Below are 54,511 nucleotides of genomic sequence, written 5' to 3'. Positions count from 1 at the left end.
GGCGCGGGTGCTCGCACAGACATTGGCCAGGGTATGGCTGCCCACCGAATCGATGGCGGCGGCCCAGCGTTCCTTCGCCAGCGGCTTGCCCGGTTGCGACAGGGTCTGGCGATCGATGATCTCGGCGGCGCCCAGCCGTTGCAGATAATCATGCTCGCAGGTGCGCCCGGTCGAGGCCACCACCCGATAACCGAGCCGGGCCAGCAGCGCCACGGCAAAGCTGCCGACACCACCGTTGGCGCCGGTCACCAGCACTTCGCCCTGGTCCGGCGTCAGGCCATTGCGCTCCAGCGCCAGGATACTGAGCATCGCGGTGTAGCCGGCGGTGCCGACGGCCATGCTCTGCGCCGGGGTAAAACCCCTGGGCAGCGGGATCAGCCAGTCGCCGCTGAGCCGGGCCTTCTGCGCCAGGCCGCCCCAATGCCCTTCGCCGACACCCCAGCCATTGAGCAGCACCCAGTCGCCGGCCTGATAGTCGGCATGACTGCTGTGCTCCACCGTCCCCACCAGGTCGATGCCCGGCACCATGGGGAAACTGCGCACCACCGGGCTGGCCCCGGTGATCGCCAACCCGTCCTTGAAGTTCAGGGTGCTGTAGGCCACCCGCACCGTCACATCGCCTGGCGGCAATTGTGTTTCGTCGAGAGAGGCCAGATTGGCCCGGTAACCGCTTTCGTCCTTTTCGATCAGGATGCCGCTGAACATGCTCACCTCCAATTTAGACCGATCGTCTAGAAATAGTCCTGAAAAAACTACCGCGCCAGGCTGCCCATGAACCCCTGCATGAAGGTCTCCAGCGGAGCCTCGCTTCCCACCAGCCGGGCCCGCAGTACCGCGCCTTCCCAGCCGATCCAGAAGAAACTCGCCAGGGCCGGACAATCGGCGGTCACCGCCAGCTCACCGGCCTGTTGCGCCGCCTGCAGGCAAACGCTCAGGCGCTGCTCCCAACTGCGCAGCACCGCCTCCAAATGCTCACGGTAGCTGTCCGGCAATTGGGTCACTTCCTGGCCCAGGTTGCCCACCAGGCAGCCGCGGCGAAAAGCGTGTCGGGCCATGCCGGCCTTGGCCTCATCGACGAAACCGCGCAGACGCTGCAAGGGCGACAGCGATTCGTCCAAAAACCAGCGGTCGAGCTTGCGCGCGAAGTAGCCGGCGTAATTGGCCAGCACCGCCTGGCCAAACGCTTCCTTGCTGTGGAAGTAGTGATAGAACGAGCCCTTGGGCACCCCGACCCGCTTGAGCACGACATCGATACCGGTGCTCATGAAGCCTTGTTCGGTGAGGATTTCCGTGCCACAGCGCACCAGCAGCTCGCGGGTCTGCTGGTGTTCCCGAGGCACCTTCGGCGGGCGGCCGGGCTTGCGTGGCACAACGTTGCGGGTCGTCATGGGAACAATATAGACCGATCGTCTCAAAAATGCATCCGACCCGGGTCGTGATATCGGCTCGATCGACCAGGCCGAGGCTTTCGCAACGCTACCGAGCCTGCTCAGGCGCAGAAGTCACTGGCCTGGCCGATGGCATTCCTGATACAAACCTGTGCTGTTCCCGTCGCCATTCCCTTATCTGCCCGGAGAGAAGTCGTCATGAGCAACTGGCCCGACACCCGTCTGCTTGAGCTGTTCGGCATCCAGCAACCGATCATCCAGGGCCCCCTGGCGGGGGTGACCACGCTGGCGATGCTGGTGGGGGTCGCCAGGGCCGGCGGCCTGGCCTCCCTGCCCGCCGCCATGCTGACCGCCGAACAGATCCGCCAGCACACCGAGGCGTTTCGCCGCGCGGTCCAGGCTCCCCTGAACATCAACTTCTTCTGCCACCCGATGCCCACCCCGGACCCGGAGCGGGAAAAGCGCTGGAAGGAACGCCTGGCGCCCTACTACCGCGAGCAGGGCCTGGACTTCAACGCCCCCACACCGGTGTCCAGCCGTGCGCCCTTCGACGAAGGCAGTTGCCAACTGGTGGAAGAACTGCGTCCGGAGATCGTCAGCTTCCACTTCGGCCTGCCGCCCCAGCCCATGCTCGACCGGGTCAAGGCCACCGGCGCGACCCTCGTCGGCTGCGCCACCACCGTGGATGAAGCCCTCTGGCTGCAGGAACGCGGCTGCCACGCGATCATCGCCATGGGGGTCGAGGCCGGCGGCCATCGCGGCATTTTCCTGAGCAACGACCTCAACACCCAGGTCGGCACCATGGCCCTGGTTCCGCAGATTGTCGACGCGGTGAAGGTCCCGGTGATCGCCGCCGGCGGCATCGGTGATGCACGGGGCATCGCGGCGGCCTTCATGCTCGGCGCGAGCGCGGCGCAGTTGGGCACCAGCTACCTGTTCACCCCGGAGGCGAAGGTCTCGGCGTCTCACCACCAGGCGCTGCGCACCGCCAAGGAAAGCGAGACGGCCCTGACCAACCTGTTCACCGGCCGCCCGGCGCGCGGGATCATGAACCGGGTCATGCGCGAACTGGGACCGATCAGCGACATGGCGCCGGCGTTCCCGCTGGCCGGCGGCGCGCTCATGCCCCTGCGGGCCAAGGCCGAGGCGGACTTCAGCAACCTGTGGTCGGGCCAGGCCCTGCGGCTGGGGGTGCAATTGCCTGCCGAGGAACTGACCCGGCAACTGGCGCAGCAGGCACTGGCCAGGTTGCAGGGCCGCTGATCGTGGGGGGATGGCCCACTCGCCATGGCCATGAAATCGCTATATATTTCCCTATATAGCGTTTCATCCCAGCCGGCGCCGCACACGTCCTATAACAAGCGACGCCCGTCCCACCCCTTGAACGGAGCCGCTTCATGATCACTCGTGCCTCACGCCTTGCCCCGACCTGCCTCGCCGCCCTGCTCGGCGTGTTCGCCTTCGCCCCGGTCCAGGCCGCCGAAGTCCAGGTGGCCGTCGCCGCCAACTTCACCGCGCCGATCCAGGCGATCGCCAGCGACTTCGAGAAAGACACCGGGCACAAGCTGATCGCCGCCTACGGCGCCACTGGCCAGTTCTATACCCAGATCAAGAACGGCGCGCCATTCGAAGTGTTCCTCGCCGCCGACGACACCACCCCGGCCAAACTGGAGAAGGAAGGCGACATCGTGGCCGGCTCGCGCTTCACCTACGCCGTCGGCACCCTGGCCCTGTGGTCGGCCAAGGACGGTTACGTCGATGCCAAAGGCCAGGTGCTCAAGGACAATCACTACCAGCACCTGTCCATCGCCGACCCGAAGGCCGCCCCCTACGGCCTGGCCGCCACCCAGGTCCTGGCCAAGCTGGGCCTGACCGACAAGGTCAAGGACAAGCTGGTCACCGGCCAGAACATCACCCAGGCCTACCAGTTCGTGTCCACCGGCAACGCCGAGCTGGGCTTCGTCGCCCTGTCGCAGGTCTACAAGGACGGCAAGCTCACCAGCGGTTCGGCGTGGATCGTCCCGGCCGACCTGCATGAAGCGATCAGGCAGGACGCGGTGATCCTCAACAAGGGCAAGGACAATGCCGCCGCCAAGGCGCTGGTGGAATACCTGAAGGGCCCGAAAGCCGCGGCCATCATCCACGCCTATGGCTACGCCCTGTAAATGCCGCTCGACAGTACCGACTTCGCCGCGATCTGGCTGACGCTGAAACTGGCGTCGCTGACCACGGTGATCCTGTTGCTGGTCGGCACCCCCATCGCCCTGTGGCTGTCGCGCACCCGATCCTGGCTGCGCGGGCCGATCGGCGCGGTGGTGGCCCTGCCGCTGGTGCTGCCGCCGACGGTAATCGGCTTCTACCTGCTGCTGGCCTTCGGCCCTCACGGTTTCATCGGGCATTTCACCCAGGCCATCGGCCTGGGCACCCTGACCTTCAGCTTCACCGGCCTGGTCATCGGTTCGGTGATATACTCGATGCCGTTCGTGGTCCAGCCGCTGCAAAACGCCTTCAGCGCCATTGGCACCCGCCCGCTGGAAGTGGCCGCGACCCTGCGCGCCAACCCCTGGGACACCTTCTTCAGCGTGATCCTGCCGCTGGCGCGTCCCGGTTTCATCACCGCCGCGATTCTCGGCTTCGCCCACACCGTCGGCGAGTTCGGCGTGGTGCTGATGATCGGCGGCAATATCCCGGACCGGACCCGCGTGGTTTCGGTCCAGATCTACGACCACGTCGAGGCCATGGAATACCTCCAGGCCCACTGGCTGGCCGGCGCCATGCTGGTGTTCTCCTTCCTTGTCCTGCTGGCGCTGTACTCGAGCAGAAAAACCAGGATGGGCTGGAGCTGAGCCATGACCGCCTCGATACAGACCCGCCTGAAACTGCACTACCCGGGCTTCGCCCTGGATCTGGACCTGCGCCTGCCCGGCCGCGGTGTGACCGCGCTGTTCGGCCCCTCGGGTTCGGGCAAGACCACCTGCCTGCGCTGCCTCGCCGGCCTGGAAAAAGCCCCGCAGGCCTTCATCCAGGTCAACGACGAAATCTGGCAGGACAGCGACCGCCAACGCTTCGTGCCCCCGCACAAGCGCGCCCTGGGTTACGTGTTCCAGGAAGCCAGCCTGTTCCCGCACCTCTCGGTGCGGGCGAACCTGGAGTTCGGCCTGCGCCGCATTCCCCGGGCCCAGCGGCGGGTGGACATGAGCCAGGCCTGTGAGCTGCTGGGCATCAGCCACCTGCTGGAGCGTCACCCGCAACACCTCTCCGGCGGCGAACGCCAGCGTGTCGGCATCGCCCGGGCGCTGCTCACCAGCCCTCGCCTGCTGCTGATGGACGAACCCCTCGCCGCGCTCGACAGCCAGCGCAAGAACGAGATCCTGCCGTACCTGGAACGCCTGCATGACGAGCTGGATATTCCGCTGCTCTACGTCAGCCATTCCCAGGACGAGGTCGCCCGCCTGGCCGATCACATCGTCCTGTTTTCCGCCGGCAAGGCGCTGGCCAGCGGGCCGATCGGCACCACCCTGGCGCGGCTCGACCTGCCCCTGGCCCTGGGCGACGACGCCGGCGTGGTGATCGCCGGCCAGGTCAGCGCCTACGACCCGCACTATCAGCTCGTGACCCTGCAACTGCCCGGCAGCCCATCGAACATCCGCGTGGCGCACACCCCGCAGGCCATCGGCAGGCAATTGCGCTGCAAGGTCCAGGCGCGCGACGTCAGCCTCAGCCTGCAGGTGGAAGAACACAGCAGCATTCTCAACCGCCTGCCGGTCACCGTCACCGGCGAAACCGCCGCGGACAACCAGGCCCATGTGCTGGTGCGGCTGGATGCCGACGGCACCCCGCTGCTGGCGCGGATCACCCGCTACTCGCGCGACCAGTTGCAACTGCGGACCGGCCAGCGGCTCTGGGCACAGATCAAGGCGGTGGCGGTACTGGCCTGATAAAAGGCACCTCCGGGCACGGCCGCGGTCAATCGGTCATACCGTCTGATTCTCCTTCAAGGACGCCGCCATGCCCGATGCTTCAGCCCCCGCCGAGCTGTCACCCGACCTGCATTACGTCGACGACACCCAGCCAGGTATCCGCCGCAGGAAATGGCGCAAGCGGTTCGCCTATTTCAATGCCGAGGGCGAGCGCATTCGCGACCCGCAGGAGATCCGCCGCCTCGACGCCCTCGCCGTACCCCCGGCCTACACCGACGTGTGGATCTGCGCCGATCCGCAAGGCCACCTGCAAGCCACCGGGCGCGATGCCCGGGGCCGCAAGCAGTACCGCTATCACCCGCGTTGGCGGGAGATCCGCGATCAGGACAAGTACGCCCGGCTGCTGGCCTTCGGCAAGGCGCTGCCCAAGTTGCGGCAACAGTTGCAAACGATCCTGGCGAAACCGGGGTTCAACCGCGACAAGGTCATGGCCACGGTGATCAGCCTGCTCGACACCACCCTGATCCGCATCGGCAACAGCCGCTACGCCCGGGAGAATCGCTCCTACGGCCTGACCACCCTGCGCAACCGGCATGTCGCGATCAACGGCAGCGCCATCGTCTTCCAGTTCCGTGGCAAGAGCGGCGTCGAGCACCGGGTCACGGTCAGGGACCGGCGCCTGGCCACGGTACTCAAGCGCTGCCTGGAACTGCCCGGCCAGCACCTGTTCCAGTATCTGGACGAAAACGGCGAGCGGCATGTCGTCAGCTCCTCGGACGTCAACGCCTGCCTGCAGGAACTGACCGGTGCCGATTTCACCGCCAAGGACTTCCGCACCTGGGCCGGCAGCGCCATGGCCCTGACGGTGCTGCGTGAACTGCACTGGGAACCGGAGGCCGAGGCCAAACGGCAGATCGTCGAAACGGTCAAGAGCGTCGCCAGGCAGTTGGGCAATACCCCGGCCGTGTGCCGCAAGTGCTACATCCATCCCGGCGTCCTCGAGGCCTTCGTCCTCGGTGAGCTGGCCAGCTTGCCCAAGCCGAGGCTGCGCAAGGGCCTGCACCTGGAGGAAGTCGGCCTGGCGATGTTTCTGCAACGCCAGGCGTGACACAGCCCCCGTCGGTCAGTGCCGGGCCTTCCAGTCCCGCAGCCATTGCAGGCCGGCCGAGGTGTTGCCCCGTGGGCGATACTCGCAACCGATCCAGCCCTGGTAGCCCAACTGGTCGATCAGTTCGAACAGCCAGGGGTAGTTCACCTCGCCCAGGTCCGGCTCGTGGCGATCCGGTACTCCGGCGATCTGGATATGGCCGATATGGGCCAGGTCGCGGCGCAAGGTGGTGGCCAGGTCACCTTCGACGATCTGGCAGTGGTAGCAGTCGAACTGCACCTGCAGGTTGGCTGCGCCGACCGCCTCGCGAATGGCATGGGCCTGGTCCTGGCGGTTGAGGAAAAAGCCGGGCATGTCCCGTGGGTTGATCGGCTCCAGCAGCACCGTCACTCCGACCTTGGCGGCCGCCGAAGTGGCATGGGCGAGGTTTTCCAGGTAGGTCGCCTGATGGCGTTCGCGGCTGGCATCGGCGGGCAACAGGCCGGCCATCACATGGATATGCCGGTTGCCCAGTACGCTGGCGTACTCCAGGGCCCTGGCAAAACCGTCGCGGAACGCCTGCTCACGGCCGGGCAAGGAAACGATACCGCGCTCTCCCGCCGCCCAGTCGCCCGGCGGTGCATTGAACAGCACCTGGTGAAGGCCATGGTCGTCCAGGCGTTGTTTCAGTTCCTGCACGGGATAGTCGTAGGGAAACAGGTATTCCACCGCCTCGAAACCATCGGCGGCGGCGGCCTGGAAACGATCCAGGAAGTCGTGTTCCGGGTAGAGCATGCTCAGGTTGGCAGCAAAACGGGGCATGGGAATTCTCGGTGTCCGTGGCGAAAGGCGTAGCAATACACAAGGTTGGCGGATCGGGCAATGACACATGATGGCCGCGAACGGCCAAACCCGCCCGGCCCGTTCCGGTTTTACCGCAGCGCAGGGCCTCCCACCCTGCCACCCTAGGCCTTCGAGATCACCACGGAGCGCCACTCCCATGACCCAACAGCATACGGTCGAGGTGCTGCTGCGCCCGGCCGTGGAGTTGTACACCGTCGCCGTCTGCGCCGGCTGCATCGGGCTGTGCCTGTTCGCGCCCTGGGTACTTGGCCTGACACCGCTGTTCGGTGCACTGACGGCACTGGGTTATCTGCTGCTGGGCTGGATACGTTTGCGCCAGGCACTGATGGTACTGCGCTTTCGCCGCAATATCCGGCGCCTGCCGCGCTATGTCATTACCAGCCAGCGCATCCCGGTCAGTCACCAGCGGCTGTTCGTCGGTGCGGGTTTCAAATGGGAGCAACGGCATACCCAGCGCCTGATGCAGACCTACCGCCCGGAATTCCGTCGCTATGTCGAACCTTCGCCGCTGTTCCTGCAGGCCCGCCGACTGGAACGACGCCTGGAACAGGCGCGTTTGCCCCTGAGCCTGCTGCCTCGCCTCACCGCCTGGGACAGTCCGTTGAACCCGGTACGGCCGCTGCCACCGGTAGGCGGCTCGCCCCGCCTGCATGGCGTGGAGCCCGATGAAGTCGAGGTGTCACTGCCCCTCGGCGAACGCGTCGGCCACAGCCTGGTGCTGGGCACCACCCGGGTCGGCAAGACCCGCCTGGCCGAGCTGTTCATCACCCAGGACATTCGCCGGGTCAAACGCATCGAGGGGCGCACGGAATTCGAACCGGTGATCGTCTTCGACCCCAAGGGCGATGCAGACCTGCTCAAACGCATGTACGTGGAAGCGCGCCGCGCCGGACGCGACAAGGAGTTCCATGTGTTCCACCTCGGCTGGCCGGATATTTCAGCCCGCTACAATGCCGTCGGCCGCTTCGACCGGATATCCGAGGTGGCCAGCCGGATCTCCGGGCAACTGTCCGGCGAAGGCAGCAGCGCCGCGTTCCGCGAGTTCGCCTGGCGCTTCGTCAATATCATCGCCCGGGCCCTGGTGGAGCTGGGCAGCCGCCCGGACTACCTGAAGATCCAGCAGCACGTGATCAATATCGATGCCTTGTTCATCGACTACAGCCACCACTACTTCGCCCGTCATGACCCGGATGCCTGGGAGTTGATCGCCGGCCTCGAAGGCAAGCTCAACGAAAAGACCACCCCGCACAACATGCGCGGCCGCCAGCCACGGGTCACGGCCATCGACCAGTACCTGTCGCGCACCCGGGTCGCCGACCCGGTGATGGACGGCCTGCGCTCCGCCGTACGCTACGACAAGACCTACTTCGACAAGATCGTCGCCTCGCTGCTGCCGCTGCTGGAAAAACTCACCACCGGACGCATGGCCGAACTGATCTCGCCGGACTACGGCGCCCTCGACGATCCGCGGCCGATCTTCGACTGGATGCAGGTGATCCGCAAGCGCGCAGTGGTGTATGTCGGGCTCGATGCGCTGTCCGACCCGGAGGTCGCCGCGGCGGTGGGCAACTCGATGTTCGCCGACCTGGTCTCGGTGGCCGGGCATATCTACAAGTTCGGCGTCGACGACGGCCTGCCCCACGCCGACCGCGAACAGAAGATCCCGATCAACCTGCACGCCGACGAATTCAACGAACTGATGGGCGAGGAGTTCATCCCGATGATCAACAAGGGCGGCGGCGCCGGCATCCAGGTCACCGCCTACACCCAGACCCTCAGCGACATCGAGGCCCGGCTCGGCAACCGTGCCAAGGCCGGCCAGGTGGTCGGCAACTTCAACAATCTGTTCATGCTGCGGGTACGCGAGACCGCCACGGCGGAACTGCTGACCCGACAATTGCCCAAGGTCGATGTGTACTCGACCACCCTGGTCAGCGGTGCCACCGACAGCTCGGATGCGTCGGGCAGCACCGACTTCACCAGCAACACCCAGGACCGGGTCAGTTCGACCTGCGTGCCGCTGATCGAGCCGGCCCACGTCGTCAGCCTGCCCAAGGGCCAGGCCTTCGCCCTGATCGAGGGCGCCAACCTGTGGAAGGTTCGCATGCCCCTGCCCGCCCCCGATCCGGACGAGAGCATGCCCAGGGACCTGCAGGCCCTGGCCGCCCACATGCGCAGGCGCTACGCCGACGGCGGTGGCGAATGGTGGAGCGCCTCGACGGCGCCCGGCTCGTCCTGAGCGATGTCGCAGAGTGCGCGACGTACAGCCTGCGAATACCCCTGCGACAGCAGTTGATCCAACCCTGTCAGGCATCGCTCAGCAGGCTGGCCTTTTCCGGCTGCCCATGCTGGCGGGCCGTCACCAACCCGATAAAGGAAATCGCCAACGCCAGGACGATGGTCGAGGTCACTTCCGTGCGGTGCTCGGGCGTTGCCATCATTACCCCCAGTGCCGCGCAGATGAAGGCGATCACCAGGTAGGTCAGCCACGGGAACAGCCACATGTGAAAGGCCAGCTCGATGTTCTGCCGCTGCAGGCGCCGACGCATGCGCAACTGCGAGATCGCGATCACCAGGTACACCAGCAGCGCGATTGCACCGGAACTGGCCAGCAGGAAATCGAACAGGCCAGCCGGGGCGAAGTAGCTGAACAGGGTCACGCCGGCACCGAGCACACTGCTGGCGATCACCGCCGCACGCGGCACACCGGCCGACGAGGTTCGCTTGAGTGGCCGGGGCGCATCACCGCGCTTGCCCAGCGAGAACAGCATGCGCGAGGCGATATAGATCGACGAGTTCATGCAACTGGCCACGGCGATCAGCACCACCGCATCCACCATGAACTTGGCGTGGGGAATGTTCATCAGTTCCAGTGCCCGCTGGTAGGAGCCCACCGTCGTCAGTTGCGGATCGTTCCAGGGCACCACGGAGATGACCACGAAGATCGACAGCAGGTAGAACACGCCGATCCGCCAGATCACCGAACGGGTCGCCTTGGCGATGTTGCGCGACGGATCGTTGGATTCGGCTGCGGCGATGGTCACCGCCTCGGTACCGATGAAACTGAACATGATGGTGATGAATGCACCGACCACCGCCGACAGGCCATTGGGCGCAAAACCACCGTGCTCGGCCATGAGCCGGCTCAGGCCGCTGGCCTCGCGCTCGGGAACCCAGCCCATCAGCACGGCGAAACCGACGCCGATGAAACCGATGATCGCCACGACCTTGGCCATGGCGAACCAGAATTCGAACTCGCCGTACTTGGACACGCTGAACAGGTTGGTCACCACCAGCAGCACGATCGACAGCAGGGCGAACAGCCAGGCATCGATCCCCGGGAACCACTGGTTGAGCACATGTCCGGCGGCCAGGGCCTCGATCGGGATCACCAGCACCCAGAACCACCAGTAGAGCCAGCCGATGGTGAAGCCGGCCCAGCGGCCGATGGCCTGGTCGGCGTAGGTGGAGAAGGAACCGGTGTCGGGATTGGCGACGGCCATTTCGCCGAGCATGCGCATCACCAGCACCACCAGCAGCCCGGAAAACAGATAGGCCAACAGCACGGCGGGACCGGCCGCGGCAATGGCATGCCCCGAACCGACGAACAGGCCTGCACCGATGATCCCTGCGATAGACAGCATCGTGACATGGCGCGGCTTGAAGCCCTGCGCCAATTGGCCGTTGGAATCCTTGGGGTTCAGGCTATGCATTGTTTTTCTTCCCTAAAGCGTCGCAACGAGACGGCACGCCACTTTACGGACTTTGAGCGACAGGCAAATGTCCTGAGCACGTCGCTCATCGAACTGATTTCGACATGGAACGATCGTGCCTGGAGCCGGCGATCCGGCGTCCGGATTCATTCACGAACGGGGTCAGCGGAAACATCCCGAGCCATTGATTCGGCCGCCCGCCAGAGCCGGATCCTGTAGCCTCCAGAGGCTCTGGCAGCAGGAGCAGCAACAGCTGCAAAAGGTTCAGGCGTGGCTGATCGAGCAGGCCGTCAGACCGTTTCTCTCCAGATAACGCTGCTGGTCCTCTGCCGCCAGCTCGAACGTTCCCAGCGGCACGACGACCGTGGCGATGGCCCGGTTGAACCGCCTCGAAGCCTCGAGTTCCGCCCGTGCCAATTCGGCAATGGCCGCCTGCTGCGGCGAGTGGACAAAGATCGCCGAACGATATTTCACCCCGATATTATCGCCCTGACGGTCCCGCGACGTCGGGTCATGCAGCCCCCAGAACGCCTCGACCAGCGCCGGATAGTCGATGACGCCAGGATCGAAATCGACCTGAACCACCTCGATCAGCGGCTCGCTGCGACCCGCTTGCGCCGCGTAGCCGACCCGGCTGTCCACCACTCCGTGCAGCTCGCGCAAGGCCGCTTCGGCACCCCAGAAACAGCCCGCGCCGAAGGTGGCCTGTTGTAACCCGCTCATGAGCTCACCTCCCCTGCTTGCAGGTGCTCGTTCAATTGCCGGATGTGCTCCGGGCCGATACCGCAGCAGCCACCGACGATCAGCGCGCCTTCATCGACCCAGCGCTGCGCCCATTGCAGGTAGGCCGCCGGGCCCAGGTCGGCACGAATATCGAGCAGGGTGTCGTTGGCCTGGGCGTCTTCGCTGACCGGCGCAAACGCGTTGGCATAGACCCCCAGTTGCAGTTCGCCGGCCTGCGCCGCGAGTGCCTGTCGCGCGCTGATCAACGCCGGGCCCATGCTCTCGGGCTGGCTGCAGTTGAACAGCAGCGCACTGGCACCCAGTTCCAGCGCCACCTGCGCCGCCTGCTCGATGCTTTCGCCGGAGCGCAGGCGCGGTACATCGTCTGGCAAGGCGTCCACCAGGGTGAAAGACAGCCACAGCGGCTTGTCGTCACGGCCCAGCGCCTCGCGTACCGCCCGGGCCTCGGCCAGGGAACTCTGGGTTTCCGCCAGCCACAGGTCGACATGCGGGCCCAGGCCGGCAATCAGCTCACGGTGAATGGCCAGCGAACGCTGGTGGTCGAACAGATCCGGCCGATAGGAACCCAGCGCCGGGGGCAGCGAACCGGCCACCCGCACATCGGTCCCCTCGGCCGCCTCCCGCGCCAGTCGGCCGGACAGCGCCGCCAGCCCACGGCCATCGCTGGCGAAACGCGCCTCACCGATATGAAACGGCACCACCGCGTAGCTGTTGCTGGTGATCACCCGGGCACCGGCCTCGATAAAGGCGCGGTGTACCCGGGTCACATGCTCCGGGCCCTGCAACAGCGCCAGCGCCGACCACTCCGGCTGCCGGAACGGCGCTCCGATACGCTTGAGTTCGCGCCCCATGCCGCCGTCGAGCAGCGTCAATGCGCGCCGGCTCATTGCGCCGCCACCTTGTCGCCAGCAGCCTGCAGCCACTGGTTGACGGTCGCCGGGTTGGCCGCGACCCAGGCCTTGGCGGCCTTCTCGGCCGGTTGCTTTTCACGCTCGATCTTCAGGATCAGTTCGTTCAGCGAGGTCGGGTCGATGCTCACGTTCTCGAGGAACGCGGCGATACGCGGCGCGCGCTGGCGCAGGCTGGCGGATGCGAGAATGTGCACCTTGGCATCCGGATAGGCGCAGGTGATGCTGCTCTTGTTCAGCCAGTCGGTATCGACGGTCGGGCTGATGAACTTCCAGCAGCCGTCGGCCTTGTACAGCGGGTCGCCCTTCTTGTTGTCCTGGGCGTAGCCGTCGAACGGCGGCTCATCCAGGCGACGCAGGTCATAGGCGGAGAAGATCCAGTCCGGGGTGTAGGCATAAAACACCACGCCACGCCCGGCCTTGTAGGCGGCATCCAGGCGCGCGTAGGTGACCGCGGCCTCGGTGGAGACCGACTCGAAGTTCCTCGCGAAGCCGAAGTCCTTGGCCTTGATCTCGCCGATGTAGGTCGACTCCCAGCCGGCCGGCCCCACCAGCAGTTGCGCCTGGCCACCGCCGGGCGGCGCGAACAGCTGGGCCACCTCGGGTTTGCGCAGGTCATAGACCGACTTCACACCGTACTTGTCCTGGATGTAGCCGGGAATGTAGAAGCCCTGCACACCAAGGTAAGGCTGCTTGTTGGGGACCAGCGAACGGGTACCGCCGGTGACGTACCTGGCCCATGCCGCCGACTGGTTCGGCAGCCAGATGTCGGTGAGCACGTCGACCGAACCATCGCCCTTGGCCGCGGCGGCGAACAGCACCGGCACGTCACCGGCCAGATAGGAGACATCGCCGTCGAGCCGGGAACTGATAATGTCGCCGAGGATGTACTGGATGGCGACGGCGCCGGTCCAGTTCTGCTCGCCGATGACGATCTTGTCCTTGGCCAGTGCTGCCGTGGCCGGCAGCAAGGCCCCCAGCAGAGCGGCGCCGGCCAGGGCGCGGGAGAGGAACTTGGGCATGAACGGGGTTACTCCTGAATGAAACGATGACGTTTGCGAAGGGAAGCCTGGATGATCCGGTCCGGTACCAGGGCACAGAAAACGATAGCGATGCCGGCGAGAACGCCCTCACCGCCCTTGATGTTGCGCAGCGCGGTCATGACGTCGTAGCCCAGGCCACCCGCGCCGATCAGCGCTGCGACGACCACCATCGACAGGCTCATGACGATGGTCTGGTTGACGCCCAGCAGCAGCGAACCGGCCGCCAGGGGCAACTCGACCCGGGTCAGCGTCTGCCAGGGTGTCGCCCCATGGGCCACGGCTGCCTCCACCGCCGCCTTGGGCACCTCCTGGATGCCGAGAGCGGTGAGACGAATCATCGGTGCCAGGGCGAAGACCACCGTGGCGATGACCGCAGGCGTCTTGCCCACGGAAAAGAACGCCACCGCCGGAATCAGGTAGACGAAGGTCGGCAGGGTCTGCATGACGTCCAGCCATGGCGTGATCAGGCGCCGCGCCAGGGGCCGCTTGGCCAGCAGGATGCCGGTGGGAATGCCAATCAGCAGCGACAGCAGCACGGAGGCGCCAACCAGGGCGATGGTCGAGACGGTGTGTTCCCAGAAGCCGAACAGGCCGATATAGCCCAGAGCCAGGGCACAGGTCAGGGCCAGCGGCGCACCGGCGCTGCGCCAGGCCAGGTAGACCAGCGCCAGCGCAGGCACCGGCCAGGGGATCCAGCTCAATGCGCCTTCCACGCCCTCGATGACCGAGCGCACCGCGACAATCACCCCGACGAAGGCGCTTTCGAAGGTCAGTTGGGACCAGCCGATCAACCGGTCGATGCCACCCGCAATCGCCAGCATGCTGTCGCGGTCGGCCGGAAACTGCAGCCAGACACCGGCCGCGTCAGGGGTGAAGGCGCGCCACAGGGTCAGCACCTGGCTTGCCAGCAACAGGGCTGCGGGCAATGCCCAGGCGTGCGGCGCACGGCCCTGAGCGTGACGGCTCAACCCGGCACTGGCGGCGCGGTTGCCCAGCAGTACGGCCAGGGCAACGGCCACGCCCACGCTGGAACCGCTGCGCCAACTGCCGCCAAGCAATGCCAACGATGCCAGTTCGATCAGCAGTGCCAGCCAGAACAGCCCATTGCGTCCGACCGCGACCAACGCAGCCGGGCCCAGCAGCCAGGAAGTGAGGCCCGTCTTGCTCGATACGGTCTGCGTCACGTGCGCCGGTGCTGCGTCCTCTGGCGCGCCGGGCACCGCCAACGGCGCGGCAGCGCGCGGCCGCTCATCGAAGAAGTCCGCCACGCCGGCATCCGCCGGGTGTTCGAGCAGTTCCTGCGGCGTGCCGACCTGGATCAGCTCGCCAGCGCGCAACACGGCAATGCGATCGGCCAGGCGCAGGGCCTCGCCCGGGTCATGGGTGACCAGCAAGGTGGTGATGCCGCGCTCACGTACCAGTTGCAGGAAGCGCCCCTGGAGGTCGCGGCGGATGGTCGGGTCCAGGGCGCTGAACGGCTCATCCATCAGCAGGATGTCGGGCTCGGTCACCAACGCCCGCGCCAGTCCGACCCGTTGCTGCATACCGCCGGACAGCTCATGGGGAAAATGCTCGCCCCACTCCGCCAGCCCCACCGCCTGCAATTGTCGCTGTGCCGCAGCCAGCCGGGCGGCCTCCGGCTCGCCGCGCAGTTCGAGGGGCAGGGCCACGTTGTCACGCACGCTGCGATGGGGCAACAGGCCGAAATGCTGGAACACCATGCCGATGCGCTGCGAGCGCAACTCGCGCAGCGCCTGGGCCGACAGGCTGCCCAGGGCCGTGCCCTCGATCAGCACCTCGCCGCTGCTCGGTTCGATCAACCGGTTGACGTGGCGCAACAGTGTCGACTTGCCGCTGCCCGATGTACCCATCAGGCACAGCACTTCGCCGCGCCGTACCGCCAGGCTCACGTGCTCCACGGCATTGTTCGAGGTGTGCCGCCCATTGCCGGCATAGCACTTGGTCACGCCGCGGAACTCCAACGCGATATCGCAGGCCAAGGACGGCAGCGGGGAGAGGGTTGGCGCGTGGGAAGGCACCGGCACGGCGGCACTCTCCCGGCCCCTGGCAATCAGTTGGTATTCACTAGCGCTCACGTGTGCCCCTGGAATTCATGAACTTTCCAGGTGTACATGGCAGACTTCATGCCAACCATAAAATCATTGAAATACAATGACTTGCCAACATATCAGCGCAACGCGCCTGCTGCTAAACCAGCATCGCTGCCCACCAACTGTTGGCTGGCGAACAGCGTTTGCACTTCAGTCGGCGATCAGCGCTGCGGGTTCAGGGTGGCGTTGTCGATGACGAAACGGTACTTCACCTCGCCCTTGAGCATGCGCTCGTAGGCATCGTTGATCTCGTCGGCGCGGATCAGTTCGATGTCGGCGGTAATCCCGTGTTCGGCGCAGAAATCCAGCATTTCCTGGGTTTCGGGGATGCCGCCGATCATCGAGCCGGCAATGGTGCGACGCTTCATGATCATGTTGAACACGTTGGGCGACGGATGCGGCGAAGCCGGTGCGCCGACCAGCGACAGGGCACCGTCACGCTTGAGCAGGACCAGGAACGCATCGAGGTCGTGCGGGGCAGCCACCGTGTTGAGGATCAGGTCGAAGCTCTTGGCATGGGCGGCCATCTCGTGGGCATCACGCGACACCACCACTTCATCCGCGCCCAGCGCCTTGGCGGCCTCGCGCTTGGAGGCCGAGGTGGTGAAGGCCACCACGTGCGCGCCCATGGCGTGGGCCAGCTTGATACCCATGTGCCCCAGGCCACCGATACCGACCACACCGATCTTCTTGCCGGGCCCGGCATTCCAGTGCCGCAACGGCGAATAGGTGGTGATGCCGGCACACAGCAGCGGCGCAACAGCGGCCAACTGGTTTTCCGGGTGAGCGATGCGCAGGACATAACGTTCATGCACGACGATCTTTTCCGAGTAGCCACCCTGGGTCCAGCCCGGGGCATCGGGCGTCGGGAAGTTGTAGGTGCCGATCATCCCGTCGCAATAGTTCTCCAGGCCCTCGTCGCAGTCGGCGCAATGCCTGCAACTGTCGACGATGCAGCCGACCCCGACCAGGTCGCCGGCCTTGAAGCCGCTGACGTGGGCGCCGACCGCACTGACGCGACCGACGATTTCGTGGCCGGGTACGCAGGGATAACGGGTACCCTCCCACTCGGAACGCACCTGGTGCAGGTCGGAATGGCAGACGCCGCAGAAGGCGATGTCGATCTGGACATCGTGGGCACCGGGCGCACGACGGGTGATCTGCAGGGATTGGAGTGGTTTATCGCCCGCATGGGCACCATAGGCATGCACTTGCATCGGAATTTTCCTCTGGCCGTGAATCGAACGGGCGGTTGCACGCGGCAACGACCCGGCTACCCATATTCACAGGGAGGAGGCGGACCGCAGTAGCGCAATCCGGTCGTATTCTTGCCTGATCCTCTCGATAGCACAGGCAAGACCGGAGAGGACACTGGACTATCGGCCGATCGGCATGGGGCGCAGGTCCTGATCCGCCACAACGGGTCGAAAATCTTTTCCTGCCCGGGCAGGCCCGGCATGAACCGGGACGGCGCTGCTGCACAGGCAGCAGGCCAGCAGCAATCGATGCTTCCCCACCATCATCCGCCTCTCCCCGCCCATCCCTGCCGTTCCCACAGGCCACGTCCTGCAAGGGCTGCAGCCTTGCCCGGGGCGCTGGCACACATCCTGCTCACCCCCCCGGGACTGCCGGCCCGCCCGGTGCCCATGGAGCGACACGATGATGAGAACCGCTGACGCAGCACGCCTACTGATCCTGGCCGCCCTGTTCGGTGGCGCAGTGATCCTGGCTCCGGCACAGCCGCGCCAGGACGGCTTCGCCAATATCGCTCCAGGGCATGCCGCATGGGCCCCCAAGGACTACTGGCCGGGCCCCTGAGCCCTGCCGACGTCTTCATCCAACCAGGAAGCAATCCATGAAACTGCCGTTCAAGCTGGCCTGCGGTGCCGGCCTTCTCGCCCTGTCGCTGCAGACCCTGGCCGCCGTGCATGCGCCACGCCCGGATCCGCAACAGGGCGATGGCCGCGTGTCGCCCTTCTACACCTGGCAACAGGAGATTCCGGCCCAACCCGGCAAGCTGCTGCGCAGCGAGCCTCTGCCGGTACAACTGAGCCTGGCCGAGGCCGGCGCCCAGCAACGCATCCTCTACAGCTCCACCAACGGCATCGACGGCAAGACGCCGATCGTGGTGTCCGGCGCGCTGTTTTTGCCCAAGGGCAAGGCTCCCACCGGTGGCTGGCCGGTGGTGTCCTGGGGCCATGGCACGGTTGGCGTGGCGGATATCTGCGCGCCGTCCTGGGCCGGTCGTTCGATCCGTGACGTCAACTACCTCAACGCCTGGCTGCGCGAGGGTTATGCCGTGGTCGCCACCGACTACCAGGGCCTGGGCGTGCCCGGCGGGCATCCGCTGCTCAACAGCCGCGTGGCCGCCTACGGCATTCTCGATGCCGCACGTGCGGTGATCGCCGGCACACCGGGGCTGGCCAACAAGGTGCTGATCGTCGGCCAGTCGCAAGGCGGCGCCGGAGCCTATGCGGCGGCAGCCTATGCGCCGGACTACAGCCCGGCCCTGGGCGTCAAGGGCACGGTGGCCACCGGGGTGATCTACAAGATCACCGATAACAAAACCCGCCCACCGAAGGACCCGAACCAGGTCGATGAAACCCTCGCCTACGGCTTCTACACCCTGCTCGCGCAACAGCAGTACGACCCGAGCATCGATCCGCAGGACTATTTCACCCGCGAGGCCCTGCCGTTCGTGGAGCAGGCCCGCACCAGCTGCCTGGCTGCGCTGGAGGCAGACACCGTGTTCAGCGGTCGGACCCTCGCCAACACCCGCAAGCAACCCAGCGCCGAAGCCGCGGCAAAACTGCGGCCGTGGATCCAGGCGATCGACTTCCCGACGCTGAAGCTCAAGCAGCCGATCTTCATCGGTGCCGGCGAGACCGACCCGAGCACCACCGCGCAAAGCCAGAGCAGCCTGGCCCGCGACAGTTGCGCGGCGGGCAGCGTGGTCGAGGCCCATGTGTATGCCGGGCTGGAACACAGCGGCACGGTCAACGCCTCGCTGAAGGACTCGATTCCCTTCGCCCGCAAGGTGCTCGCCGGTGAACCGATCACGCCGGTCTGCAACCCGACTCCGCAGTAGCCACCGCTTGAGGCGGTACATGCCCGGGGATCAATTGGGGCACAATGGCCACTGATCCCCGGAGCAACGCCCAATGTCCCTACGCGAATTCCGCACCCTGGTCGCCATTGCCCAGTACGGCTCCTTCGCCCGTGCCGCCGAAGCCATCCACCTGACGCAATCGGCGGTCAGCCTGCACGTGAAGAGCCTCGAGGACACCTTCGGCGCGCCATTGTTCGACCGCACCCGGCGTATCCCGCTAATGACGCCGGCCGGTCACCTGGTGCTCGATCGGGCCCGGGAGATCCTGGCGATCCACGACAGCATCGCCGCCGACCTCAGCGACGGTTCACAGCTGCGCGGCACCTTGCGCATCGGCGCGATCCACACAGCCCTGTCCGGCTTCCTGCCGGCCGCGCTGGCGGCACTGAGCGCCGAACATCCGCACCTGCGGGTGAACGTGGCGTCCGGCATGTCCGCTGAGCTGGCCATTCGCATCGACAACGGCGAACTGGATGCGGCCATCACCACCGAGCCGGTCAAGCCCTACCCCTTCGGGCTGGTCAGTACCCCGCTGTACCAGGAAGGGTTCTGGATCGTCGCCCCGGCCAACCTGCCCTGCCGCGATCCGCGCGGCTTGCTGCAGGACTACCCGTTCATCCGCTTCGACCGCCGGGCCTGGGCCGGCAGGACGATAGAGCGGGAACTGCGCAGGCTGCGCATACGGGTACAGACCAGCATGGAACTGGACAGCCAGGACGCCATCCTGCAGATGGTCGCCAGCGGTCTGGGTGTGTCGATCATCCCGCTGTCGCGGCAGAACCTGCCGGCATCGCGCAAGATGCTTTGCCTGCCCTTCGGCGAACCGCAGCAGATGCGCACGGTGGTTCTGCTCGAACGCGAGGATCGCCCGGCGGGACGCTCGGCCCAGGCCCTCGTGCAAGCGGTGCGCGCCCAGGCAGGGCACGCGACAACCCATGAGAAATTATCAAGCTAGCGGCAATTTTATATCGTTTTTTATTGTCGATCGTGAACGCTATCGTGGGGCGGTTCGTTGCCATCCGAGAGCGCCATGCCTGCTACCACCGATCAACCGACCCTCACCGCGGAGAAAACCCGACAGCGCCCTCATCCGGCACCGGGAGCCTGTCGATGAACGCCACTCTGATCCTGGCGCTGGTGCCCATCGCCTTGCTGATCGCCCTGGGAGCGTGGTTGCGACATGCCCGCTTTCTCGCCGAAGGCTTCTGGCCCCAGGCCGAACGCCTGGGCTACTACGTGCTGCTGCCGGCGCTGTTCTTCCACGGCCTGTCCAGCGCGCAATTGGGCGACATTCCGGTCAGGGAGATGATTCTCGCGCTGGTGCTGCCCACCCTGGCGGTAGCGGCCATTCTGGTACTGTTACGACGCAACCTGGCCGTCGACGACCCGGCCTTCACCTCGTTGTTCCAGGGTGGCGTGCGCTTCAACAACTACGTCGGAGTCTCCGCTGCCGCCGGGCTGTTCGGCAGCCACGGCATCGCCCTGGCCGCAGTCGCCAATGCAGCCATCGTGCCCACGGTGAACATCCTCTGCGTACTGGTCTTCGCCCGTTATGGGAGTGGTACGAGGCTCGGCCTGGCAGGCGTGGCCCGGCAGCTCGCGCTCAATCCACTGGTGGTGGCCTGTACCCTGGGCATCCTCATGCAGCTCACGGGTACCCGCTTGCCGGCCGGCCTCGAACCGACCCTGAAGGCGCTGGGCCAGGCCTCACTGCCCCTGGGCCTGCTCTGCGTGGGGGCCGCCCTGGACCTCGCCGCCTCACGCAGTTGGCTACGACCGGTGGGCGTTTCGTCAGTCGCCAAGTTCATCGCCATGCCCCTGACGACCCTGCTGATCTGCCACCTGCTGGGCCTGCGTGGCGAAGCCGCGATTGCCGCTATCCTGTTCCAGGCACTGCCCACTGCGTCGTCCTCGTACATCATGGCCCGCCAGTTGGGTGGCGATGCGCCGTTGATGGCCGGCATCATCGCCAGCCAGACCCTGCTCGCGGGCATCACCCTGCCGCTGGTGGTCATGGGCTGCACCCAGTGGTTGTAAGGGAGCCGGGGCTGACGCCAACCGGCCATCACGGGTATCGTGGCGCCTGACACCCGCCCCCGGATATCGCACTGATGGACACAGACACACCGCCCCCCGTCTCGGACTGGGTGGTACGCAACGCACAACCCGGACGAGTGGAACGGATCGAAGCCTGGTTCGGCGGCCACGGCTACGATCCGCACCGCCATGACACCTATTCCATCGGCCGCACGCTCGCCGGCGTGCAGAGCTTCCACTACAAGGGCTCGCTGCGCCATGGCATCCCCGGCAACACCCTCGTCCTGCACCCCGATGAGCTGCACGACGGCATGGCCGGTACCGAGGCCGGCTTTCGCTATCGCATGGCCTACGTCGACCCGGCGTTGATCCAGCAGGTGCTCGGCGGCGAGCCGCTGCCGTACATCGCCGGCGGGCTTTCCCAGGATCCGCGCCTGTATCACGCCAGCGAGGCGTTCGTGCAAGGCATGGATCATCCGCTCGATACCCTGGAGGAACAGGACGCCCTGTTCGACCTGGCCATGGCCCTGCGGGCGGTCGCCGGCAAGCCCCGTGGACGCAAGCGCCTGGACTACCCGGCGGCCGAACGGGCCAGGGAGTTCATCGTGGCGCACCTGAACCAGGAGATTACCCTGGAGATGCTCGAGCACGTCAGCGGCCGCGAGCGCTGGAGCCTGTCCCGGGATTTCCGGGTCCTGTATGGCACCAGCCCCTATCGCTTCGTGACCCTGCGCCGCCTGGACCAGTTCCGCCGACTGATCCTCGACGGTTTCACCCTGGTCGACGCCGCCCTGATCAGCGGTTTCCACGACCAGAGCCACATGACCCGCCACTTCACCCGCTGCTACGGAGTCCCGCCTTCACGCTGGCTGGAGCGCCTGCGGGCCAGCGGCCGACTTGCAGGATCGTACAAGTGCCACTGATCAGCCTTTGGCTAGACTGACGGCTCCCATTCATAAAGAGGATTCGTCATGTCCCATTCCCTGCCCGAGCCGAGCCTGCAAGCCGTGAACCTGGCCCACAAGGTGTCGCTGATCGATGAGCACTGGAGTCCGAAAGTGGTCGCCGAGATGAACGACTATCAGTTCAAGGTAGTGCGCATCGAGGGTGAGTTCATCTGGCATTCCCACCCGGAAACCGACGAGGCGTTCATCGTGCTGGACGGGACCCTGCGCATCGATCTGCCCCATGGCAGCGTGTACGTCGGCCCGGGCGAGCTGTATGTGGTGCCGCGCGGCGTGGAACACCGGACGGCCGCCGACAGCGAGGCCCGGCTGATGATCATCGAGCCGCGGGGCATTGTGAACACAGGCCATGAGGGCGGCGAGCTGACGGCGCCCAACGATCTCTGGATCTGAGTCAGAGCGACCAGGGCCGTGCCCCTCACCGGCTTCAGAGACAGGCCCAGGTGAGGCCGGCCAGGGCTGCGGCCAGCAGGTATCCGCAACCGGGTTGGAACAGCAGCAACAGCACCGTCACCCCCAAGGCTTGTGTAACCGCTTGCCGGGGGTGAGCCAAAGACAGTTGGCTGCCATAGGCAGGGAGCGTGCACCGCCGAACACTGCGGCAAAAAAATGTTACGACAATGGACTCACTTGGTGCACACTCGCCCCGCCTTGAAGCATCCTGCACATATTCAACGGTGATTTCCCCCTAAAAATGTGCGCTTCGCACATAAAACAATGTCAGACCTGCCCGCTTTTTCTGCCCGTCCCGAGCCGCTGAAAGTGGGCCTGGTTATTGCTCATGCCCCGGCAACGCAAGCCCACCTTTCATTGCACCGTTTTTCGGTTCGGAGAAAAGCACATGAGTTCCACCGGCGAATTTCCCCTGAGTGAAGCCCCCTCCCATGCCCGCAAGGGACTGCTGTCCATTTCCATGGTGCTGTTCAGCTTCACCTTCTTCACCGGCACCATGTTCGCCGGCGGCAAACTGGGCATGGCCTTCAATTTCGTCGACATGCTGTGGGTCGCGGCCATCGGCAACAGCCTGCTGGCGCTGTATGCCGCGGTGCTGGCCTTGATCGCCTCGCGCAGCGGCCTCAATACCGTCCTGATGGGTCGCTTCTGCTTCGGCGAAGCCGGCAGCCGCCTGTCCGACTTCATCCTCGGTTTCGCCGAACTGGGCTGGTACGCCTGGGGCACCGCCACCGTGGCCATCGTGCTGGTGAAGATGCTCGGGCTGGCGAGCGGCCTGACCATTCCATTGATGATCCTGTTCGGCCTGGGCTTCAGCCTGACCGCGATCATCGGCTACAAGGGCCTGGACGTGCTGTCGCGGGTTTCGGTACCGCTGATGTTCATCCTGCTGGTGATCTCGATGGTCATCGCCACCCGCAAGATCGGCGGCCTGCAGGGCCTGGCCGCAGTGATCCCGCATGAGGCCATGAGCTTTTCCGCAGCGGTGACCATGGTCTTCGGCACCTTCGCCAGCGGCGCTACCCAGGCCACCAACTGGACCCGGCTGGCGCGCAGCGGACGGGTCGCGGTCATCGCCAGCGTGATCAGCTTCCTGGTCGGCAACGGCCTGATGATCGTCGCCGGCGCCTGGTGCGCGATCGTCTACCAGCAGGCCGACATCGTCGAGGTGATGATGTTGCAGGGGCTGTCCTTCGCCGCCGTGGTCATGCTCTGCCTGAACCTGTGGACCATCCAGGGCCCGACCATCTACAACGTCTCGGCCGCGGCCTGCCACCTGCTGCGCAGCGAGCGTCGCCGCAGCATGACCCTGGCCGCGGCCGGTGTCGGCATCCTGCTGGCCATCGGCGGCATGTACGAAATGCTCATCCCGTTCCTGGTGCTGCTCGGCTCGATCATCCCGCCGATCGGCGGCGTGATCATGGCCGATTTCTGGTACCGCCATCGCGGCAAGTATCCGCAACTGGCGAGCGTCAAGCTGCCGCGCTACAACTTCAATGGGCTGGCGGCCTATGCCGTCGGCGCCCTGCTGGCGTACAGCTCGCCCTGGGTCGCGCCACTGGTGGGCATCGCCGCCTCCGCGGTGTGCTACATCGGCCTGGTGGAACTGCGTGGCCGGGACAGTGCCCTTCACCCCATGCAAGGTGGTCAATGAGCCTGACGGTCGAGGAAATCCTCAAGCTCCCCGGGCTTGAGGAACTGCGCGTCCGTGCCGGCGCCGCTCACCTGCAGCGCAGCGTGCGCTGGCCCTACGTGGCCGAGAACGAAGGCATCGCCGAGTGGGTGATGGGCGGCGAACTGGTGTTCGTCACCGGCATCAACCACAGCCGCGAGGAAGGCAACCTGCTCAGCCTGGTCGAGGATGGGGTCGCGGTCGGCATCGCCGGGCTGGTGATTCTCACCGGCGAGGCCTTCATCCAGCGCATTCCCCAGGCGGTCATCGAGCGCGCCGAACTGCTCGGCCTGCCGCTGATCGAGCAACCCTACCTGCTGAAGATGGTGGTGGTCACCCACGCCATCGGCACCGCGCTGGCGCACATGGCCCAGGCCAGGCGCTCGCGGCAGGATATTCTCGGCCAGTTGCTGACCGGCGACTACCCGAGCCTGGCCATCGCCCGCCAGCGCGCCGCCCACGCGCAATTGCCGGTCGAGGGACCGCGGCGCCTGCTGGCCTTGCGGCTGTCGGCGGTCAACCTGCTGTTCGAACGCCACGCGCCCGACCAGGCGGAACAGTTGCTGCAAAAGACCCGCCAGGCGTTGCAGGATCACCTGGAAGCCTGGAGCCGGCAGCAGCCCGAGCCGCTGCCGGTGATCCTGCAAGGCGACCTGTTCGTGCTGCTGCTCGCCGACCATGCCGAACTACCCCAGGCCCTCACGGCGCTGTATCGCAGCGCCAGCGGGCAGATCGGCGAGCTGAACCTGTTCATGGGCCTGGCCAGCCGCGTCGAGGACTGCGGGCAGTATCGCCGGGCCCTGGGCGAGGCCCGCCAGGCGCTGGACGTCGCCGAAAGCCTGCGCCCGGCCAGTGGCCTGTGCGACTTCAGCGAGCTGGGGGTGCTGCGCCTGCTGCAGGGTATCGGCGACCGCACACTGATCGATGACTTCGTCAGGCAGATCCTCGGCCCGCTGATCGGCACTGGGCGCAAGCAGCCGCTGACCCTGCTCAGAACCCTCGACGCGCTGCTCCAGGAAAACGCCAACACCTTCAAGGCGGCCAGCCGCCTGCAGATCCACCGCAACACGCTGGCCCAACGTATCCAGCGCATCGAACAACAAAGCGGGCAATCACTGGACGACCCGCTGTTTCGCATGAATGCCGCCGTGGCCCTGCTGGCCTGGCGCATGACTCAAACCTGTAAGGAGCCTGCATGAACATCATCAATGCCCGCCTGCGCGGCAAGACCGGCCTCTATCGCATCGAACTCGACGGCGAGCGCATCGGCGCGATCGTCGCCCAGCCCGGCGTGGCCCAGGCACAAGCGGCGGACCTGGACGCCGACCAGAACCTGGTCACCGCGCCCTTCATCGAACCGCACATCCACCTCGACGCCACGCTGACTGCCGGCGAACCGAGCTGGAACATGAGCGGTACGCTGTTCGAGGGCATCGAGCGCTGGGCCGAACGCAAGGCCCTGGTCACCCATGAAGACACCAAGACCCGCGCACGCAAGACCATCGACATGCTGGTCGACCACGGTATCCAGCACGTGCGCACCCACGTCGACGTCACCGACCCGACCCTGGCCGCACTCAAGGCCATGGTCGAAGTCCGCGAGCAAACCCGCCACCTGATCGACCTGCAGATCGTCGCCTTCCCCCAGGAAGGCATCGAGTCGTACAAGAATGGCCGTGAGCTGATGACCGAGGCCGTGGCGCTGGGTGCCGACGTGGTCGGCGGCATTCCGCACTTCGAGAACACCCGCGACCAGGGCGTGTCCTCGGTGAAGTTCCTAATGGACCTGGCCGAGCGCACCGGCTGCCTGGTCGACGTGCACTGCGACGAGACCGACGACCCGCAGTCGCGCTTCCTCGAAGTGCTCGCCGAAGAGGCGCGGGTTCGCGACATGGGTAGCAGGGTCACCGCCAGCCACACCGTGGCGATGGGTTCCTACGACAACGCCTATTGCTCCAAGCTGTTCCGCCTGCTCAAGCTGTCCGGGCTCAACTTCGTCTCCTGCCCGACCGAGAGCATCCACCTGCAAGGACGTTTCGACACCTTTCCCAAGCGCCGTGGCGTCACCCGCGTGGCCGAACTGGACCGGGCCGGCCTGAACGTCTGCTTCGGCCAGGACTCCATCGTCGACCCCTGGTACCCCCTGGGCAACGGCAACATCCTGCGAGTGCTCGAAGCCGGCCTGCACATCTGTCACATGCTCGGCTACCAGGACCTCACCCGCGCCCTGGACCTGATCACCGACAACAGCGCCCGTACCCTGAACCTCGGCGAGCGCTACGGCATCGAGACCGGGCGCCCGGCCAACCTGCTGATCCTGTCGGCACCGGACGACTACGAGATGATCCGCCGCCAGGGCCAGGTGCTGGTGTCGATCCGCGCGGGCAAGGTGCTGCTCAAGCGGACGCCGGCGACGGTGCAGCGCTATTGATCCTGATCGCCAGGTTTCCCCCATCCGGCCGGGTATGACGAAGGATTGTCCACCCGGCAGGCCCAGCCATTACCGGTACGGAAAAACATCCGCCTGTGACAGCCCACGGGAGCGGGCGTACGCCACCAGCAACTGACTGACCAAGTGGACGCACGGCCCCTGGCAACGCTGCTTTCCTCGCGCGAGAGGGCACCGGTGCGGAGCACCCGTGGGCCTACTGTAGGGGTGGCATGCACTGTGTCATCCAACAATAGCCGACCGGGTCGGTATGGGGTCAGGCCATGCCTCTATTGAAGATCGCCGTTAACCAGATGCGCCCCTCCCGGGCGGGGCCGGGGCACGAGGGTTCAAGCGGCAGAGGGGTCGGCAGTGCAGCCGATCCTCCATAACGAAAACACCTGCCGGGTTTCGAACCCCAACCGCCGATAGAGCGAGACAGCCGACCGGTTGTGACTGAACACATGCAGAAACGGCAGGTCACCACGCCTCAGGATATCGCGGCGCAGGCTGTTCATCAGCCGCGCGGCCAGACCTCGCCCCCTGTAGGCCTCGTCCACGCAGACAGCGCTGATCTCGATGAAGCCGTCGAGCCGCATCCGTTCACCGGCCATGGCGATCAATCGCCCTTGATTACGCAGGCCAATGTAGCGGCCCATTTCACCAGTGCGTTGGCCGAACGGGCCGGGGCGGGTCTGCTGCGCCAGCTGCAGCATCGCCGCGGTATCCGCAGGCCCTAGGCACTGCAGATCCTTTTCGTCGACCGAAGCGGGAGGGTCGATGGCGACCATCTGCAGTATCTCGCCCAGCGCCTGCATCGGCAGTGCCTCCAGCGGCGGGCAGGTGCTGATCGTCTGCATCAGCACAGGGCCGGTTTCGCCAATAAGTCGGCCAAGTGCCTGAAACGCCTCCGGGCTCGGGCTCGCCACTGCCGCAAAGGGACTGACCGCCGGCAGATAGCGCCGGGCCAGGCAACCGCCCTCCCCCAGTTCGCGTTGCCGGCCCGTCAGCGCATGCCAAGTCGGATTATCGAGCATCACCTCGTTCCTGTTCATCGTCTGCCTACCCTTCAAGGTGGTTAAAACCATCAGCCCAACTGGCCGATCAGGGTAAAGGCGAAGACCAGCGTCGCCGCGAAACCCACTAGGAAGGCCAGGGTGCGCAAGCCTGCGATACCGCCGGTGTACACCGCGAAATGCACCAGCCGCGCGCCCAGGAAGACCTTGGCCGCCATGACCGTGGCCGGGGTACTGATGCCCAGCGTGGCAGCAGTCAGCACCAGCGGCGCGAACACCGCCAGGTTCTCGATCGCATTGGCATGGGCCAGACGTGCCCGCTGTGCCCAGCGCGGCCCCTGCGGCTTGGCCGGGTCGGGGTTGCCCAAGGCCGAGGCCAGCCCCTGCATCCTTGCCCGGGCCAGGGTGTAGGGCAGCCACATCAGCGCGGTAGCCAGCACGACAAGGGTGAATGAGTAGAGTTCGCAGGTGAGTTTCATGAGTGCGTTCCAGATGGGAGACGCGACCAGTCTGTTGCGCTTGAGGCGAATGAGCTATGTTCATAAATGACTTTTTTACGATCATTCACGACATGAAAATCGATATTCTGGTACTTGATGGCGTCTTCGACACCGGCCTGACTGCGCTGCTGGATACCTTCGCGACCGCCAATGAACTGATGGCCCGGAGCGGCGATGCCAAAACGCCTTTCGAGGTTCGCCTGGCCGGCCTGCACAGCCCCGTATGCACAGCCATGGGGCTCACCACCCTGGTCGAGGACCCAGCGTGCGGACACCGCCCCGACTGGGTGATCGTGCCGGCGATCAACACCAAGCAACCCGAGCGGCTGCTGGAGGCGCTGAACCGCCGGGACGTGATAGACGCCAAGGCCCGCCTGCGCGACTGGCACGCAGCCGGCATCCCGATCGCCTCGGCCTGCCTGGGCACCTTCATCCTGGCTGATGCCGGCCTGTTGGACGGGCACAGGGCAACTACCAGTTGGCCCCTGGCAACCCTGTTTCGCCAACGCTACCCGAAGGTCGAGCTGGACGATTCGCACATGGTTATCGCCTGCGACAACCTGGTGACCGCCGGGGCTGCCATGGGCCATCTGGACCTGGCACTCTGGCTGGTACGCCAGGCCAGTCCCGATCTGGCAGCACGGGTGGCACGCTTCCTGTTGATCGACACCCGTGCCTCCCAGGGCCAATACATCATTCCCGACCACCTGGCCCATGCCGACGCACTGATCCAGCGTTTCGAGCGCTGGGCCCGCAGACGCCTGGCCCTGGGCTTTTCTCTCAAGGAGGCGGCGCAGGCTCTGCACGTCCATCCGCGCACCTTGCAAAGGCGCACCGAGGCGGTCCTGGGCAAATCGCCGCTGGCGTTTTTCCAGGACCTGCGGGTCGAACGGGCCAGGCAACGGGTGGCCAACGGCGGTGATCTGGAGGCCATAGCCGGCGAAGTCGGTTACGCCGATGCCTCAACCCTGCGCAACCTGCTGCGACGCAAACTCGGCCGTGGGGTACGGGAGCTGCGCAACGAAATCAGATAAGGCGGTGTTCCGGCACAAATCGTCAGGCCGTTGAGGCCTAATTATTACCCGGACAATATTGACGAAAAATTAATACCCGGATATTAATAGCCTCCTCACACGGAGGGATGATCAAATGTCCGAGCTGCTTACAAAACCTGTCACGGCCTTCGAGGCCCATCGTCTATTGAGCGCAGGGCCGCTGGTGGAGGTGGCACTGGCCGTCAAGGCCACTCACGAAAAAGCCCCGGCCAGTCCGGTGCTGGTGTTCGACGACCGCACCGGCCGGGTCATCGACCTGGACCTGCGTGGCACCAAGGCCGACATCATCGAGCGCCTGTCCCAGCCACCCCGGCCATCTGCCGGGCGCTATCGTCCACGCAAGGACGCGCCCACCGTGCCCGCGGCGGACCAGCCCACGGAACCGAAAGGCCGTGGCCGGCCGAAACTCGGCGTAGTGGCCCGCGAAGTGACCCTGCTGCCCCGACAATGGGAATGGCTGGCGGAGCAACCCGGCGGCGCTTCCGCCGTGCTGCGCCGCCTGGTCGACGACGCGCGCAAGAACGGCGGTTCACGCCAGCAGCGGCGCGCGGCCCAGGAGGCCGCCTACCAATTCATGCTGGCCATCGCCGGCGACTTCCCCGACTACGAGGAAGCGACCCGGGCACTGTTCGCCGACGACCGCGCGGGCCTGGAACAACGCCTCGCGACCTGGCCCGAGGATATCCGCGAGCACGCACTGCGTCTGGCCTTCGCCCCCAGGGACAACGCCCGGTAAACCACCCAATGACAGGAGTCACGATGAGCGCCCCCACTGCCCGATGCCATCTCGAGCCGACCCGGGAGGCTGGTCGACGTTTCATTCAGCGAGGCCTTGTCGGCGAAGTGACGATGCTCAACCTGCTGCGCTTTCGCGAAGTCGCCGACTACGGCGCCACCCCCGAACTGGCACCGGCGCACCCCATCAGTGGCGCCGAGGCCTTCGAGCGTTATATCCGGCACACCCTGCCGCTGCTGCGCCAGACCGGCGGCGAACTGCTTTATCTGGGCAGCGCGCAAGCCTGGCTGATCGGTCCCGAAAACGAACGCTGGGACCGGGTGATGCTGGTACGCCAGAGCAGTGTCGAAGCCTTTCTCGGGTTCGCCAGCCACGCCGGCTACCTCGAAGGCCTCGGCCACCGCACCGCGGCCCTGGAAGACTCGCGTCTGCTGCCGATGACCGCCCACCCATTCACCGCTGTCGAAGGAGCCCGCCCATGACCACCCTGCACGCCAATGGCCTGGAACTGGCCTACGACAGTTTCGGCAACCCCCACGACCCGGCGATCCTGCTGATCGCCGGGCTCGGTAGCCAGATGATCCGCTGGAGCGAACCCTTCTGCCGAGCCCTGGCGGTCGAAGGGTTCCGGGTGATTCGCTTCGACAATCGCGACAGCGGCGGCTCGACCCACTTCGGCCAGCACGGCACGCCGGACCTCGGCGCCCTGGTCGCCGCCCTGATAGCCGGGCAACGCCCCCAGGTGCCCTACAGCCTGCACGACATGGCCGGGGATGCCCTGGGCCTGCTCGACGCCCTCGCCATCGACCGAGCCCACGTGGTGGGCCGCTCCATGGGCGGCATGATTGCCCAGTTGCTGGCCTGCGAACATCCCGAACGGGTGCTGTCGCTCACCTCGATCATGTCCAGCACCGGCAACCCGGCCCTGCCCCAGGCCGCCCCTGAGGTCATGGCGATGCTGATGCGTCCGGCACCCGACCCGGCCACCGACGAAGCCGCGTTCCTGGCCCACAGCCTGGCATTTGCCCGGCGTATCGCCGGCAGTGGCCAGCCCTTCGACGAGGCAGCCCATCGCGAACTGGTCCTGGAGGAGCGCCGTCGCGCCCGCGGCAGCGGCGGCACGCCACGGCAGATCGCGGCCATCGCCGTCACCGGCGACCTGCGTTCGCGCCTGGTGGCTGTCCGTGCTCCGACGCTGGTCATCCATGGCGCGGACGATCCGCTGATCCTGCCCGCCTGCGGCCAGGACAGCGCGGCGTCGATCCCAGGTGCCGAGTTCCTGCTGATCGAAGGCATGGGTCACGACCTGCCGCCCGCGCACTATCCGGCCATCAGCACAGCGATCGTGCGCAACGCCCGCCGGGCGTGAATCATTGCCGGTCCGGCTCGCCGGCCAGCACGATGCCCGGCACCCTGGCGAAGTCGCCCTCGCGGGACAGTTCCGCGGTCCGTTCCAGCAGGTAACGCGCCGGCGGCTTGCCGACGGCCTTGCGGAACATGGTGACGAAACCGCTGGAGCTCTCGTAGCCCAGGTCCAGGGCCACGGTCTGCACGCTTTCACCCCGGCTCAAGCGGCGCAACGAAAGAATGACATGCAGTTGCCTGCGCCAACGGCCGAAGCTCACCCCGGTCTCCTGCAGCAGCAGGCGGCTCATGCTGCGCTCGCTCATGCCGATGCGGCGCGCCCACTCACCCATGGCAATCCTGGCGCTGGGCTCGGCCAGCAGTGCCTGGGCCAACTGACGCAGGCGCCGATCCCGCGGCATGGGCAGATGCAGGTCTTCCACCGGGGCCTGGCACAGTTCGTCCAGCAGCGTCGCCACCAGCCGCGCCTCACGCCCCTGTTCGGCATACAACTGGGGAAAGCTCGCCGCCCGCAACAGCAGTTCACGCAGCAGCGGCGACACGGTCAGGGTGCAGCAGAACTTCGGCAGGTCCGGTGCGGCATCGGGCTCGACGAACAGGCAGTAGCACTCCGTCTCGCCGGCACTGCGCGCCACATGCTGCAGGCCACCGGGGATCCAGACCGCGCACTGCGGCGGCACGATCCAGACCCCCTCGTCGACCTCGCAACTGAGGATGCCACGCACCGAATACAACAGCTGCGCCTTGCGATGCTGGTGGAGGTCATACTCCCAGCCGTCTGAGACCCGCGAAGCATGCAGGGCATAAACGGGACGGGGGATTTCGTCGACCGCCCCGTAGCCTGCCGGGTCGTCGAAAGGAATCTGTAGCATGCCGGGCTGTCCTTGAATGATGAACGGCCCTTGGCCGTTTTGAACAATAGTGTGGCCATATTGCGCAATGACGTCCAGCCAGGGGCCGGGTATCGTGAAGTCATTGCAGTGAAAACCCAGGAGAACGGACATGCAGGTCGATGACACCCACTTCCCACTGGTCTGGATGCAGGCAAACCGGACAGGCCTGGCCGCCGACGACAACCCCTTCGCCGGCTTCGAAGCCTTGCTGGAACGTCAGCAGCCCTTCGTTCTGCTCAACGAGGAGGGCCTCGGCGAAGGTCGTTATGAGCACACCCACGAGGAGCGAAAGCAGGTTTCGCTGTGGATGAAACGCCACAAGGAGCCGCTGCGGGCCTTCGTGAAGGTGGCGATCTATGTCGAGGCCGATGCGGCGACCCGGGCGGCGACCGAGTCCTTCGCCCCCGCCTACGAGAAATTCTGGGGCTACCCGATGCTGATCGTCGCCAGCCGCGACGAAGCCCTGGCACGGGCCCGGGACCACCTGGCGAACTGAGGCGAAGGCCGTGCAACCCATTCCATCCACGATAGAGGGGGCCCTGCCCCTGGTTGCCATCAGCACCGTTGAAATCCGCGCACTCGGCCAGGCGACCACAGCCCTGCAGGATCGCCTGGGCCACCTGCTCGAGGCCCTGCAAACCGGCTCCGGCTGCACGGCCTACAGCCTGGCGCGCAGCACCTCATGCCCGCGTGCCTGGATCCTGACCGGCTACTGGAGCGCCCTGGCACCCATGCGGGCGCATTTCGAACTGCCCTGCCTCAAGGAGCTGTTCGCCCTGACACGAGAACGGCTGGCCGACCGGCTGAGGTTCGCCACCTTCGAACTGAGCCTGCCTCCACCCGAGGAACGACCGGGCAGGTGAAACGCCTGCCCGGCCCGGCTCAGTGTCGCTGCAGCCGGAGGTAGGACTGGTGCATGTCCGCCGCCCAGCCGTCGATGACCGCTTTCACATCATCGGGTTGCATCACCTGGCTGGTGTTTTCCAACGGCTTGCCGGTACCCTGGCGGACCACTTCGCCAATCACCGCGTGGCTTTGGCCATCGAGAAAGGCGGTTTCCGTCGCCAGCGTGGTTTGCTGGTCACGAATCCCCGAAGCCGTGCTGACTGCCGCCGCTACCAGGGCGATCGGCACCAGCTCGTAGGGCTTGAGGCTTTCGGTCTTGCTGTTGACCGCGGTGATCGCCGCGCGGACCACCACCACGCCGGGGCCGGGCCCGTTGGCCAACGGCAGGGATTTGCCCAGCTCACGCTGCAGGGCCTGGTCGTAGTAGCGGGTGATGCCCTGCAAGGTCGCCAGGGGGATCTGCGCCGTGGGCTGGGGCGCGGGATACAGCTGGGTCGGCTCGATATAGACGCGGGTGTATTTCCTTGGCTCAAGCCGGGGGTCGACCCAGCGCATCACCTCGGCCCCCGAGGGGGTCTTCTCCCGCTTGAGCAGGCTGTAATCCTTGAGAAAACCCGAGTAGTGATCGGATTGAGCGGACTGGCCCGCACAACCGACCACCGCAAACGCGGCGACGCACAACGCACCGATCATCAATCCTGACTTCATGCCGACACTCCTTTTGGCTGGCCACTACCGGTACAGGAAAGGTAGGTATAGTCAAGGAACACCGTCTCGGCACCTGCCGCACTGGCGCAATCGTCGTGTCAGCGCTCAATTGCAGTTTCCGTCAGGCGGGCCTGCAAGGCCGCCCGGGAGGAAACGAACCAGACGTTCCCACCGGCATTGGACTCGGCCACGAACTCGGCCAGGGCCTTGCTGCCTCGGGTATGGGCGGATAGGTCACCGATGACGGCCACATGCAGCCGGTAGTTGACGAACTTCTGCAACAGCGCGCCGGCCAGGCCGCTGCGCAAATCGAAGAACGTTGGGGCCAGGCGTTCCACGGGAATTGCCAGCCAGCTCGCCTGCACCTCCCAGGCGGCGGCGATCAGCTCGCGAGCATCCTGCTCATGCACCAGCACTGCGCCGCTGTCGGCGCAGGCCAGCACCCGCACGGAGCCCATTCGAACCACTGTGTGCTCATGCATGGGGGGCCTCCTTCCCGCTGCGCAGAAACGCCAGTACCTCGTCGCCCTGCCCCCGGACATAGTGCGGCGCCTCGGCAACCAGACGGGTAACCGCATGGGGCACATGAGCCGCCACACGCGCCATGGTCTCACGGCTGTCGAGCAATACGTCTCTGCCCCCGGCCACCACCAACAGCGGCATATTCAGGCGACGCAGTGCCGCATCATCGAGGACCGGTACCTTTTCCAGGCGGGGCTTGAGGCTGCGGCCGATCAGTTCCATCAACTCGAATACCCCGAGCGCCTCGGCCGACAAGCCCCGGGGAGGAGCCCCGAGTACCTGTCGCCGAACCCGACGGCGCCCCCACTCCCCCAGCAACAGTAACGGCAGCGCCTTGTACCAGAACGCCCGTTGCCGGCCGATGCCCGAGGGATAGAGCAATACCAACTGCCCCACACGCTCGGGATGGCGCGAAGCAAAATCCACGGCCAGCCAGCCACCCAGAGAAGCGCCCACCAGCGCCGCCCTATTGATCCCCAACTGCTGCAGCACCTCGGCCAGCCAACTGGCATAGGCGCCACTGGCCAGGGCCGGTCTGGTCGCGGCGCTGAAGCCCGCCTCGCCGATCATATCCAACGCGTAGACGCGCAAATGCCGGGACCAATCGGCCGCCTCGAACATCCATGCGGCCGCGTTGGACAGCGAGCCGTGCAGCAGCACCACCGGCGTTGCGCTCGGGTCACCACACGCCACGACAAAGGTTTCCCCATGCGACGTCTGCAACCGCAACTGCTGGTTCGGCACCGGCCAGCTCGACAGTACCGCCCGGTAACGGTCGAGCACCTGCCGCTCAAGGGCCGCCGACTTGTAGAAACGGCTCACTGGAAGTCGTCCACCAGTGCCTGGATCGTCGCCAACAGCGCCGCCGCATCGGCGGGTGCCGCGATCAGCACGATCTTGAGCAGCGAGCGCGACAGGTCATGGGCGGTCTGGCACTGGATCGGTTCGGCCTCACCACGACGTCCCATCAGCGTGGCCTGCAACAGGGTGACCAGACGCTCGGCCTGCGGCACCGACAGTGCGGGCACTTCGACGATACAGGTGGCGCGAAGCGGCTCAGGTGGCAGGTTTTCGGCCGCCGCCCTGCCGGCAAAGGCCGCCACGTCTGCGGCCTTCAACCGATAGGATTTGCCAATGCGAGTCGCCGCCAGGCGGCCCTCGCGGATAAAGCGCAGGACCGTCTTGGCGTGCAATTGCAAACGCTCGGCAGCCTGGGCAACGGTGTAGAACTCTTCAAACATGTGAATACCAACACTCCCCATTGCTACCTAATATACAAAAAACAGGTAGCAATAGGGAACAAATCAGTCCTTCACCTTCGCCGCGATCAGGAGGAACTGCCCAGGGCTTTCAAGAGCACGGGGTCACGCCCATAGATATCCGGCGCGTAGAGCAAGGCGCCATCGTGGTCGACCTGCACCGTCCAGTACCCCAGCACGATCGGCACCGGGGCTGTCAGCCGGTACTCATGAGTGGTACCGCTGGCCAGCAGGTCATCGGTGCGGGTTCGCTCGGTGCTGCTCAACAGCAGATCACGCAGATGCAACGGCTGCTCGACCCGCACGCAACCCGAGCTGAACGCCCGCGGCCCCTTGGAGAACAGCGGCTGGCTGGGGGTGTCGTGCAGGTACACCGAGAACGGGTTGGGGAAACGCAGGACGATCTTCCCCAGCGGGTTGCGCGGGCCGGCGCCCTGGCGCAGGAGGATGTTGCCCGGTCGTTCCCAGTCGACTTCGTTCGCCGCCAGCGGGCGCCCTTCGCTGTCGAGCACCTGCAGGTTCTGCTGGGCGAGGTAGGCCGCGGGGTCAGGACGGATGGCCGGCAGCTTGTCCTCGCGAAGGATGGTCGGCGGGACGGTCCAGGTCGGGTTCAGGGTCAGGCGGGTGATGCGTGACTTGAGCAGTGGCGTCTGCCGATCGGCCCGGCCGACCTGCAGGCGCGTCTGCCACAGCGGTTCACCGTCACGATAGAAGCTCAACTGCGCCGCCGCGACGTTCACCAGCACGCCCTCGGGCTCCAGGTCCGGAGCCAGCCAGCGGAAACGTTCAAGGTTCAGCCGCAACTGTTCGCGGCGCAGCGCCGGGCTGATGTTCAGCTCGACCAGCGTGCCAGGCCCGATCACCCCGTCGGCCTGCAGCGAATGCCGGTACTGGAAGTGCTTGACCGCCTCGGCGAGGTCCTCGCCGTAGACCTTTTCAGGACCGGCGGGCAGGCGCTGCAGGTAACCTTCGGCCAGCAGGCGCCGGGCCAGGGCCGGCACCCGTGCGTCCTCCATGCCGGGCCGCAACAGCGGACCGGAGGCGAGTTCCGACCAATGCGGCAGCGGCTGCTGGCGCTGCGCCGCATAGGCGCTGCGCAGGCTGCGGTACAACTCGGCATGCGGGCGAGCCTGATCGAAGGCCTGGGCCAGGTCCTGCAAGCCGGTCGCGGCCAGCGTCAGCAGCTCGGCATCGGGTTCGCCGGTGGGTGGCTGGGAACGCCAGAGCGGCTCGAAACGCGCCTGTGACAGGCGCCCATAACGCAGGTCATGCAGGGCTTGCAGATACTGCCGGCTGATCTGGATATCGCTGCACAGCGGATCACCCGCGCCCGGCTCCCGGGCCAGCGGATAGCGTGCCGGGTCCAGCCCATCGTCAGCCAATAGTGGCAATTGGGCCTGCAACGCCGCCAGACGCCCTTCGACGGACCAGAGCGGAACATTCCCCTGCTGCTGGTAGAACGCCTGCAACCTCAGCTGTGTCGGCGCATCCAGCTGCGCGGCCAGGCCCGGACAGCTCGTCGGCAACTGGGCAAGCGCCGCCTGCAACGGCGTGGGGGGATCGCCGAGCAGATCGTCGGCCGTCGCGACCAGTGGTGCCACGAGCAGGCAAAGGCTCAAGTAACATGCGTGTTTTTTGAACAAGGGCTAGGCTCCCATCCACGATTATCGCGCGGGCGGTCTAAGGTTATGACAGAGGCGAAAACCCTCGAGACAGCCGGGATCGCACAACCCGTGGGATGCATGAACCTGCACTGAAGGCGGAGACGCTCTCTACATGCTGACATCTTGCTATCGACTCTGCCTGATTATTCTGACCCTGGCCGTACCCTTCGGTTCAGCCCTGGCCGCCAGCGCGGCAAAACCGACGCTGTACGGCAGCCTCGCCCACGCCGCGCCGGAACTCAACCCCCTGGTGCTCAAAAGCGCGCTGAATGCCATGCAGTGTGCAGTCGGTCGCGGCCATGAACAGTCCGAGCGCCTGGCGGTGATCGACTATTCACTGCCCTCCACGGCCCGCCGCCTGTGGATCTTCGACCTGCGCAAGCGCACCCTGGTACTGCGTGACCTGGTCGCCCACGGGCAGAAATCCGGAGAGAACTTCGCCACCCGTTTCTCCAACCGGGTCGGCAGCTACCAGTCGAGCCTGGGGCTGTTCCGCACCCAGGAGAGCTACGAGGGCACCCATGGCTACTCGCTGCGCATGGACGGCCTGGAACCGGGCTTCAACGACCGTGCCCGCGACCGCGACATCGTGATCCACGCCGCAGACTACGTCAGCCCCCTGTGGAGCCAGCGCGAAGGCCGCATCGGCCGCAGCCAGGGCTGCCCGGCCGTGCGCCCGCAGGTGGCGAAGCAGGTGGTCGACAAGCTCAAGGACGGCCAGTTCATGTTCTCCTGGTACCCTGACCGGCACTGGCTGAAGTCCTCGACCTACCTCAACTGCAAGCCGCAGCAGATGGCCAGTGCCAAGGCCAAGGGCGTCACCCGCTAAACCTGCTGGGTTCACGCCACACCGCCCCTGTGCCTGGTGCGCCCTCCTGTGGGAACCGGCTTGCCGGCGAAGGCGGCCGTGTGGACGGTGCAGGGCTTGCCCGCGAATGGGCCGCCCAGCCTTGCACCTGAATGCCGTCAGCGCCCGCTCTGCCCCGCCGCCTCATGCTGGCGCGCATAACTGGCCCCCATCAGGTAGAAACAGCCACCGGCAATGATGAACCCGGCCAGCATGTAGAACATGAACTGCGGCGCCCACCAGGCCAGGGCAAAGCCGCAGAGCACCGGCCCCATCGCGCCACCCAGGGCCGACAGGTTCTGTGCCCCATAGTACATGCCGCGCAGGTGCGCCGGGGCGATCCGGTCGATGAACATGTACTCGGCCGGAAACACGATGATTTCCCCCAGGGTGAACACCGCCATCGCCAGCGACCAGTGCAACACCGTGCTCGACAACGCAAAACCCGTCACCCCCAGCAGGAACAGAGTGAAGCCGGCCGTCAGCCACAGGTTCAGGTGCTCATGGCTGATGCGCTTGCCCACCAGGAACTGCAAACCGATGACCACCACCGCATTGACCGCCACCACCGCACTGATGATGCGGTAGGTGAACTCCGGGCTGGTGGTGGTCACCAGGTACTGCGACAGGTACGCGGTGAACTGCCCGAACACCACCGCGCTGAGCAGGCCACCGAGGGTGAAACAGACCAGGCGCTTGTCCCTGAGCAGAATCCGTCCCACGCCGATGAAGGACACCGGCGCGCGGGTCCGGTCGACCGGCGCCAGGTGCCGCTCGCCGAAGTGGTAATACGCCAGGAACGCCAGCGCGCCCAGCAGCGCCGAGACCACGAACGGCAGCCGAACGTCCAGGTGCGCCAGGCCCGCGCCCACGAACGGCCCCACCGCATAGCCGATGTTGATCAGCGTGTAGCGCGCCGAGAACACCCCGGCCTGCTCCGCTTCCGCCAGGACGCGGCCGAGGGTCGCCTTGACCACCACGTCGACCGCCGCATAGGCGAAGTTGAACAGCACCAGGAAAAGGAAGAACAACCAGAGCCGATGGGTGATGCACATGCCGATGAAACCGAGCATGAACAGCACGGTGAAACCCAGGATCAGGCGAAAACTCGAGCCGCGGTCGGTCAGGTAGCCGCTGTAGATACTCAGCAGCGAGCCGGCCACCAGCGCGCAGCCGACCGTCAGGCCGATCTCGCTGATCGCCAGGGAAAACTGGGTGGACAGGAAAATCACCAGGTAAGGCAGGGTAATCGCCCGCCCCAGGGTGAGGATCAACGTTGAAAACAGCAGCAGATTGACCGAAGTCGGATAACGCTTGAGTACCGCCAACATCCTTATTGCCTCCTGGTCCCACGCCACTCAGGGCAGGTCCCTGCAAGGCTCGACGCTGTCTTCTGACGAAAGGCCCAAAGTATCCCAGAAGCGGCCTGCCCCGTCATGCCCTCATACCGCGTGCACCTCACGGCATTCGCGCCAAAAGCCCGTGGGAAATTACACGCCCTGAAACATAAAGTTTCAATTTCCTCGACCGATACTCCGGCCGTGCCCCTTCGATCGGCACGTATCCCCTTTCATACCAGCGGTTTATCCCGGCGGAGATTGCCCGAATGCTTGCCCCACTCAACAGGCTGTTGGAAAACATCAGTGTCAGAGCCAAGCTCACCCTGGGCTTTGGGGTCGTCATGCTGCTGACCCTGCTGATCGCCACCACCGGCTGGCTGGGCATCCGGGCCCTTGGCGACCGCAGCGACCGCATCCTCGACATTGCCAAGCTCAACGACCTGACCCGCGACGTGCGCAATGCCCGGCTGTTCTACAGCATCAACCCGAACGCCGAGCGCGCCGCCGCCGTGGTCAAACTGCTCGACAGCCTCGACAGTCACCTGGCCAACGACCGCTCGGTGTTCCACTCCCCGGCCAGCCGGCCGCTCCTCGAAAACGCCAGCACGGTCGCCAAGAGCTACCGGGCGCATTTCAACGATTTCAGCCAGGCCGTCCAGGCCCGGGATGCGACTCGCGCGGTGTTTGGCGGTCACGCCGACGAAGCCGTCGCCCAGTTGAAGAAACTGATGGAGATGGCCACTTCGCCGAGCGGCGACCAGGCCCAGATCGACAGCCTGGTGAAAGCACAGACGGTGGTCCAGCAGGCCCGCTTCCAGTTGCGCGGTTACAGCTACAGCCTCAAGCCCGAGTTGCAGAAGCCGGCCAAGGAGGCGATCGATGACGCTATCGCCTACATCAAGACCCTCTTCAGCCACCTCCCGGCCGCCATGACCGCCGACGTGCAGCGCCTGCAGCAGGCCATGAGCAGCTACCGCGACACCGTTGCCCTGTTCTCCGATGCCCAGGACAAGGCCGACAGCGCTCAGGTGCAACTCGATGGCGACATCAAGAACCTGCTCGCGGCCACCCAGCAGCTGTCCCAGGACCAGATCGACCAGCGTCGCGACGATGTCGAGGCCGCCCGTAACCTGCTCGCCGGCGCCCTGCTCGCCGCCCTGCTGCTCGGCATCATCGCCGCCTGGGTCATCACCCGGCTGATCGTCGGCCCGCTGATGGAAACCCTGCGCCGGGCCGAACAGGTGGCCAGCGGCAACCTGAGCGACAACGCGACGGTTTCGCGCCGTGACGAACTGGGCCTGCTGCAACTGAGCATGCAGCGCATGACCCTCAACCTGCGCGAGCTGATCGGTGGCCTGCGCGACGGCGTGATCCGCATCTCCGGCGCCGCCGAGCAACTGTCGGCTGTCACTGAACAGACCCGTAAGGGAGTCAACAACCAGAGACACGAGACCGACCAGGTCGCCACCGCCATGAACGAAATGGCGGCGACCGTACAGGAAGTGGCACGCAACGCCGAACAGGCTTCCAGCGCCGCGGTCAACGCCAGCCACGAGGCGCGCGCAGGCGACGAGGTGCTGGCCCAGGCCATGACGCAGATCGAGCGGCTGGCCGACGAGGTCGGCAACTCCACCCTGGCAATGAGCGACCTCAAGCAGGAAAGCGAGAGGATCGGCAGTGTGCTCGACGTCATCAAGTCGGTGGCGCAACAGACCAACCTGCTGGCGCTCAACGCCGCCATCGAGGCGGCCCGGGCCGGCGAGGCCGGTCGCGGTTTCGCCGTGGTGGCCGATGAGGTACGCAGCCTGGCGCAACGCACCCAGAGCTCCACCGAAGAAATCGAACAACTGATCAGCGGCCTGCAGGGCGGCACCGACAAGGTCGCCAGCAGCCTGGACAGCAGCCGTGCCCTGACCGACAGCAGTGTCGAACTGACCCGCCGGGCCGGCGCCTCGCTGCATGGCATCAGCGAATCGGTACAGGCCATCGAGTCGATGAACCACCAGATCGCCACCGCCGCCGAGCAGCAGAGCGCGGTGGCCGAAGAAATCAACCGCAGCGTGATCAACGTGCGCGACATTTCCGAGCAGACCTCGACCGCCAGCGAGGAAACCGCCGCGTCGAGTGTCGAGCTGACCCGTCTGGGCAACCACCTGCAGACGCTGGTGGGCAAGTTCACCCTGTAACCCCGCAAGACGTACTGGTCACGAACGTGCATTCGGCCGCACACTGCCGGGGAGAATCCTCCCGGCAAGGCGCCTGACATGCACGATGATCCCTCGAAAGCCCTGATCGACAGTTGGACCGGCAACGCCCGGGCCTGGGCCACGGCGATCCGCGAGGGGCAGATACGCAGTCGCCAGGAAGTCACCAACGCCGCGATCATCAACGCCGTGCGGCCCTGCCTGCCGGGCCGGGTGCTGGACGTCGGCTGTGGCGAAGGCTGGTTGTGCCGGGCCCTGGCCGAACACGGCGGCCAGCTCATCGGCGTCGATGTCTCGCCACCGCTGCTGGAGTTGGCGACGCAAGCCGGCGCGGGCGATTTCCACTGCCTGTCCTACGCCCAGATCATTGCTGAACCGCAACGGCTCGGCACAGACTTCGACGTGATCGTCTGCAACTTCTCCCTGCTCGACGAGCAGACCGCCGAACTGCTGGCCGCCCTCGCCCGCACGGCCCGCCCCGACGCCCACCTGATCATCCAGACGCTGCACCCACTGTGCGCGGAGCCACCCTACGCGGACGGCTGGCGAATGGAACATTTCACCGCGATGGGCCCCGGCGACTGGCAGCCGATGCCCTGGTTCTACCGCACCCTGAGCAGCTGGCTCGCCACCCTCGCCCCGGCCTGGCGGCTGGAGTCCATCGAGGAACCGCGCCTGCCCGAAGCGCCGTTGCCAGCTTCATTGATCATCAAGGCCCAACACATCGGGCCGAACACGTAACAAGATTTTACAAGCCCATTGCCACTGGCTATGATCGGCGCTCCGGAGATGGCATTCCTCCGTTCCCAACCGCTGTGCTGCTGCAGCTGATGATGCCTACAGACACCTGGTCAGTTCGGGTCTGTAGGCGCGCGCGTGCAGAATCCCTGCTGGTCAGACCCAAACGATGACTGTGGCTGACCCTATGTCCAGACTTTCACGCCCCGAACAACTCGATCTCCTGCCCTACCTCGGCAAATGGCTGCTGTTGGCCAGTGCCATAGCCCTGCTGGCCGGCAGTGCCTCGGCGTTCTTCCTGTTCTCGCTGGAGCATGCGACCCAATGGCGCGAAAGCCATCCGTGGGTGATCTGGCTGTTGCCGCTGGCCGGCCTCGCCGTCGGCCTGGTCTATCACTGGCTGGGCAAGCCGGTGGACGCCGGCAACAACCTGCTGATCGACGAGATCCACGACCCGAAGAAGACCGTGCCACTGCGCATGGTGCCGCTGGTGCTGGGCAGCACACTGGTGTCGCACCTGTTCGGCGCCTCGGTCGGTCGCGAAGGCACCGCGGTGCAGATGGGTGGCGCCCTGGCCGATCAGATCACCCACTGGCTGCGTCTGCGCCGGGAAGACCGGCGGATCATGCTCATGGCCGGCATCAGCGCCGGCTTCGCCTCGGTGTTCGGCACACCGCTGGCCGGGGCGCTGTTCGGGCTGGAGGTGCTGGCCATCGGCCGGATGCGCTATGACGCGCTGTTCCCCTGCATGGTCGCGGCCATCGTCGCCGACCAGGTCGGCCTGGCCTGGGGCGTGGCGCATACCCATTACCCGATCGGCGAAGTGGTGCCGGTGCAGTTCTGGAGCATCACGGCGACGATGCTGGCCGGTGTCGTCTTCGGCCTCGCCGGCCTGCTGTTCGCCACCGCCACCCACCGGTTGGGCGCCTGGGTGAAACGGCGGGTCGGCTACCCGCCGCTGCGGCCACTGCTCGGTGGCGTGGTGATCGCCGTCGCGGTGTGGGCACTGGATGCCCACCGGTACATCGGCCTGGGCATTCCCGGTATCGTCCAGTCATTCCAGATGCCGCTGGCGCCGTGGGACTGGTTCGGCAAGCTGGCGTTCACCGTGGCTTCGCTGGGTGCGGGGTTCAAGGGCGGGGAAGTGACGCCGCTGTTCTACATCGGCGCCACCCTGGGCAACGCCCTGGCACCGCTGCTGCACCTGCCGTTCGCCATGCTCGCCGGGCTCGGCTTCGTCGCGGTATTCGCCGGGGCGGCCAACACCCCGCTGGCAACCATCGTCATGGCCATGGAGCTGTTCGGTGCCGAGATCGCGCCGTTCGCCGCCATCGCCTGCATCGCCAGCTATCTGGTGTCGGGCCATACCGGTATCTACAACGCCCAGCGCGTCGGTCACAGCAAGCATCGTGCCGGGCTGCCCGAAGACCTGCGCTTGGGCGAAGTGAAGCAGTACCGGGCGCAGGCCAGGTCCGCCGAGAAAGACCAGGCATAAGGCCAGAGAGCTCTGGTTCGAGGTGAACAGACGGATGGGCGCCAGCGTGACGCCAATCCCGTTTCGGTGCTTACTGTTTGCCGACGCCCAGCGGCGGAGTCCGCGGCGGCACCAGGCGCTTGCTGCCGGTCGCCTCGAACGCCGCGGCCAGTTGCAGCAGCGCCGAGTCGTCATAGGCACGGCCGGCGAAGGTCAGCCCCACCGGCATGCCGATATCGGCCATCACGCCCATCGGCACGGTGACCGTCGGCACGCCCAGGTGACGGATCGCCAGGTTGCCGTTGGCCACCCAGATACCGTTGCTCCAGGCGATGTCGGCGGACACCGGATTCACATCGGCATCGGCCGGGCCGACGTCGGCCACGGTCGGGAACAGCACCGCGTCCAACCCCTTCTCCTGCATCCAGTCCTCGAGGTCGATGCGCCGGGTCTGCTCCAGCCCGCGCAGGCCATCAGGCAGCGTGCTGATCTCGTTCCACGGGGTGATACCACGTTCGGCCATGCGCACGTACTCGTCCATGCCGGCGGCCAGGTCGCCCTCGCGGTTCGGCAAGGTGCCCGGGTCATGCGGGAAAATCTTCGGCCCGTCGACATCCACCAGACGGTTCAGCTTCGGATCGCCGTTGGCCCGCAGGAAATCGTCGAACGCCCAGGCGCTCAGGTCCCACAGTTCATGGTGCAGGAACTCCTTGGACACCAGCCCGCGGGTGAACACCGTCGGCGCTCCGGGGCGGTCGCCCTCGCAGTTGGACACCAGCGGGAAATCCACCTCGACCACTTCGGCACCGGCCGCTTCCAGGGCCTGGCGTGCCTGCTGCCACAGGTCGATCACCGAGGCGCGGGTGTGGATGCGCTGCCCGGTCGGGCCGCCGATGCCCGGCGCTTCGCTGGTGCCCGCCTCAGGGTCGGCGTTGATGAACATGCGCGGCACGCCCAGGCGCTTGCCGGCCAGGGCCTGCGTGCCAACCGCCAGCGCCGGATAGGACCCGGGCCGCACCGAAGCCACGCTCGGAATCGGCACCCAGGGCTGCAGGCGCCACAGGTCGCCACGGGTGTCCGGGTCTTCGGCGACCACCACATCGAGCACTTCCAGCAGGTCGGCCATGGTCCGGGCGTACGGCACCACCACGTCCATGGTCGGCGTCAGCGGCCAGTTGCCGCGGACCGAAATCACCCCGCGCGACGGGGTGTAGGCACACAGGCCGTTGTTCGACGCCGGTCCGCGGCCGCTCGACCAGGTTTCCTCGGCCAGGCCGAAGGCGGAAAAACTCGCGGCGGTCGCCGTGCCGGCACCGTTCGACGAGCCCGAGGCAAAGGGTGCGGTCAGGTAGTCGGCGTTGTACGGGCTCTCGGCCCGGCCGTAGACGCCCCGCTGCATGCCGCCGTTGGCCATTGGCGGCATGTTGGTCTTGCCCAGGCAGATCGCCCCGGCGGCGCGCAGGCGCTCGATGGTGAAGGCGTCGCGATAGGCGACCAGGTCCTTGAAGGCGGGGCTGCCCGACGCTGCGGTCAGGCCCTTGACCAGGTAGCTGTCCTTGGCGGTGTAGGGAATGCCGTCCAGCGGGCCCAGGGTCTCGCCGCGCGCACGGCGCGCATCGGAGGCCCTGGCCTCGTTGAGCGCCTCGGGGTTGCGCACCACCACCGCGTTGAGCGCGGTGGGCGTGTCGGGGCCGTCGTAGGCATCGATCCGGGCGAGATAGGCCTGAACCAGTTCTACCGCCGTGGTCTGGCCGGATTCGAGCGCGGCGCGCAATTGCGCGATGGAAACCTCGGTTACTTCGATCATGCTGTTACCGTCGACTGCTTAAAGGGGGACGCGGTGATTGGAATCGCCACATCTTACCCCAGGCACCGACGCGGCTCACGTGCTGGAAGGCGACTGTGGCGTACCGGGGTTCAGTTGCTGGTGCCGGAACTGCCGGCCAACGTCCAACTGAATACAGTCATCTGATGCGGCTTGCGCAACGCCGTTTCTGCCCGGTCGAGCGCAAACGCCTTCTTCCTGCTTCTGGTTACGTACTCAATCGGTGTGGTGCCTCTTTTCGAGCAGCGTCTGGAAAAGACCGACAAGGCTCGATTGCTGCTCGCCCAGCGCGGCAAAGAACCTGCGATCGACCTCCTCCACCACGACGATTGCCTTTTGGGCAATATCCCGACCGGCCTCGGAGACGGAGATAATCTTGGCCCGCGTGTCAGTGGGGTGGATTTCCCTGACGAACAACCCATTGGCAAGCAGCGTCCTGACCACCTGGGAGGTGGTCATCGGATCGCTGCCGGTCAATTGCGAAAGGCGCGCCTGGGTCAGGGGCTCCTGGGCGCCGAACCAGGTAGCGACCGCCAGCATCACGAACTGGGTGTGGGTCAGACCCAACGGCTGCAAGGCGGCACGCTGCTCGCGCTGCCAACTGTTGGAGATACGCCAGAGCAGAAAACCCGGGCTCTCTGACGGCCCCTCATGACGGGTTGGCAGCGGCTTCGGTTCGCTCGGGCTCATGCGCCCACCGCACGCTCTGCGCGGGCCACCAGTGCGCGCAAAACGTCAGGAAAGTCGCTGGACACTTGCGCGCAGACTTCCTCGGCCCCCTCTCCCGTCACCTCGATCGAATAGACGATCAAGTGGTTGCCATTAGCCAACGGCATGATTTCGTGCCTGACACGAACGGTGATATCACCCAGCACAGTCTCGTCCGTAAACCCGATCGGTGCATTGACCTCGACCAGCTGCGACCGGATGACCTCCTGGTCGGGCAGCACCATCGTCATCCACGTGCCTGTGGCGAACGGCCCGTCAAGCGCACATGAATGGACGCCCGCGTTCCAGTCCTTCCATAGGTGAACCGCCTCAAAAAAGGCCCAAATGGTTGCCGCAGAGGCGTGGGTCTCGTGATTGTATGAAGCGCTGGCGTGCAGGCGGTTGGGCATGGCGAACTCCTTCTCTATAAGTAAACTTATAATAAGTATACATATAAAATCCGCCAATCGTGATTGACATGAGATTCGATTGATTTCCACGGAATGAGCCGGCTATCCGCATGAACCTCACTCGATATCTATGCCGTCACCGGGAAATACTTCGCCACCAGTGCCGCCAGGATGGCTGCGCTCTCGGCGTCCATCACCCCGTCGTGGTTCGTCGGCCGGAAGTGCAACTGGAAGGCCCTGACCAATTGCTTGAATCCCTCGGGCGTATCCGCGTCCGTTACCTCATAACCGTACTGCTGGAACAGCGCCAATACCGCGGTTTGGGAAGGCAAACCGTCGCGAATGTATTGCTGCTGGTAGCTATCGCGGGTCGCCTCGTCGAACCAGGCCCCGACACCTGCCAGGTACAGCTCACGCCAGGGAAAGGCCGCCCCCGGATCGCTCTTGCGGCGCCAGGCGATATCCGAGTGCCCGAGCACCTGGGTTGGGCCGATGTTGGGGTAGCGGGCCAGGATATTCAGGGCCAGCTGTTTCACGGCTTCGATCTGCCGGGGTTCGTAGGGCGGGAAGTGAAACGCTCCCTCGCTCTCGGAGGCCAGGTTGACGATCTCGATGCCGATCGAGGAGTCATTGAGTCGGGTTCTGCCGCCCCAGGCACTGACGCCCGCGTGCCAGGCACTCTTTCCCTCGTCGACCAGGCTGAAGACTTCCTGCTGGCTGAAGCCAGCCTGGATATAGCTTGGGTCGGTGACATCGGGTACCAGGTAATGACAACTGACACTGGGTCCGGTGAGCGCGGCGACGGAAGTGGCGAAGTCACCGGCGGTGTAATGCAGCACCAGCAAGCGCACGCGTTCGTCGAGGCTGCGTGTGCTGCGGTAGGCCTTGTAGTTGATGGGTTTCATGAGCGGTTCCTTTCCCTGTGAGTAGACATTCAAGGGAAATAGCGTGAACCGCACTGTCGGCAGATAAAAATAGGCCGAATACTCTACCACTATAGGAGATGTCTGCAAGGCTCCTAAACCTTAGGAGCCACCGGCCCTTTCAATTTGCCGCATATGTCGTCATGCACCTATCAAAATCATCATTTATCCGAATCAGCTCAGCATAAGGAATTTTATCATCTTCTGCCTTGGCCACATATAGGGAACCCAACAACCCAATATACATATCGTAAGAACCACTCGCATCATCAGAAACAAGAGACTGATATTTTTCAGAGCTCTTTATGGAAAAAATTATTTTATCCTTATCACCTGAGCCACCACCCCGACCAACATGACTAGCCTTTATAGGCTGAGTAGCACTATCCACATTGAAAGCCTGCGAATTTAGGGTAGCCAATATTTTCCCATAAATACTTCTCAAGTTTTCATCAGTCAGTGTTTCGATATTTTTCAAAAACTCCAATGCTGCCTTTTTACTTTCTGCATCAGCATCCGGATCAGACGCCTGATTCAACAAGCTCAAAACCTCTGGGCCTGGCGCCGTGGAAATCAGCGCAGACTGCATTTCAGGATTGTATTTTATTTTATTCAAACCCCCACGAACATCTTCAATGGCCTTTTCAGTCGACGCCAAATCGCCTAATAAAATTTCGTTCTGGACCGTCAACTTATTCAACCTTTGAAGGCTTCCACCAAGACACTGGGTAGCATTTGCCGCCTTTATATAAGTTGAAATCTGCACATTGGGGTTTGCATAAACTCGCAAGCCAGCTGTCAACCCTGTCAGCCCGGCCATTGATTTTACAAAGTCAGAGTGGCTATCAGTAAGAGCACCTATCGCTGTAATGGACGCAAAACCAAGAGTTGCCTCATCAGAATACGCCTTGAAATCCTTCACCTTGTCACTGTAGAAAGCGTATTGGCATGACCTGACATAGGTCTTCTGAAGCGCTCGTACCACGAATTTCGTTGCATCATCAGGACTGGGCACCACACCGACGAGCTTACAAACCTGCTCAACCCTGTTCTTGAGATTTTCCGGAACCGGCTCCGAACCAAACTGGCTCACCGGTCTGTAGTCCGTTAATGCGTCAGGAGGCGCCATGGGTGGGGTTGTACAGCCTGCACTCATGAGAAGAACCGCGCCCACGCAAGCAAACGACAAAAGCTCTCTCATCATTCCCTCCCTGGCTAGAGTCATTTTGACATCAGCCTAGAAGACTGTTCGCGACCTTCAAGCCTCAGGTGAAAATTTCTTCACCTATCTGCCTTATGGTGGTCGTGCGCAGGGCGTCTTCGGGCGCGCCGGTTTCCAATTGCACCGGTCTGCTAATCTGCGTACGGCTGCCACCTCTCGTCTAGCAGCGACGGTGATAGCTCCCAATCAAGCACTTGGAGGATTGGGCGGGAAGCTACCCTTCCCGCTCGGCGCTGCCTGCCTGCACGCTTCCACGCCTCACCTCTCATGGAACCAAGGATCTCGAAGCATGAAAGCAGCCCGGATAGCGACACTGCGGCCGATGATGACCGTCGGGGGAGCTCTCCAGCCTGATGGGCAGCCAGGGGTCGCCGCCCGACAGCAAGGGGCGCGTGCCCGATACCTTCTCAAAGGGGCTCGGCGTACGAGTGAATGCAACTGACAAAATCGGCATGGTGGGCTTCTACAGGACGTTCCAGGCCAGGGAGATTGAACATCGGCATGTCCCCTGGCAGATGCCCTGGTTACCGGTGAAGGCCGTGCGGCGGGTCCAGAAACGGGGTTCGCCATCAGCGCGCAGATGATCCCTTCGGTGGCGGCAATGGGCAGTTGGACCTGCAGAAGATGGAACTGCATTGGGCCTTTGGCTGACGGCTGCCGTGAGCAAACCGCTGGTCAAGTCGAAGCAGTGGCCCGACCAGCCTCCAGGCGCTGTTGTGACAACGGCTCTTTTTCCTGTGCCGCGCGGCCAACGGTTAACCCTGCGGATTGATTCATGGCCTAATATCTCCGCCCCATGCCCAGGTAGTGCTCTTATGGCCCGCCCTCTCGTCGCCCTGCTGCTCGTCGTCACCAGTTGCGCTGCCTACGCAGAAGAACAGGTACCGCTCTACCGGGAGATCAAGGATTGGGTGGTCGCGTGCGACAACATTCGCTCGTGCACCGCCATCGGCGCAGTTCCCATGCGCGACGATACGGGCGCCAGGCTCACCTTCAGCCTGCGTATCATCCGCGAAGCGGGGCCCGCAGGCGTATTGCGGGTCGGGGTGTTCAGCTATAACCCCGCTACCGGAAAGCCGCTGCTCGACGGCAAGCCGCTGCGCACTTCCCTGGCCGCTGGCGAGTTGAAAGAGGGTGATGTGCCCGAGGTCCTGAGTGCGGCAGGCGATCAGGCCAGAGCACTGATCGCGGAGCTGCGTAATGGCAACGAACTGACCCTTCCCACCCAGGATGGCCAGTCGTTTGTCTCCCTGGCCGGTATGAGCGCAGCACTGCTGCTGATGGACTCGGTACAGGGCCGGGTCGGCACCGTCACGGCGCTGGTACGCCAGGGGGCGGCCAGCGCCAGCACTGTAACACCCGCCCCACCCCGTCCGACCCTGCCCCCATGGTATCCGCCAGTGGCGCTGACCCCGCCCCAGGCCCAACACATCCGGGATGTGGTCATGGCGACCACGCGCGCGTCATGGCAGCAGGACCAACTCGACGACACCCCCGCCGAAGGCGAGGCCTTTGCCCTGAGTGATCGCCAGGCGCTGGTGATCATCAAGACCGATTGCGCCGCGTACAACTGTTCATACCGCCTGTATGAAACGCCCATCGGCCATCCCGAACAGGCCCGCCCAGCCAGGATCGATGCAGTGCCGCGGATGCCGGACATGTTGCCCAACGGCAGCATCCGGTTCGATCCGGCCAGCGGAGAACTCAGCAGCCATGAACTGGCAATGGGCATGGGCGGATGCGGCACGTCACTGCGCTGGCAGTACGACGGCAGCGCGTTCAGGCTGACCCGCGCAGCGCAGCTGACCCTATGCGTGGGGCTGAACGAAGCGTACTGGCCCGTGCTGTGGCGAAGCCCGGCGCTCCCAGCCGCCGTTGGGCCTGCCCACGTTGAATGAGGCAGGTTTTTTCGCCGAGTTTATCCCGAACGGCCTTGCCGGGTGACTGGCAGTACTGATCGCTCCGCGTTCAGCGGCGTTGCCACCTACCGCCACGGGCCGATCACGCAACCATGGAGCCTGAAGCAACTCGACGGACACAAAGAAGGAGTCCATGTCGACATGGATAAACTTGCGCTCATCATCCTGACGGGCAGCACCAGAAGCAGATAGCCGGACATCATCCAGATCAATCAGCACGATGTTTGGCATCATCCGAGCTGCCTTTCATATTCCAGCGCAAGGGCGCAACGAACAGCATCAACGTCATCCAGATGAAAGTCGCCGGCCCCGCCAGTAGGAAAACCAGGCTGGCGATCAGGCCAGAGACGGCGTCACCGATGACGGCGGTGAAGTAGTAGAGGGAGAAATTCCGGCCCACCTGGCGATCGTCGGACAGGCACTGGATATTGGTCACGATGGCGATATCGACGAAGGCGCCGACGAACCCGACCACGAACAGGATCGCCAGGAACAGCCAACTGTGGAACTGCAGAGCGATTGCAGCGGCGAAAAACAACGCGCCGTACAACGCCCAGTAGCGCAGTACCAGGCGGGCCGTGGTCTGCCTGTTGAGCCGGGTGTACAGCATGCCGCCCAACACGGTACCGGCCGCCAGCAGCGAGAAGACATAGCCGACGGCCGCTTCCGAGCCAAAGTGTTCCAACACCGATGCCGGCAGGATGAAGCGGATCACCGAGGTGGCGAACATGGCGCATAGCGTGGTGCAACAGATCACTGCGAACAAAGGTGCGTTGCCCACCCGCAGTTCGCCCACGCTGCGTAGCGCGTCGCGGATCACTGATCGTCCATCAAACGCCACCGGTACGCTCACCTTGCCGGGCAGCAACGTGGCGATGCTGATGGCTGACAACGCGAGGCACGCGGCAAAGAACAGGAAGGTCACCGCGCTGCCAAGGGACAACGCAAAGGCAGAGAACACCAAGGGACCGAGAATGGAGGAAATGTCTTCGATGACCTGGACGCCACTGTTCACCGACGACAACCGGTCCTTTTCCACGATGTCCGGGAAATACGCCCGGAAGGTCGGCACATAGAGACAGTCCAGAGCCGTCATCAGCATCGCCAGGCCGATGACCACCAGCAACGCCGGTGTGGCAAAGGAAAAGAGCGCAAGGAAAGCCAGCGCCAGCACACTCTTGGCAAGCTCTACCCCGACCAGCGTACGACGCTTCTGACAATTGTCCGCCAGCCAGCCGCCAATCGGAGAAAACAACGCACTGGGCAGGTAGCGGAAGAAGTACACCATCCCGATCAGCAACAGGTTCGCTTCGGTCATGGAGACTACCGCAACGGCAAATGCCGTTTCGAAAGCGAATTCACCACACTTGGAGAAGAAGTACCCTACCGAGAGCGTGCGTGTGCTGCGGTTCAGATTCAACGCTTGCATGTCGATACTTCACTTTCTGCCAGCTCAGGCGGCTCAGACGTCATTGCTCATCGTGAGTCCCGAAGCTCGCAGAATGGCCGGAAATAAACGATGCAATACGCTGTCATTACGCAACAACTGCGCGTCAGCACCCGTGATACCCAAGGGACGAGGAAAACTTAACAACCGTCCCTTTCAAAGACAAACGCATGCCTGTAAGTAATCATGTCCTGATGGATCGCCGGCACGCGAGAGGCAGGCACACCACTGCCGCGCCAAGGCAGCGCTCACCGCCACTCAGAACTGGCCGTGGGCCGCACTCCACTGTTCGAACGCATCCATCATCCGGCGCCGGGTCAATGGATCGGCCGGTATCAGGTGTTCGATTCTCAATGACTCCACGGTGATATCCAGCGGCATGCCGAAGGTCGTGAAGGTGGAGAGAAAACTCAACTCCCCCTCAGGGGTGCACACACGAGTCAGCAGCACAGGATTGGCAGCCAGTGCCTGCGGAGCGATGGCGGGCGCCGGCAGGTTGCGCAAGCGCATGGCAAGTTCCGGATTGCCAACCGACTCCCTGGAAGCGCGTTGCCAGGCAACCGCACGGATCTCGTCGGCATTGACCAGCCGGTCGCCCAGGCCACCGGGGCACAGCAGTGTTTCCAACAGGTTGAGGCCTGAGGCCGGGTCCTGGGCAACGCCTGCCATCGCCAGCAGCAGGCCGGTGCTCACATTGGCGGCGGTGACATTCCAGTGGCTGTCGATCACGATCGCCGGTGCCGGATTGTTCGCCTGCAGGATGTGATCGATGGCCCCATGCACTATCTCCAGGGCGGGCGCATCGAGCGGCGAGGCGGCGTAACGGGGTGCGTAACCGGCGGCGAGAAAGACTTCGTTGCAATGCTCCAGCGAGGCGCCCAGGGCCGAAAGGATGGCGTGCAAGGTGCTGGGGCCTGCCTTCGCGCGCCCGGTTTCGATGCAACTGAGGTGGCGCTGCGAAACCCCGGCCATGAGTGCAAGGTCGAGCTGGCTGAGCCCCGCCTGCTGCCGCAACTGCCGCAGGTGTTGACCCGCCGCCAGGCCCTGCGCGGGCCGCTTGTGATGGAACAACTGCTGATTCATGCCTCGCCTCCGACCGTCCTTGTGCCTGGCGTCCATGACCTCACAGGTCATTGAGCGCTCATCACCCTACCACTAGTGTGCCTGCAACCCCTACCCAGGAGAGGACAATGGCACTTCGTTTCATGGCGCTGGCATTGCTGGTGCTCTTTTCGCTTTATACCGGCTGGACGATGCTGATCGCCGAGCAGTCGCTCGTGGCCTTTGGGCTTGAGCTGATGTCGCGGCCTGACACTGCCCAGGTAGTCGTCGACCTGTACCTGATGGCAGCCCTTGCCTGCATCTGGATGCTGAAGGACAACCGATCGCGCGGAGGTTCAGGCATTGCCGTGCTTCCCTACCTGCTGCTGACAGCCGTGTTCGTTTCCCTGGGGCCGCTGCTGTACCTCGTGGTCAGGGGCCTTGATGGGGGGCGCCAGGCATGAACACGGCCTTGAACCTCTATGCGCTCTGCGTGGTTGTGCTGTTCCTCAAGATGTTTGCGCTCTCCTGTTATCAGGGCTTCTTCCGCTTGCGACATAAGGCATTCACCAATGCGGAAGACGCCGCCGTTTTCAATCAGGTCGCACAAAAAACGGAACGCCCGGAAGTGATTCGCGCCGCCAAGGCCTGGGCGAACGACCTGGAAAACATCCCGGCCTTCTTCGCATTGGGCGGGCTGGCCATCGCCCTGGATGCACCGGCATTCGTCATCGCCGGGTCGAGCCTGCTGTTCACCCTGGCCAGGGTGCTGCACACGCTGGCCTATCTGACGGGCATCCAGCCTTGGCGAACCGTTTTTTATGGCGTTGGAACCCTGTGCCTGCTGGGGCTCTGCGCGGCTGTCGCGATGAGGGTGGTGATGACTGGGTAACACCAGCCGGCAAGACAACTCCCGTTCCCTTGCCGGAGGCTTCCTGAACGATTGTTTACCCCCTGATCAGCGAACCCGCCTCGTCGGGGAATGGCCATGAGGCCACGACTCACGCGATGCTTCCGGCAGCCCTGCTGGTTCCCCCAGCGCTGCCGGTCGAGATCAGGTCCGCCAGAATCGCTCGTTACGCCGCCGGAGGAAATGGCGGCACAAGCGGCTTGCCATCCTGAAAGACCCGGTCCTTGCCGTCCTGCTTGGCTTTATACATATTGCTGTCGGCACACTTGAGCACGGCCGACATATCGGAGGTCGCCGAAAACCGTGCGATGCCCGCACTGCAGGTGTAGTGGTGCGGAGGCGAGACGCTGACGCGGATGGCGGCCAGCAGACGCAGGGCATATTCATGGGCAATCGCGTCATCGTCGCCCAGCAGCAAGACACCGAATTCCTCGCCGCCGAGCCGCCCGACACTATGGCTGCCCGGCGTCGACTTCAGGCAGGTGGCCATGGCGCAT

At 65.0% G+C, this 54,511-nt stretch carries 55 protein-coding genes and 1 riboswitch (2 of these 56 running past the window's edge); of the genes, 28 read left to right on the top strand and 27 right to left on the bottom strand.

What is annotated here, in order from left to right; genetic code table 11:
• Both ACMGT0_RS13585 and ACMGT0_RS13580 read right to left on the bottom strand, forming a co-directional pair.
• Window positions 1-705: the 5' portion of an MDR family oxidoreductase gene (locus ACMGT0_RS13585; RefSeq protein WP_416773009.1), read on the bottom strand. Its footprint begins 279 nt before the window's first position; only the first 705 of its 984 coding nucleotides appear in the window; it begins with the start codon at window positions 703-705; its stop codon lies beyond the left edge, outside the window.
• A 47-nt stretch (window positions 706-752) separates the two neighbouring features.
• On the bottom strand, window positions 753-1,388 hold the full coding sequence (locus ACMGT0_RS13580; protein ID WP_416773007.1) for a TetR/AcrR family transcriptional regulator: 636 nt from the start codon (window positions 1,386-1,388) through the stop codon (window positions 753-755).
• A 198-nt stretch (window positions 1,389-1,586) separates the two neighbouring features.
• Between ACMGT0_RS13580 and ACMGT0_RS13575 the strand changes: the two genes are divergently transcribed.
• From ACMGT0_RS13575 to ACMGT0_RS13555, 5 genes are all read left to right on the top strand, one after another.
• The gene (locus tag ACMGT0_RS13575) at window positions 1,587-2,651 is read left to right on the top strand and encodes an NAD(P)H-dependent flavin oxidoreductase (protein WP_054059656.1); all 1,065 of its coding nucleotides are present in this window, start codon (window positions 1,587-1,589) and stop codon (window positions 2,649-2,651) included.
• 134 nt (window positions 2,652-2,785) lie between these two features.
• Complete coding sequence (gene modA / locus ACMGT0_RS13570; RefSeq protein ID WP_054059657.1) at window positions 2,786-3,553, top strand: molybdate ABC transporter substrate-binding protein; 768 nt, start codon at window positions 2,786-2,788, stop codon at window positions 3,551-3,553.
• On the top strand, window positions 3,554-4,234 hold the full coding sequence (gene modB, locus ACMGT0_RS13565) for a molybdate ABC transporter permease subunit (RefSeq protein WP_054062596.1): 681 nt from the start codon (window positions 3,554-3,556) through the stop codon (window positions 4,232-4,234).
• A 3-nt stretch (window positions 4,235-4,237) separates the two neighbouring features.
• Window positions 4,238-5,326, top strand: a complete 1,089-nt coding sequence (modC, locus tag ACMGT0_RS13560; RefSeq protein ID WP_054059659.1) for a molybdenum ABC transporter ATP-binding protein — start codon at window positions 4,238-4,240, stop codon at window positions 5,324-5,326.
• A gap of 70 nt (window positions 5,327-5,396) precedes the next feature.
• The gene (locus tag ACMGT0_RS13555; RefSeq protein ID WP_416773004.1) at window positions 5,397-6,416 is read left to right on the top strand and encodes a DNA topoisomerase IB; all 1,020 of its coding nucleotides are present in this window, start codon (window positions 5,397-5,399) and stop codon (window positions 6,414-6,416) included.
• Window positions 6,417-6,431: 15 nt separating this feature from the next.
• On the opposite strand, the gene otnI is transcribed toward ACMGT0_RS13555, so the two are convergent.
• Window positions 6,432-7,217 (bottom strand): 2-oxo-tetronate isomerase, encoded by a 786-nt coding sequence (gene otnI, locus ACMGT0_RS13550; RefSeq protein WP_054059661.1) that lies wholly within the window; start codon window positions 7,215-7,217, stop codon window positions 6,432-6,434.
• A gap of 178 nt (window positions 7,218-7,395) precedes the next feature.
• On the opposite strand from otnI, the gene traD reads away from it, so the two are divergent.
• A complete protein-coding gene (gene traD, locus ACMGT0_RS13545) occupies window positions 7,396-9,498 on the top strand; it encodes a type IV conjugative transfer system coupling protein TraD (protein WP_054059662.1) in 2,103 nt (700 codons plus the stop codon).
• A 67-nt stretch (window positions 9,499-9,565) separates the two neighbouring features.
• Here the strand turns inward: traD and gabP are convergent, their stop codons facing one another.
• The 6 genes from gabP to ACMGT0_RS13515 all read right to left on the bottom strand — a co-directional run bounded on the left by gabP (window position 9,566) and on the right by ACMGT0_RS13515 (window position 16,995).
• Entirely contained in the window at window positions 9,566-10,972 is a 1,407-nt protein-coding gene (gene gabP, locus ACMGT0_RS13540; protein ID WP_054059663.1) for a GABA permease, read from the bottom strand.
• Between the two features lie 264 nt (window positions 10,973-11,236).
• A complete protein-coding gene (msrA, locus tag ACMGT0_RS13535; RefSeq protein WP_054059664.1) occupies window positions 11,237-11,695 on the bottom strand; it encodes a peptide-methionine (S)-S-oxide reductase MsrA in 459 nt (152 codons plus the stop codon).
• Window positions 11,692-12,603, bottom strand: a complete 912-nt coding sequence (locus ACMGT0_RS13530) for a homocysteine S-methyltransferase family protein (RefSeq protein ID WP_054062599.1) — start codon at window positions 12,601-12,603, stop codon at window positions 11,692-11,694. The genes msrA and ACMGT0_RS13530 overlap by 4 nt, the downstream gene beginning before the upstream one ends.
• Window positions 12,600-13,646 (bottom strand): glycine betaine ABC transporter substrate-binding protein, encoded by a 1,047-nt coding sequence (locus tag ACMGT0_RS13525; RefSeq protein WP_054062600.1) that lies wholly within the window; start codon window positions 13,644-13,646, stop codon window positions 12,600-12,602. The genes ACMGT0_RS13530 and ACMGT0_RS13525 overlap by 4 nt, the downstream gene beginning before the upstream one ends.
• Window positions 13,647-13,654: 8 nt before the next feature.
• Window positions 13,655-15,712: an ATP-binding cassette domain-containing protein gene (locus tag ACMGT0_RS13520; protein WP_416773477.1), complete on the bottom strand. Its 2,058-nt coding sequence runs from the start codon at window positions 15,710-15,712 to the stop codon at window positions 13,655-13,657.
• Window positions 15,713-15,939: 227 nt separating this feature from the next.
• Complete coding sequence (locus ACMGT0_RS13515) at window positions 15,940-16,995, bottom strand: NAD(P)-dependent alcohol dehydrogenase (protein WP_416773001.1); 1,056 nt, start codon at window positions 16,993-16,995, stop codon at window positions 15,940-15,942.
• Window positions 16,996-17,437: 442 nt separating this feature from the next.
• Between ACMGT0_RS13515 and ACMGT0_RS13510 the strand changes: the two genes are divergently transcribed.
• From ACMGT0_RS13510 to codA, 9 genes are all read left to right on the top strand, one after another.
• Window positions 17,438-17,596, top strand: coding sequence for a hypothetical protein (locus tag ACMGT0_RS13510; protein WP_160319901.1), 159 nt, complete (start codon window positions 17,438-17,440; stop codon window positions 17,594-17,596).
• A gap of 37 nt (window positions 17,597-17,633) precedes the next feature.
• On the top strand, window positions 17,634-18,866 hold the full coding sequence (locus tag ACMGT0_RS13505) for an alpha/beta hydrolase (RefSeq protein WP_054060786.1): 1,233 nt from the start codon (window positions 17,634-17,636) through the stop codon (window positions 18,864-18,866).
• A gap of 73 nt (window positions 18,867-18,939) precedes the next feature.
• Window positions 18,940-19,842 (top strand): LysR substrate-binding domain-containing protein, encoded by a 903-nt coding sequence (locus tag ACMGT0_RS13500; RefSeq protein ID WP_273820467.1) that lies wholly within the window; start codon window positions 18,940-18,942, stop codon window positions 19,840-19,842.
• Window positions 19,843-19,997: 155 nt separating this feature from the next.
• A complete protein-coding gene (locus tag ACMGT0_RS13495; protein WP_054060784.1) occupies window positions 19,998-20,924 on the top strand; it encodes an AEC family transporter in 927 nt (308 codons plus the stop codon).
• Window positions 20,925-20,998: 74 nt separating this feature from the next.
• The gene (locus ACMGT0_RS13490) at window positions 20,999-21,847 is read left to right on the top strand and encodes an AraC family transcriptional regulator (protein ID WP_054060783.1); all 849 of its coding nucleotides are present in this window, start codon (window positions 20,999-21,001) and stop codon (window positions 21,845-21,847) included.
• A 48-nt stretch (window positions 21,848-21,895) separates the two neighbouring features.
• Window positions 21,896-22,282, top strand: a complete 387-nt coding sequence (locus ACMGT0_RS13485; RefSeq protein ID WP_054060782.1) for a cupin domain-containing protein — start codon at window positions 21,896-21,898, stop codon at window positions 22,280-22,282.
• 448 nt (window positions 22,283-22,730) lie between these two features.
• Window positions 22,731-23,996, top strand: coding sequence for a cytosine permease (gene codB, locus ACMGT0_RS13480; RefSeq protein ID WP_054060781.1), 1,266 nt, complete (start codon window positions 22,731-22,733; stop codon window positions 23,994-23,996).
• On the top strand, window positions 23,993-25,213 hold the full coding sequence (locus ACMGT0_RS13475; RefSeq protein WP_416772997.1) for a PucR family transcriptional regulator: 1,221 nt from the start codon (window positions 23,993-23,995) through the stop codon (window positions 25,211-25,213). The genes codB and ACMGT0_RS13475 overlap by 4 nt, the downstream gene beginning before the upstream one ends.
• Window positions 25,210-26,445, top strand: coding sequence for a cytosine deaminase (gene codA / locus ACMGT0_RS13470; protein WP_054060351.1), 1,236 nt, complete (start codon window positions 25,210-25,212; stop codon window positions 26,443-26,445). Before ACMGT0_RS13475 ends, codA begins: the two co-directional genes overlap by 4 nt.
• A gap of 347 nt (window positions 26,446-26,792) precedes the next feature.
• On the opposite strand, the gene ACMGT0_RS13465 is transcribed toward codA, so the two are convergent.
• Together ACMGT0_RS13465 and ACMGT0_RS13460 are read right to left on the bottom strand one after the other, a co-directional pair.
• Window positions 26,793-27,479 (bottom strand): GNAT family N-acetyltransferase, encoded by a 687-nt coding sequence (locus tag ACMGT0_RS13465; RefSeq protein WP_416772995.1) that lies wholly within the window; start codon window positions 27,477-27,479, stop codon window positions 26,793-26,795.
• 50 nt (window positions 27,480-27,529) lie between these two features.
• Complete coding sequence (locus tag ACMGT0_RS13460; protein ID WP_054062603.1) at window positions 27,530-27,937, bottom strand: MAPEG family protein; 408 nt, start codon at window positions 27,935-27,937, stop codon at window positions 27,530-27,532.
• A gap of 92 nt (window positions 27,938-28,029) precedes the next feature.
• Between ACMGT0_RS13460 and ACMGT0_RS13455 the strand changes: the two genes are divergently transcribed.
• The 4 genes from ACMGT0_RS13455 to ACMGT0_RS13440 all read left to right on the top strand — a co-directional run bounded on the left by ACMGT0_RS13455 (window position 28,030) and on the right by ACMGT0_RS13440 (window position 31,118).
• A complete protein-coding gene (locus tag ACMGT0_RS13455; RefSeq protein ID WP_416772993.1) occupies window positions 28,030-28,992 on the top strand; it encodes a GlxA family transcriptional regulator in 963 nt (320 codons plus the stop codon).
• Window positions 28,993-29,107: 115 nt separating this feature from the next.
• Window positions 29,108-29,749, top strand: coding sequence for a DUF2239 family protein (locus ACMGT0_RS13450; RefSeq protein ID WP_054062604.1), 642 nt, complete (start codon window positions 29,108-29,110; stop codon window positions 29,747-29,749).
• A gap of 23 nt (window positions 29,750-29,772) precedes the next feature.
• Window positions 29,773-30,231, top strand: coding sequence for a DUF1330 domain-containing protein (locus ACMGT0_RS13445; RefSeq protein WP_054062605.1), 459 nt, complete (start codon window positions 29,773-29,775; stop codon window positions 30,229-30,231).
• Window positions 30,228-31,118: an alpha/beta fold hydrolase gene (locus tag ACMGT0_RS13440; protein WP_416772990.1), complete on the top strand. Its 891-nt coding sequence runs from the start codon at window positions 30,228-30,230 to the stop codon at window positions 31,116-31,118. The genes ACMGT0_RS13445 and ACMGT0_RS13440 overlap by 4 nt, the downstream gene beginning before the upstream one ends.
• A gap of 1 nt (window position 31,119) precedes the next feature.
• Here ACMGT0_RS13440 and ACMGT0_RS13435 read toward each other — a convergent pair whose 3' ends face one another.
• A complete protein-coding gene (locus ACMGT0_RS13435) occupies window positions 31,120-31,986 on the bottom strand; it encodes an AraC family transcriptional regulator (RefSeq protein ID WP_054061235.1) in 867 nt (288 codons plus the stop codon).
• 130 nt (window positions 31,987-32,116) lie between these two features.
• On the opposite strand from ACMGT0_RS13435, the gene ACMGT0_RS13430 reads away from it, so the two are divergent.
• Both ACMGT0_RS13430 and ACMGT0_RS13425 read left to right on the top strand, forming a co-directional pair.
• On the top strand, window positions 32,117-32,503 hold the full coding sequence (locus ACMGT0_RS13430) for a hypothetical protein (protein ID WP_416772989.1): 387 nt from the start codon (window positions 32,117-32,119) through the stop codon (window positions 32,501-32,503).
• Between the two features lie 10 nt (window positions 32,504-32,513).
• Window positions 32,514-32,870 carry an antibiotic biosynthesis monooxygenase gene (locus tag ACMGT0_RS13425; RefSeq protein WP_054061233.1) on the top strand — a complete coding sequence of 119 codons (357 nt, stop codon included), beginning with the start codon at window positions 32,514-32,516 and terminating at the stop codon, window positions 32,868-32,870.
• A gap of 19 nt (window positions 32,871-32,889) precedes the next feature.
• Here the strand turns inward: ACMGT0_RS13425 and ACMGT0_RS13420 are convergent, their stop codons facing one another.
• From ACMGT0_RS13420 to ACMGT0_RS13400, 5 genes are all read right to left on the bottom strand, one after another.
• On the bottom strand, window positions 32,890-33,561 hold the full coding sequence (locus ACMGT0_RS13420) for a DUF3313 domain-containing protein (RefSeq protein WP_416772986.1): 672 nt from the start codon (window positions 33,559-33,561) through the stop codon (window positions 32,890-32,892).
• Window positions 33,562-33,659: 98 nt separating this feature from the next.
• The gene (locus ACMGT0_RS13415; RefSeq protein ID WP_054061231.1) at window positions 33,660-34,043 is read right to left on the bottom strand and encodes a DUF4180 domain-containing protein; all 384 of its coding nucleotides are present in this window, start codon (window positions 34,041-34,043) and stop codon (window positions 33,660-33,662) included.
• Window positions 34,036-34,905, bottom strand: coding sequence for an alpha/beta fold hydrolase (locus tag ACMGT0_RS13410; protein WP_054061230.1), 870 nt, complete (start codon window positions 34,903-34,905; stop codon window positions 34,036-34,038). The genes ACMGT0_RS13415 and ACMGT0_RS13410 overlap by 8 nt, the downstream gene beginning before the upstream one ends.
• Window positions 34,902-35,324 (bottom strand): helix-turn-helix domain-containing protein, encoded by a 423-nt coding sequence (locus tag ACMGT0_RS13405; RefSeq protein WP_054061229.1) that lies wholly within the window; start codon window positions 35,322-35,324, stop codon window positions 34,902-34,904. The genes ACMGT0_RS13410 and ACMGT0_RS13405 overlap by 4 nt, the downstream gene beginning before the upstream one ends.
• 86 nt (window positions 35,325-35,410) lie before the next feature.
• Window positions 35,411-36,985: a L,D-transpeptidase family protein gene (locus ACMGT0_RS13400; RefSeq protein WP_416772983.1), complete on the bottom strand. Its 1,575-nt coding sequence runs from the start codon at window positions 36,983-36,985 to the stop codon at window positions 35,411-35,413.
• Window positions 36,986-37,118: 133 nt separating this feature from the next.
• Here ACMGT0_RS13400 and ACMGT0_RS13395 point away from each other — a divergent pair, with 133 nt between their 5' ends.
• The gene (locus tag ACMGT0_RS13395; protein WP_054061227.1) at window positions 37,119-37,835 is read left to right on the top strand and encodes a murein L,D-transpeptidase catalytic domain family protein; all 717 of its coding nucleotides are present in this window, start codon (window positions 37,119-37,121) and stop codon (window positions 37,833-37,835) included.
• Between the two features lie 137 nt (window positions 37,836-37,972).
• Here ACMGT0_RS13395 and ACMGT0_RS13390 read toward each other — a convergent pair whose 3' ends face one another.
• The gene (locus tag ACMGT0_RS13390; RefSeq protein ID WP_416772981.1) at window positions 37,973-39,184 is read right to left on the bottom strand and encodes an MFS transporter; all 1,212 of its coding nucleotides are present in this window, start codon (window positions 39,182-39,184) and stop codon (window positions 37,973-37,975) included.
• A gap of 275 nt (window positions 39,185-39,459) precedes the next feature.
• Here ACMGT0_RS13390 and ACMGT0_RS13385 point away from each other — a divergent pair, with 275 nt between their 5' ends.
• From ACMGT0_RS13385 to ACMGT0_RS13375, 3 genes are all read left to right on the top strand, one after another.
• Window positions 39,460-41,379 (top strand): HAMP domain-containing methyl-accepting chemotaxis protein, encoded by a 1,920-nt coding sequence (locus tag ACMGT0_RS13385; RefSeq protein ID WP_054061225.1) that lies wholly within the window; start codon window positions 39,460-39,462, stop codon window positions 41,377-41,379.
• 78 nt (window positions 41,380-41,457) lie between these two features.
• Window positions 41,458-42,138, top strand: coding sequence for a class I SAM-dependent methyltransferase (locus ACMGT0_RS13380; RefSeq protein ID WP_416772980.1), 681 nt, complete (start codon window positions 41,458-41,460; stop codon window positions 42,136-42,138).
• A 35-nt stretch (window positions 42,139-42,173) separates the two neighbouring features.
• A riboswitch (Fluoride riboswitch) is annotated at window positions 42,174-42,244 on the top strand.
• Between the two features lie 78 nt (window positions 42,245-42,322).
• Window positions 42,323-43,630 (top strand): voltage-gated chloride channel family protein, encoded by a 1,308-nt coding sequence (locus ACMGT0_RS13375; protein ID WP_416772978.1) that lies wholly within the window; start codon window positions 42,323-42,325, stop codon window positions 43,628-43,630.
• 70 nt (window positions 43,631-43,700) lie between these two features.
• On the opposite strand, the gene ACMGT0_RS13370 is transcribed toward ACMGT0_RS13375, so the two are convergent.
• From ACMGT0_RS13370 to ACMGT0_RS13350, 5 genes are all read right to left on the bottom strand, one after another.
• Window positions 43,701-45,416, bottom strand: coding sequence for an amidase (locus ACMGT0_RS13370; RefSeq protein ID WP_416772976.1), 1,716 nt, complete (start codon window positions 45,414-45,416; stop codon window positions 43,701-43,703).
• A gap of 234 nt (window positions 45,417-45,650) precedes the next feature.
• Window positions 45,651-46,124, bottom strand: coding sequence for a MarR family winged helix-turn-helix transcriptional regulator (locus ACMGT0_RS13365; protein ID WP_054062612.1), 474 nt, complete (start codon window positions 46,122-46,124; stop codon window positions 45,651-45,653).
• Complete coding sequence (locus ACMGT0_RS13360; protein ID WP_054062613.1) at window positions 46,121-46,552, bottom strand: SRPBCC family protein; 432 nt, start codon at window positions 46,550-46,552, stop codon at window positions 46,121-46,123. Before ACMGT0_RS13360 ends, ACMGT0_RS13365 begins: the two co-directional genes overlap by 4 nt.
• Window positions 46,553-46,680: 128 nt before the next feature.
• A complete protein-coding gene (locus tag ACMGT0_RS13355) occupies window positions 46,681-47,457 on the bottom strand; it encodes an N-acetylmuramoyl-L-alanine amidase (RefSeq protein WP_054062614.1) in 777 nt (258 codons plus the stop codon).
• A 139-nt stretch (window positions 47,458-47,596) separates the two neighbouring features.
• The gene (locus tag ACMGT0_RS13350; protein ID WP_152974274.1) at window positions 47,597-48,676 is read right to left on the bottom strand and encodes a hypothetical protein; all 1,080 of its coding nucleotides are present in this window, start codon (window positions 48,674-48,676) and stop codon (window positions 47,597-47,599) included.
• A gap of 836 nt (window positions 48,677-49,512) precedes the next feature.
• Here ACMGT0_RS13350 and ACMGT0_RS13345 point away from each other — a divergent pair.
• Window positions 49,513-50,595 carry a DUF1176 domain-containing protein gene (locus ACMGT0_RS13345; protein WP_416772973.1) on the top strand — a complete coding sequence of 361 codons (1,083 nt, stop codon included), beginning with the start codon at window positions 49,513-49,515 and terminating at the stop codon, window positions 50,593-50,595.
• Here ACMGT0_RS13345 and ACMGT0_RS13340 read toward each other — a convergent pair.
• The 3 genes from ACMGT0_RS13340 to ACMGT0_RS13330 form a co-directional block, all read right to left on the bottom strand.
• Window positions 50,506-50,751 carry a hypothetical protein gene (locus tag ACMGT0_RS13340; protein ID WP_416773475.1) on the bottom strand — a complete coding sequence of 82 codons (246 nt, stop codon included), beginning with the start codon at window positions 50,749-50,751 and terminating at the stop codon, window positions 50,506-50,508. The genes ACMGT0_RS13345 and ACMGT0_RS13340 overlap by 90 nt on opposite strands.
• Before the next feature lie 73 nt (window positions 50,752-50,824).
• Window positions 50,825-52,045 (bottom strand): MFS transporter, encoded by a 1,221-nt coding sequence (locus ACMGT0_RS13335; RefSeq protein WP_054062617.1) that lies wholly within the window; start codon window positions 52,043-52,045, stop codon window positions 50,825-50,827.
• 276 nt (window positions 52,046-52,321) lie between these two features.
• Window positions 52,322-53,146, bottom strand: coding sequence for a helix-turn-helix domain-containing protein (locus tag ACMGT0_RS13330; protein WP_054056680.1), 825 nt, complete (start codon window positions 53,144-53,146; stop codon window positions 52,322-52,324).
• Between the two features lie 107 nt (window positions 53,147-53,253).
• Here ACMGT0_RS13330 and ACMGT0_RS13325 point away from each other — a divergent pair, with 107 nt between their 5' ends.
• Window positions 53,254-53,568, top strand: coding sequence for a hypothetical protein (locus ACMGT0_RS13325; protein ID WP_054062619.1), 315 nt, complete (start codon window positions 53,254-53,256; stop codon window positions 53,566-53,568).
• Window positions 53,565-53,996: an MAPEG family protein gene (locus tag ACMGT0_RS13320; protein ID WP_416772970.1), complete on the top strand. Its 432-nt coding sequence runs from the start codon at window positions 53,565-53,567 to the stop codon at window positions 53,994-53,996. Before ACMGT0_RS13325 ends, ACMGT0_RS13320 begins: the two co-directional genes overlap by 4 nt.
• 184 nt (window positions 53,997-54,180) lie before the next feature.
• Here the strand turns inward: ACMGT0_RS13320 and ACMGT0_RS13315 are convergent, their stop codons facing one another.
• Window positions 54,181-54,511, bottom strand: the final stretch of a protein-coding gene (locus ACMGT0_RS13315; RefSeq protein WP_054056683.1) for a GGDEF domain-containing protein. The gene runs 707 nt beyond the window's last position; only the last 331 of its 1,038 coding nucleotides appear in the window; its start codon lies beyond the right edge, outside the window; the stop codon is at window positions 54,181-54,183.

The sequence above is a fragment of the Pseudomonas sp. RHF3.3-3 genome (genome assembly GCF_048069595.1).
Taxonomy (GTDB): domain Bacteria; phylum Pseudomonadota; class Gammaproteobacteria; order Pseudomonadales; family Pseudomonadaceae; genus Aquipseudomonas; species Aquipseudomonas fuscovaginae_B.
Note: the sequence above shows the minus strand (reverse complement) of the source record. Positions and strands in the feature narration are given on the sequence as shown.

Excerpts from the sequence above, each read along its gene's own strand:
- ACMGT0_RS13580 (WP_416773007.1), bottom strand. The coding sequence starts at position 1,388 with ATGACGACCCGCAACGTTGTGCCACGCAAGCCCGGCCGCCCGCCGAAG.
- ACMGT0_RS13575 (WP_054059656.1), top strand. The coding sequence starts at position 1,587 with ATGAGCAACTGGCCCGACACCCGTCTGCTTGAGCTGTTCGGCATCCAG.
- modA (WP_054059657.1), top strand. The coding sequence starts at position 2,786 with ATGATCACTCGTGCCTCACGCCTTGCCCCGACCTGCCTCGCCGCCCTG.
- modB (WP_054062596.1), top strand. The coding sequence starts at position 3,554 with ATGCCGCTCGACAGTACCGACTTCGCCGCGATCTGGCTGACGCTGAAA.
- modC (WP_054059659.1), top strand. The coding sequence starts at position 4,238 with ATGACCGCCTCGATACAGACCCGCCTGAAACTGCACTACCCGGGCTTC.
- ACMGT0_RS13555 (WP_416773004.1), top strand. The coding sequence starts at position 5,397 with ATGCCCGATGCTTCAGCCCCCGCCGAGCTGTCACCCGACCTGCATTAC.
- otnI (WP_054059661.1), bottom strand. The coding sequence starts at position 7,217 with ATGCCCCGTTTTGCTGCCAACCTGAGCATGCTCTACCCGGAACACGAC.
- traD (WP_054059662.1), top strand. The coding sequence starts at position 7,396 with ATGACCCAACAGCATACGGTCGAGGTGCTGCTGCGCCCGGCCGTGGAG.
- gabP (WP_054059663.1), bottom strand. The coding sequence starts at position 10,972 with ATGCATAGCCTGAACCCCAAGGATTCCAACGGCCAATTGGCGCAGGGC.
- msrA (WP_054059664.1), bottom strand. The coding sequence starts at position 11,695 with ATGAGCGGGTTACAACAGGCCACCTTCGGCGCGGGCTGTTTCTGGGGT.
- ACMGT0_RS13530 (WP_054062599.1), bottom strand. The coding sequence starts at position 12,603 with ATGAGCCGGCGCGCATTGACGCTGCTCGACGGCGGCATGGGGCGCGAA.
- ACMGT0_RS13525 (WP_054062600.1), bottom strand. The coding sequence starts at position 13,646 with ATGCCCAAGTTCCTCTCCCGCGCCCTGGCCGGCGCCGCTCTGCTGGGG.
- ACMGT0_RS13515 (WP_416773001.1), bottom strand. The coding sequence starts at position 16,995 with ATGCAAGTGCATGCCTATGGTGCCCATGCGGGCGATAAACCACTCCAA.
- ACMGT0_RS13510 (WP_160319901.1), top strand. The coding sequence starts at position 17,438 with ATGATGAGAACCGCTGACGCAGCACGCCTACTGATCCTGGCCGCCCTG.
- ACMGT0_RS13505 (WP_054060786.1), top strand. The coding sequence starts at position 17,634 with ATGAAACTGCCGTTCAAGCTGGCCTGCGGTGCCGGCCTTCTCGCCCTG.
- ACMGT0_RS13500 (WP_273820467.1), top strand. The coding sequence starts at position 18,940 with ATGTCCCTACGCGAATTCCGCACCCTGGTCGCCATTGCCCAGTACGGC.
- ACMGT0_RS13495 (WP_054060784.1), top strand. The coding sequence starts at position 19,998 with ATGAACGCCACTCTGATCCTGGCGCTGGTGCCCATCGCCTTGCTGATC.
- ACMGT0_RS13490 (WP_054060783.1), top strand. The coding sequence starts at position 20,999 with ATGGACACAGACACACCGCCCCCCGTCTCGGACTGGGTGGTACGCAAC.
- ACMGT0_RS13485 (WP_054060782.1), top strand. The coding sequence starts at position 21,896 with ATGTCCCATTCCCTGCCCGAGCCGAGCCTGCAAGCCGTGAACCTGGCC.
- codB (WP_054060781.1), top strand. The coding sequence starts at position 22,731 with ATGAGTTCCACCGGCGAATTTCCCCTGAGTGAAGCCCCCTCCCATGCC.
- ACMGT0_RS13475 (WP_416772997.1), top strand. The coding sequence starts at position 23,993 with ATGAGCCTGACGGTCGAGGAAATCCTCAAGCTCCCCGGGCTTGAGGAA.
- codA (WP_054060351.1), top strand. The coding sequence starts at position 25,210 with ATGAACATCATCAATGCCCGCCTGCGCGGCAAGACCGGCCTCTATCGC.
- ACMGT0_RS13465 (WP_416772995.1), bottom strand. The coding sequence starts at position 27,479 with ATGCTCGATAATCCGACTTGGCATGCGCTGACGGGCCGGCAACGCGAA.
- ACMGT0_RS13460 (WP_054062603.1), bottom strand. The coding sequence starts at position 27,937 with ATGAAACTCACCTGCGAACTCTACTCATTCACCCTTGTCGTGCTGGCT.
- ACMGT0_RS13455 (WP_416772993.1), top strand. The coding sequence starts at position 28,030 with ATGAAAATCGATATTCTGGTACTTGATGGCGTCTTCGACACCGGCCTG.
- ACMGT0_RS13450 (WP_054062604.1), top strand. The coding sequence starts at position 29,108 with ATGTCCGAGCTGCTTACAAAACCTGTCACGGCCTTCGAGGCCCATCGT.
- ACMGT0_RS13445 (WP_054062605.1), top strand. The coding sequence starts at position 29,773 with ATGAGCGCCCCCACTGCCCGATGCCATCTCGAGCCGACCCGGGAGGCT.
- ACMGT0_RS13440 (WP_416772990.1), top strand. The coding sequence starts at position 30,228 with ATGACCACCCTGCACGCCAATGGCCTGGAACTGGCCTACGACAGTTTC.
- ACMGT0_RS13435 (WP_054061235.1), bottom strand. The coding sequence starts at position 31,986 with ATGCTACAGATTCCTTTCGACGACCCGGCAGGCTACGGGGCGGTCGAC.
- ACMGT0_RS13430 (WP_416772989.1), top strand. The coding sequence starts at position 32,117 with ATGCAGGTCGATGACACCCACTTCCCACTGGTCTGGATGCAGGCAAAC.
- ACMGT0_RS13420 (WP_416772986.1), bottom strand. The coding sequence starts at position 33,561 with ATGAAGTCAGGATTGATGATCGGTGCGTTGTGCGTCGCCGCGTTTGCG.
- ACMGT0_RS13415 (WP_054061231.1), bottom strand. The coding sequence starts at position 34,043 with ATGCATGAGCACACAGTGGTTCGAATGGGCTCCGTGCGGGTGCTGGCC.
- ACMGT0_RS13405 (WP_054061229.1), bottom strand. The coding sequence starts at position 35,324 with ATGTTTGAAGAGTTCTACACCGTTGCCCAGGCTGCCGAGCGTTTGCAA.
- ACMGT0_RS13395 (WP_054061227.1), top strand. The coding sequence starts at position 37,119 with ATGCTGACATCTTGCTATCGACTCTGCCTGATTATTCTGACCCTGGCC.
- ACMGT0_RS13390 (WP_416772981.1), bottom strand. The coding sequence starts at position 39,184 with ATGTTGGCGGTACTCAAGCGTTATCCGACTTCGGTCAATCTGCTGCTG.
- ACMGT0_RS13385 (WP_054061225.1), top strand. The coding sequence starts at position 39,460 with ATGCTTGCCCCACTCAACAGGCTGTTGGAAAACATCAGTGTCAGAGCC.
- ACMGT0_RS13380 (WP_416772980.1), top strand. The coding sequence starts at position 41,458 with ATGCACGATGATCCCTCGAAAGCCCTGATCGACAGTTGGACCGGCAAC.
- ACMGT0_RS13375 (WP_416772978.1), top strand. The coding sequence starts at position 42,323 with ATGTCCAGACTTTCACGCCCCGAACAACTCGATCTCCTGCCCTACCTC.
- ACMGT0_RS13370 (WP_416772976.1), bottom strand. The coding sequence starts at position 45,416 with ATGATCGAAGTAACCGAGGTTTCCATCGCGCAATTGCGCGCCGCGCTC.
- ACMGT0_RS13365 (WP_054062612.1), bottom strand. The coding sequence starts at position 46,124 with ATGAGCCCGAGCGAACCGAAGCCGCTGCCAACCCGTCATGAGGGGCCG.
- ACMGT0_RS13360 (WP_054062613.1), bottom strand. The coding sequence starts at position 46,552 with ATGCCCAACCGCCTGCACGCCAGCGCTTCATACAATCACGAGACCCAC.
- ACMGT0_RS13355 (WP_054062614.1), bottom strand. The coding sequence starts at position 47,457 with ATGAAACCCATCAACTACAAGGCCTACCGCAGCACACGCAGCCTCGAC.
- ACMGT0_RS13350 (WP_152974274.1), bottom strand. The coding sequence starts at position 48,676 with ATGAGAGAGCTTTTGTCGTTTGCTTGCGTGGGCGCGGTTCTTCTCATG.
- ACMGT0_RS13345 (WP_416772973.1), top strand. The coding sequence starts at position 49,513 with ATGGCCCGCCCTCTCGTCGCCCTGCTGCTCGTCGTCACCAGTTGCGCT.
- ACMGT0_RS13340 (WP_416773475.1), bottom strand. The coding sequence starts at position 50,751 with ATGGACTCCTTCTTTGTGTCCGTCGAGTTGCTTCAGGCTCCATGGTTG.
- ACMGT0_RS13335 (WP_054062617.1), bottom strand. The coding sequence starts at position 52,045 with ATGCAAGCGTTGAATCTGAACCGCAGCACACGCACGCTCTCGGTAGGG.
- ACMGT0_RS13330 (WP_054056680.1), bottom strand. The coding sequence starts at position 53,146 with ATGAATCAGCAGTTGTTCCATCACAAGCGGCCCGCGCAGGGCCTGGCG.
- ACMGT0_RS13325 (WP_054062619.1), top strand. The coding sequence starts at position 53,254 with ATGGCACTTCGTTTCATGGCGCTGGCATTGCTGGTGCTCTTTTCGCTT.
- ACMGT0_RS13320 (WP_416772970.1), top strand. The coding sequence starts at position 53,565 with ATGAACACGGCCTTGAACCTCTATGCGCTCTGCGTGGTTGTGCTGTTC.